General features: G+C 41.8%; 53 protein-coding genes and 1 pseudogene (1 of these 54 running past the window's edge). 22 read left to right on the top strand and 32 right to left on the bottom strand.

Going from position 1 to position 57671, the window contains the following annotated elements; translation table 11 throughout:
- Positions 1-132 carry the end of a pentapeptide repeat-containing protein gene (locus NCWK1_RS09910; RefSeq protein ID WP_103124600.1) on the top strand. Its footprint begins 507 nt before the window's first position, so only the last 132 of its 639 coding nucleotides appear in the window; its start codon lies beyond the left edge, outside the window; it ends in the stop codon at positions 130-132.
- Between the two features lie 18 nt (positions 133-150).
- On the opposite strand, the gene NCWK1_RS09905 is transcribed toward NCWK1_RS09910, so the two are convergent.
- The 5 genes from NCWK1_RS09905 to clpS all read right to left on the bottom strand — a co-directional run bounded on the left by NCWK1_RS09905 (position 151) and on the right by clpS (position 3839).
- Complete coding sequence (locus NCWK1_RS09905) at positions 151-624, bottom strand: S1 RNA-binding domain-containing protein (protein WP_103124599.1); 474 nt, start codon at positions 622-624, stop codon at positions 151-153.
- A gap of 66 nt (positions 625-690) precedes the next feature.
- Positions 691-2316 (bottom strand): IS1634 family transposase, encoded by a 1626-nt coding sequence (locus tag NCWK1_RS09900; protein ID WP_103123620.1) that lies wholly within the window; start codon positions 2314-2316, stop codon positions 691-693.
- A 28-nt stretch (positions 2317-2344) separates the two neighbouring features.
- A complete protein-coding gene (locus tag NCWK1_RS09895) occupies positions 2345-2488 on the bottom strand; it encodes a hypothetical protein (protein ID WP_187308108.1) in 144 nt (47 codons plus the stop codon).
- Positions 2489-2543: 55 nt separating this feature from the next.
- Entirely contained in the window at positions 2544-3374 is an 831-nt protein-coding gene (locus NCWK1_RS09890; protein WP_103124598.1) for a CPBP family intramembrane glutamic endopeptidase, read from the bottom strand.
- 183 nt (positions 3375-3557) lie between these two features.
- Positions 3558-3839, bottom strand: coding sequence for an ATP-dependent Clp protease adapter ClpS (clpS, locus tag NCWK1_RS09885; protein WP_096575181.1), 282 nt, complete (start codon positions 3837-3839; stop codon positions 3558-3560).
- A 232-nt stretch (positions 3840-4071) separates the two neighbouring features.
- On the opposite strand from clpS, the gene NCWK1_RS09880 reads away from it, so the two are divergent.
- The gene (locus NCWK1_RS09880; protein WP_096575179.1) at positions 4072-4422 is read left to right on the top strand and encodes a hypothetical protein; all 351 of its coding nucleotides are present in this window, start codon (positions 4072-4074) and stop codon (positions 4420-4422) included.
- Between the two features lie 201 nt (positions 4423-4623).
- Here the strand turns inward: NCWK1_RS09880 and NCWK1_RS09875 are convergent, their stop codons facing one another.
- Positions 4624-5793, bottom strand: a complete 1170-nt coding sequence (locus NCWK1_RS09875; RefSeq protein ID WP_103124597.1) for a pyridoxal phosphate-dependent aminotransferase — start codon at positions 5791-5793, stop codon at positions 4624-4626.
- 135 nt (positions 5794-5928) lie between these two features.
- Positions 5929-6132 (bottom strand): hypothetical protein, encoded by a 204-nt coding sequence (locus tag NCWK1_RS09870; protein ID WP_096575175.1) that lies wholly within the window; start codon positions 6130-6132, stop codon positions 5929-5931.
- Positions 6133-6589: 457 nt separating this feature from the next.
- On the opposite strand from NCWK1_RS09870, the gene NCWK1_RS09865 reads away from it, so the two are divergent.
- From NCWK1_RS09865 to NCWK1_RS09850, 4 genes are all read left to right on the top strand, one after another.
- Positions 6590-6922, top strand: a complete 333-nt coding sequence (locus NCWK1_RS09865; protein ID WP_096575173.1) for an STAS domain-containing protein — start codon at positions 6590-6592, stop codon at positions 6920-6922.
- 141 nt (positions 6923-7063) lie between these two features.
- Positions 7064-9667 carry a TIGR03960 family B12-binding radical SAM protein gene (locus NCWK1_RS09860; RefSeq protein ID WP_103124596.1) on the top strand — a complete coding sequence of 868 codons (2604 nt, stop codon included), beginning with the start codon at positions 7064-7066 and terminating at the stop codon, positions 9665-9667.
- A gap of 559 nt (positions 9668-10226) precedes the next feature.
- Positions 10227-12290, top strand: coding sequence for a ribonuclease E (rne, locus tag NCWK1_RS09855; RefSeq protein WP_103124595.1), 2064 nt, complete (start codon positions 10227-10229; stop codon positions 12288-12290).
- Between the two features lie 8 nt (positions 12291-12298).
- Positions 12299-12964: a ribonuclease HII gene (locus tag NCWK1_RS09850; protein WP_103124594.1), complete on the top strand. Its 666-nt coding sequence runs from the start codon at positions 12299-12301 to the stop codon at positions 12962-12964.
- 150 nt (positions 12965-13114) lie between these two features.
- On the opposite strand, the gene NCWK1_RS09845 is transcribed toward NCWK1_RS09850, so the two are convergent.
- Positions 13115-13702 carry a DUF1997 domain-containing protein gene (locus NCWK1_RS09845; RefSeq protein ID WP_103124593.1) on the bottom strand — a complete coding sequence of 196 codons (588 nt, stop codon included), beginning with the start codon at positions 13700-13702 and terminating at the stop codon, positions 13115-13117.
- A 725-nt stretch (positions 13703-14427) separates the two neighbouring features.
- On the opposite strand from NCWK1_RS09845, the gene pheA reads away from it, so the two are divergent.
- Positions 14428-15306 carry a prephenate dehydratase gene (pheA, locus tag NCWK1_RS09840; RefSeq protein WP_103124592.1) on the top strand — a complete coding sequence of 293 codons (879 nt, stop codon included), beginning with the start codon at positions 14428-14430 and terminating at the stop codon, positions 15304-15306.
- 141 nt (positions 15307-15447) lie between these two features.
- Here the strand turns inward: pheA and NCWK1_RS09835 are convergent, their stop codons facing one another.
- The 5 genes from NCWK1_RS09835 to rpsG all read right to left on the bottom strand — a co-directional run bounded on the left by NCWK1_RS09835 (position 15448) and on the right by rpsG (position 20712).
- Entirely contained in the window at positions 15448-16098 is a 651-nt protein-coding gene (locus NCWK1_RS09835) for an LON peptidase substrate-binding domain-containing protein (RefSeq protein WP_015113499.1), read from the bottom strand.
- A gap of 178 nt (positions 16099-16276) precedes the next feature.
- A complete protein-coding gene (gene rpsJ, locus NCWK1_RS09830; RefSeq protein WP_015113498.1) occupies positions 16277-16594 on the bottom strand; it encodes a 30S ribosomal protein S10 in 318 nt (105 codons plus the stop codon).
- A gap of 176 nt (positions 16595-16770) precedes the next feature.
- Entirely contained in the window at positions 16771-18000 is a 1230-nt protein-coding gene (gene tuf, locus NCWK1_RS09825; protein WP_096575161.1) for an elongation factor Tu, read from the bottom strand.
- 22 nt (positions 18001-18022) lie between these two features.
- Positions 18023-20101, bottom strand: a complete 2079-nt coding sequence (gene fusA / locus NCWK1_RS09820; RefSeq protein WP_096575159.1) for an elongation factor G — start codon at positions 20099-20101, stop codon at positions 18023-18025.
- A gap of 140 nt (positions 20102-20241) precedes the next feature.
- Positions 20242-20712 (bottom strand): 30S ribosomal protein S7, encoded by a 471-nt coding sequence (gene rpsG, locus NCWK1_RS09815; RefSeq protein WP_015113495.1) that lies wholly within the window; start codon positions 20710-20712, stop codon positions 20242-20244.
- Positions 20713-20733: 21 nt separating this feature from the next.
- Between rpsG and NCWK1_RS09810 the strand changes: the two genes are divergently transcribed.
- Entirely contained in the window at positions 20734-20970 is a 237-nt protein-coding gene (locus NCWK1_RS09810) for a hypothetical protein (protein ID WP_146033971.1), read from the top strand.
- A 150-nt stretch (positions 20971-21120) separates the two neighbouring features.
- Here the strand turns inward: NCWK1_RS09810 and rpsL are convergent, their stop codons facing one another.
- The 4 genes from rpsL to NCWK1_RS09790 all read right to left on the bottom strand — a co-directional run bounded on the left by rpsL (position 21121) and on the right by NCWK1_RS09790 (position 25007).
- Entirely contained in the window at positions 21121-21504 is a 384-nt protein-coding gene (gene rpsL / locus NCWK1_RS09805; protein ID WP_015113494.1) for a 30S ribosomal protein S12, read from the bottom strand.
- 138 nt (positions 21505-21642) lie between these two features.
- Positions 21643-21987, bottom strand: coding sequence for a HesB/IscA family protein (locus NCWK1_RS09800; RefSeq protein WP_103124590.1), 345 nt, complete (start codon positions 21985-21987; stop codon positions 21643-21645).
- 324 nt (positions 21988-22311) lie between these two features.
- On the bottom strand, positions 22312-22731 hold the full coding sequence (locus NCWK1_RS09795; protein WP_096575153.1) for a phosphomannose isomerase type II C-terminal cupin domain: 420 nt from the start codon (positions 22729-22731) through the stop codon (positions 22312-22314).
- 266 nt (positions 22732-22997) lie between these two features.
- On the bottom strand, positions 22998-25007 hold the full coding sequence (locus NCWK1_RS09790; protein ID WP_103124589.1) for a phosphodiester glycosidase family protein: 2010 nt from the start codon (positions 25005-25007) through the stop codon (positions 22998-23000).
- Between the two features lie 751 nt (positions 25008-25758).
- Here NCWK1_RS09790 and gltB point away from each other — a divergent pair.
- Positions 25759-30444: a glutamate synthase large subunit gene (gene gltB / locus NCWK1_RS09785; protein ID WP_103124588.1), complete on the top strand. Its 4686-nt coding sequence runs from the start codon at positions 25759-25761 to the stop codon at positions 30442-30444.
- Positions 30445-31157: 713 nt separating this feature from the next.
- Here the strand turns inward: gltB and trxA are convergent.
- The 5 genes and pseudogenes from trxA to NCWK1_RS09765 all read right to left on the bottom strand — a co-directional run.
- Positions 31158-31517 (bottom strand): annotated as a pseudogene (trxA, locus tag NCWK1_RS09780) (thioredoxin); the annotation flags it as partial.
- A 363-nt stretch (positions 31518-31880) separates the two neighbouring features.
- Complete coding sequence (locus NCWK1_RS09775) at positions 31881-33044, bottom strand: GuaB3 family IMP dehydrogenase-related protein (protein ID WP_103124587.1); 1164 nt, start codon at positions 33042-33044, stop codon at positions 31881-31883.
- A 171-nt stretch (positions 33045-33215) separates the two neighbouring features.
- Positions 33216-33368, bottom strand: coding sequence for a hypothetical protein (locus NCWK1_RS29500; RefSeq protein ID WP_187308107.1), 153 nt, complete (start codon positions 33366-33368; stop codon positions 33216-33218).
- Between the two features lie 80 nt (positions 33369-33448).
- Entirely contained in the window at positions 33449-35836 is a 2388-nt protein-coding gene (locus tag NCWK1_RS09770) for an endonuclease MutS2 (protein ID WP_103124586.1), read from the bottom strand.
- A 220-nt stretch (positions 35837-36056) separates the two neighbouring features.
- Entirely contained in the window at positions 36057-37499 is a 1443-nt protein-coding gene (locus NCWK1_RS09765; protein ID WP_103124585.1) for a tetratricopeptide repeat protein, read from the bottom strand.
- Between the two features lie 315 nt (positions 37500-37814).
- On the opposite strand from NCWK1_RS09765, the gene NCWK1_RS09760 reads away from it, so the two are divergent.
- The 3 genes from NCWK1_RS09760 to NCWK1_RS09750 all read left to right on the top strand — a co-directional run bounded on the left by NCWK1_RS09760 (position 37815) and on the right by NCWK1_RS09750 (position 39238).
- The gene (locus NCWK1_RS09760; protein ID WP_096575139.1) at positions 37815-38081 is read left to right on the top strand and encodes a FitA-like ribbon-helix-helix domain-containing protein; all 267 of its coding nucleotides are present in this window, start codon (positions 37815-37817) and stop codon (positions 38079-38081) included.
- Entirely contained in the window at positions 38078-38536 is a 459-nt protein-coding gene (locus NCWK1_RS09755) for a type II toxin-antitoxin system VapC family toxin (protein ID WP_096575137.1), read from the top strand. Before NCWK1_RS09760 ends, NCWK1_RS09755 begins: the two co-directional genes overlap by 4 nt.
- Before the next feature lie 114 nt (positions 38537-38650).
- Entirely contained in the window at positions 38651-39238 is a 588-nt protein-coding gene (locus tag NCWK1_RS09750) for a Uma2 family endonuclease (protein ID WP_096575135.1), read from the top strand.
- Between the two features lie 21 nt (positions 39239-39259).
- On the opposite strand, the gene pyk is transcribed toward NCWK1_RS09750, so the two are convergent.
- The gene (gene pyk / locus NCWK1_RS09745) at positions 39260-41026 is read right to left on the bottom strand and encodes a pyruvate kinase (protein ID WP_103124584.1); all 1767 of its coding nucleotides are present in this window, start codon (positions 41024-41026) and stop codon (positions 39260-39262) included.
- Positions 41027-41460: 434 nt separating this feature from the next.
- Between pyk and crtR the strand changes: the two genes are divergently transcribed.
- Together crtR and NCWK1_RS29495 are read left to right on the top strand one after the other, a co-directional pair.
- The gene (gene crtR, locus NCWK1_RS09740; protein ID WP_096575131.1) at positions 41461-42363 is read left to right on the top strand and encodes a beta-carotene hydroxylase; all 903 of its coding nucleotides are present in this window, start codon (positions 41461-41463) and stop codon (positions 42361-42363) included.
- Positions 42364-42379: 16 nt separating this feature from the next.
- Positions 42380-42520 carry a hypothetical protein gene (locus NCWK1_RS29495; RefSeq protein ID WP_015113480.1) on the top strand — a complete coding sequence of 47 codons (141 nt, stop codon included), beginning with the start codon at positions 42380-42382 and terminating at the stop codon, positions 42518-42520.
- Positions 42521-42555: 35 nt separating this feature from the next.
- Here NCWK1_RS29495 and NCWK1_RS09735 read toward each other — a convergent pair whose 3' ends face one another.
- Positions 42556-43677 carry a serine/threonine-protein kinase gene (locus NCWK1_RS09735; RefSeq protein ID WP_103124583.1) on the bottom strand — a complete coding sequence of 374 codons (1122 nt, stop codon included), beginning with the start codon at positions 43675-43677 and terminating at the stop codon, positions 42556-42558.
- A 105-nt stretch (positions 43678-43782) separates the two neighbouring features.
- Between NCWK1_RS09735 and NCWK1_RS09730 the strand changes: the two genes are divergently transcribed.
- Complete coding sequence (locus tag NCWK1_RS09730) at positions 43783-44877, top strand: PstS family phosphate ABC transporter substrate-binding protein (RefSeq protein ID WP_096575127.1); 1095 nt, start codon at positions 43783-43785, stop codon at positions 44875-44877.
- Positions 44878-45014: 137 nt separating this feature from the next.
- On the opposite strand, the gene aroH is transcribed toward NCWK1_RS09730, so the two are convergent.
- The 3 genes from aroH to NCWK1_RS09715 form a co-directional block, all read right to left on the bottom strand.
- Positions 45015-45416, bottom strand: a complete 402-nt coding sequence (gene aroH / locus NCWK1_RS09725; RefSeq protein ID WP_245894870.1) for a chorismate mutase — start codon at positions 45414-45416, stop codon at positions 45015-45017.
- Between the two features lie 105 nt (positions 45417-45521).
- Complete coding sequence (gene sppA / locus NCWK1_RS09720; protein WP_103124582.1) at positions 45522-46343, bottom strand: signal peptide peptidase SppA; 822 nt, start codon at positions 46341-46343, stop codon at positions 45522-45524.
- A 348-nt stretch (positions 46344-46691) separates the two neighbouring features.
- On the bottom strand, positions 46692-46988 hold the full coding sequence (locus tag NCWK1_RS09715; RefSeq protein ID WP_096575121.1) for a hypothetical protein: 297 nt from the start codon (positions 46986-46988) through the stop codon (positions 46692-46694).
- A gap of 407 nt (positions 46989-47395) precedes the next feature.
- On the opposite strand from NCWK1_RS09715, the gene NCWK1_RS09710 reads away from it, so the two are divergent.
- The 3 genes from NCWK1_RS09710 (at position 47396) to NCWK1_RS09700 (ending at position 50082) form a co-directional block, all read left to right on the top strand.
- The gene (locus tag NCWK1_RS09710) at positions 47396-48193 is read left to right on the top strand and encodes an MlaE family lipid ABC transporter permease subunit (protein ID WP_103124581.1); all 798 of its coding nucleotides are present in this window, start codon (positions 47396-47398) and stop codon (positions 48191-48193) included.
- A gap of 92 nt (positions 48194-48285) precedes the next feature.
- Positions 48286-48702: a DUF3119 family protein gene (locus NCWK1_RS09705; RefSeq protein WP_103124580.1), complete on the top strand. Its 417-nt coding sequence runs from the start codon at positions 48286-48288 to the stop codon at positions 48700-48702.
- Between the two features lie 126 nt (positions 48703-48828).
- Complete coding sequence (locus NCWK1_RS09700; RefSeq protein WP_103124579.1) at positions 48829-50082, top strand: DUF3086 domain-containing protein; 1254 nt, start codon at positions 48829-48831, stop codon at positions 50080-50082.
- A 99-nt stretch (positions 50083-50181) separates the two neighbouring features.
- Here NCWK1_RS09700 and NCWK1_RS09695 read toward each other — a convergent pair whose 3' ends face one another.
- A complete protein-coding gene (locus NCWK1_RS09695; protein ID WP_103124578.1) occupies positions 50182-50514 on the bottom strand; it encodes a hypothetical protein in 333 nt (110 codons plus the stop codon).
- A gap of 13 nt (positions 50515-50527) precedes the next feature.
- The gene (locus tag NCWK1_RS09690; RefSeq protein ID WP_103124577.1) at positions 50528-53158 is read right to left on the bottom strand and encodes a DNA polymerase III subunit alpha; all 2631 of its coding nucleotides are present in this window, start codon (positions 53156-53158) and stop codon (positions 50528-50530) included.
- 197 nt (positions 53159-53355) lie between these two features.
- On the opposite strand from NCWK1_RS09690, the gene NCWK1_RS09685 reads away from it, so the two are divergent.
- The 4 genes from NCWK1_RS09685 to NCWK1_RS09670 all read left to right on the top strand — a co-directional run bounded on the left by NCWK1_RS09685 (position 53356) and on the right by NCWK1_RS09670 (position 55972).
- A complete protein-coding gene (locus NCWK1_RS09685) occupies positions 53356-54645 on the top strand; it encodes a dicarboxylate/amino acid:cation symporter (protein WP_103124576.1) in 1290 nt (429 codons plus the stop codon).
- 4 nt (positions 54646-54649) lie between these two features.
- Entirely contained in the window at positions 54650-55105 is a 456-nt protein-coding gene (locus tag NCWK1_RS09680) for a hypothetical protein (RefSeq protein WP_103124756.1), read from the top strand.
- A 244-nt stretch (positions 55106-55349) separates the two neighbouring features.
- On the top strand, positions 55350-55640 hold the full coding sequence (locus NCWK1_RS09675) for a nucleotidyltransferase family protein (protein ID WP_096575107.1): 291 nt from the start codon (positions 55350-55352) through the stop codon (positions 55638-55640).
- Entirely contained in the window at positions 55637-55972 is a 336-nt protein-coding gene (locus NCWK1_RS09670) for a HepT-like ribonuclease domain-containing protein (protein ID WP_096575105.1), read from the top strand. Before NCWK1_RS09675 ends, NCWK1_RS09670 begins: the two co-directional genes overlap by 4 nt.
- A gap of 580 nt (positions 55973-56552) precedes the next feature.
- Here the strand turns inward: NCWK1_RS09670 and NCWK1_RS09665 are convergent.
- The 3 genes from NCWK1_RS09665 to NCWK1_RS30095 all read right to left on the bottom strand — a co-directional run.
- On the bottom strand, positions 56553-56798 hold the full coding sequence (locus tag NCWK1_RS09665) for a DUF4926 domain-containing protein (RefSeq protein WP_096575103.1): 246 nt from the start codon (positions 56796-56798) through the stop codon (positions 56553-56555).
- Positions 56788-57129, bottom strand: coding sequence for a DUF6883 domain-containing protein (locus NCWK1_RS09660; protein ID WP_103124575.1), 342 nt, complete (start codon positions 57127-57129; stop codon positions 56788-56790). The genes NCWK1_RS09665 and NCWK1_RS09660 overlap by 11 nt, the downstream gene beginning before the upstream one ends.
- Positions 57126-57671, bottom strand: a 546-nt coding sequence (locus NCWK1_RS30095) for a tetratricopeptide repeat protein (RefSeq protein ID WP_245894869.1), incomplete at its 5' end; no start/stop codon positions are given. The genes NCWK1_RS09660 and NCWK1_RS30095, both read right to left, overlap by 4 nt.

The following is a 57671-nucleotide window of genomic DNA, read 5'->3' as shown; positions in this document are numbered from 1 at the left end:
GGGGCGAATTTGGCGGGGTCAAATTTGACAGGCGCTAACTTACTGTGTGCCGAGTTAGAAGGAGCAAATTTAAGCGGAGTTAAATTAGATAAAGCTTGTTTGGTGGGTACGGTGTTAGAAATGGGTGATTGAAGATGGTTATTCCAAACTTCAACAAGTCCCTAAAACAACTCGACCATTTTCATGATCTAATTTGACTATTATTGCCTTTATATGGTCATTAATTTTGAAAAGCTGGTTTGGATGATCAACTGATGGATAGAATATTTTTGAGGTTGGCAACAAAGCATATAGATCTCCAATATCAACATACACACCATAGTCTCTGATACGTCGTATAGTGCCGCTAACAATTTGACCAACCTCCAATTGTCTTATTCTAATTGAAACAGCACAATGGAGCAGTGTTAAACTATCATACTCCTCTCTAACTTCTATAATCTTGAGTGGAAGTTCCTCCCCTACTACTAATTCCTCCCTATGTTTATCAACATAAGTACGAATGAATCCGCGTAAACCCTCAATTTTCACTAATGCGCCGCGCAAAGTTTTTCCAAGAATTTTTCCATATACTGTTACGTCTTCAGTTTGCAATTGCCGTACTCTTTCCCATGCTGTTTGCATGTCTAGTTTGCGAATTGAAAAAGAAACTTTTGGAGGATGTTCTTGAGCCTACATTCCGCAGGTCTATCAGGTCAAAAGATAATATTTTCGGCAAGGTGCACCGAGAAACTGGAGAATCCAACGTCGTTCATCAGTAAGATTAGCAATCTGTCTAAAGCCAGCGATCGTTATCAAATGAATCGACATAAAACACTGAAAGACCCAACGGAGAGTGGGAGTGCTAGTCGGCTTACCCAACTGATTACTGATAGTTTGTTTTGCTGTTTCCAGGGCTTGACGCAGTGCCTTTTGCCCTAAACTGTAAACCAATAAACACAGACCCATCACCATTGCCAATGCTGCTACCCGTTCGGGAGAGTTGAGGAAGACGCTGCTGGTAAAAAACAGAGGGTCTTTGAGGAAACGAAAACCGCGTTCTGTAGATTGTTGAGCCTTGTACTGCAAGAGCAAGTCATCGCCAGTCAACTCGTTAGTATCTGTAACATTAGTCGCTAAAATGAAGCGACCTGCACGTAATTGTTCGATAGCAATGGCTTGAGGTTTTGGAACCACAGAAGCACGAATTTGATAACAGTAGTGAGTGTGTTGGGTATTTTTGCCTGGTCTACCGGGTTTGCGGTGACGATGGTGTTCAATAATCTCCACGTCTTGGAGTTGATGAAAGCGTAGCTGACTACTCAATAAATTTGCGGCTTTCAATGCATCTGCTGCACAAGCGAACTCTTGCTGTGATAACTGCCGTAGTTGAGACTGGGCTTTGTCCAGTTGCTTGGCTAGACGTTTTTCTAATTGCTTTAAATCCGCGCTTTTACGAGCTTCACTCTCGACGACTAACCAACGCTGCTTCACTGCGGCATAATCACTACAACACTCAGCAATCTGGTATCCTGCGATTGCACTGTTGACAAATGCTTCCTGACTCATGTTGTCTAAGAGAAATTGTGCTGCCGCTAAGGTGGCTGGCACTCTTGATAGCCAGCGTAAAGAATCCATCTGTTTGATGTTCTGTTCACAGTAAAGAGCGGCATCTGCCACAAACAAGGCATCTATCTCCCACTGTTGCCTAAACTCTTTGAGAATTCGGGCAAATGCCGCCGAGTCAGCTTCATTTCCATCTGCAACTCTCAGATATAAAGGGATATCTCCATCCCCACTGCACATTAAGTCCAATATAAATTGTTTGAGATCCGGTCGATGGTCTCGTGAATAACCATAGGTAATTTCAATTGCTCTTTCCTCTGTTGCGTCTTCATCTGTGGTGCTGACGTATTCTCCATGCACATGAAATGAACTGGAGTCTAGGTGCAAACTGTCTTTTTTTACCCCAAACTTTTGGGCTGCTGCCAACGCTACTGTGACGAATACTTGTGTTAATCCTGCCTCATATAGCTTATCCAATACTCTCCCTAAACGGTCATCGTTGAGATGTTCTGGACTTATCCCCTCACCCAATAGGTGCTCTGTGGCTTTGCCTACAAAAAACTTTTCAAACAAATACAGTGGCGCACTGACCAAGCCCAAGCCATTGAGAATCATCGCCTTTACTGCTTGACCTGGACTGACTATTTCTTGATGATGTATGCCTAGTATTTGGTTGATTTGTTCTACCAAACACATTTGGTCAATTATGCCTGCCACTATCCCGCAGTGGTCAATATCTTGTACTCTTATTTCTGATGCTGATGATGTCATTTATCAAAAATACCATCAATCTCTTCACTTACCTGCGGAATGTCGGCTCTATTAGTGGCACATAAGCTAGTTGATCCGCATCAAAATCAACTAAAACACCTGTAGGTTCCAGCTTAATGATTTTTCCAGTAATATTATCACCGATTTGAAAGCTATCTAAACCAAAGCTCATAGGATAGTGGGCTTAAGATAACTAATTATAGAAACAATTTAGTGAATTTATCTTATCAAAGGTGCGATCGCCTGACTTGCCTACTCATCCATAGCGCCAAAATACTCATCAAAAATAACCCCATCAAACCCATCAAAGGATTTTGATATACTCCAGTCACCCAATTAGGCACTACACCAGTATATTGAACCAATCCACCAACATTAATAATGTAGTAGCCGCCAACTAAACCACCATGTAAACCAATTGGTAAACCTAAACGTCCCCTACGCCAACGCTTTGCCCATACCTGCGTTAACCCTAAAACTACCAAAGCCGGGAACTGCGGTAGAGTTTGAATAATTGCTTCTAATGGCTTAATAAAATGCAAAGTCGCAAATACAACAGCATCCGTCCATAGTGCAACATGCTTGTTATAGTCGCGTTCTAGTTCATCAAGCAACCAACCGCGAAATAATAACTCCTCGGCAAATCCAACAGCCAAGCCAACAACTAAACCTTCTATAACTATTTTTAATAAGAAAACTTTCGGCTGTTGCCATACCAACCAACCTAAAATACTTTCTATGCCAAAAAGTATCCAAATATTAGTGAAACCTATAGCCAAGCCCCGCAGCAAATCTATCCTGTTGTGTCGCGTGGTGTCTAAGCCATAATGCTGCAATATCTTTGGTTGCTGGTAGACATACTTACCCCACAACTTCAAAAGTAAAATAAATTCTGCATACAGCAAAACCATTGTCAAAATACTTACTAAGTTAGCATCACGTACTAGTAAGTAAATTGGGGCAGCAAAAGGCAACCATAGCAGCAACAGCATTAAAATAAAACAACCTAACCGAATAGGGGCAGGGCGTTGAGCTAAACGAACAAGGTTGTTTTTCATACTAATTAGTTAAAATACCAAGCTGGGCGATTAGAAATCGCGGCTATACAAACAAAGTCCGCCTGCGCGGACTCATTTTAAATCTAATCTTTTTAACCTGCGGAGACGGGCTTTATTTTTGTAGCCAGTTTTAGTGTTAGGCACAATACAAATGACCAATGACCAATGACAAATGACCAATGACTATTCATCAGGTTCAATACTGCTGGATAAACCGTGAGTTTTCAATGTTTCACAGTAAAATTCAGCGTGTTCTAGAGCGCAGGTAATGACTAAAGCTAACCCGTTAGTATGGGCTTCCATCATGATGCTCACAGCTTGGGGCTGAGTAAGACTCGGCACGGTGGTTAATAGCGTCTGCACCACGTACTCCATCGAGTTGTAGTCGTCGTTGTGGAGCAAAACGCGATATCGAGGGGCGAGCTTGCGGGATGTGGAACTCTTCTCAATGGTTTCGACTGACACGGTTCTTTGCTCTTGTTTCGATAATTTACTACAACGGAATGCCTATTGGCGATCGCTTAACAGCTTAACAGTTATTCACTTATTTTATAACATTAAATTCTAAACTCTCTCTTCGCTAAAGGTTTGTTCTCAAGACAGCCCCCATAGCGTCTATGTGAATGATAGAGTATTCTCGCAATTAAAATGAGAAAAGGTACACAATTATCTTCGCCACGGCTTTAGCTACATAATTATGGATACACGCCCAGAATTTCAACCAGGACAAATTGTGTCTTTAGAGTATGGGGACAAAAATTTGTACGCGGAAGTGATTGAAGTTGTCGTGTCTCGTCAGTTGTGTTGGGTACGTCCTTTACTGCTGGCAAACCATACTCAAGAACCACCATTAATTACAGACTTGCGAGACGCATCTGATTTGCTTTGGCCTATCCAATTATTTCGCCCTGCTTTAGACACAGAAGTAATTACTCTGTTGAGTCAGGTTTTAGTCAAAGAACCAAAAGGCGAACCAGACTTAATCGCTAAACAGCAACTCCATCAGTTTATTCAGCAGATGTGGCAAGGTAGAAAGTCTGAAGTCTGAAATTTGATAGTTCCGTGTTGAATAATTTTGAGATGATTTTACCTCACAGAGAAGGACACTTGCGTGGGCGGCTCTGCCGAGTTGAGCAAAGTGTCCGTCGCGCGAAGGCGCAGAGAGGTTAATGAGTTAGTTTGAGATTTAAATTCATTTAGTCTTATCCTGGTTATTCAGCAACACTGATATTTCATAATTCACACTTTTTTAGTAGTGAATACCAGCATCCTTCATTCGTCCAATGGCTTCTTGCATTCGCTCCTCAGAGATAGTTAAAGCTATGCGGAAGAAGCCTTCACCAGATGCACCATAACCGCTACCGGGAGCGACCATAATGCCGCATTTGTCAAGCAGCAAATTTACAAATTCCGCAGAAGTATAACCGGAAGGAACAGGAACCCAAACGTAAAGGGTAGCTTTTGGCGGCTGAATCGGCCATCCTAAAGATTGTAAACCTTGAACAATGGTATCGCGGCGATGTTGATAAACAGACATCAAAGTTTGCAGTTCGGCTTCTGTGGTATTGTAAGCTGCGATCGCAGCTTTTTGAATTGCCTTAAACACACCCGAATCAACGTTAGTTTTAACCTGTCTCAAACCTTGAATCCCCAATGCATTCCCAGCTACAAAACCAACTCGCCAGCCTGTCATATTGTAAGATTTTGACAAACTGTGAAACTCAATGGCGATATCTTTTGCGCCAGGAACTTGTAACACACTCGGCGGTTTGTAGCCGTTGTATGCCATTTCTGAGTAAGCATTGTCATGACATAGCAAGATATTGTACTGCTTACAGAAATCTACCAATTCTGTAAAAAACTCTAGCGTTGCAACTCCCCCAGTCGGATTATTTGGGTAGTTAATCCACAAAAGCTTGGCTTTTTGGGCAATTTCTTCGGGAATCGCGTTTAAATCTGGCAAAAACTGGTTTTCTGGCTTCAGTGGCATTGTAAAAGGCACACCATCAGCAAAAATTGTAGAAGTGCGATACACCGGATAACCTGGATCAGGAATAAGTGTATAGTCTCCCGCCTCTACAAAAGCTAAAAAAGTATTATGTATTGCCTCTTTAGAACCAATAGACGCTACAACCTCTGTATCTGGGTTTAAATCCGTTACCCCAAACCGACGTTCCATCCACTTAGCAGCCGCCTGCCGAAATTCTTGCATACCTTCGTAGGGCGGGTAGTTATGGGTAGCAGCGTCATCAATTGCCTCGTGCATTACCTGGAGAATGTGTGCAGGAGTCGGTTTATCAGGGTCGCCTACTGCCATATTAATGATGTCAACTCCCTCAGCGACGAGTTTTTCTCGTTTACGGTTAATTTCAGCAAAGAGGTAGGGAGGAATTTTTTCTAGGCGTTTAGCAAGGTGCATGGCGACTTAAATATTAATGCAAACATTAATGCTGACTAGCACAGTTTACGCCACACCAAGTAACTAAACAGTAAATCTCACAGAAAAATATAGGTCATTATCAATTAACCATTGACCATTGACTAATGACAAAAATTAATATCCCCAGCTAGGAACCAACTTGACCCTACCAGCATCCATTTCTGCCATTAATAATTCCAAAGCTTCATAGTCCACATCCGAGATATAACCCATTTGAGTTAATTCAGAATTGATTTCATTTTCTATCTCTGGAGTTAATTTTTTAATATCAAGAGCTTTTTCTACAAGTTGGCGAATAGCGTACTTCCTCGTTTTCATATCTATTAACCCATTTTAGGTAATACTAAATTATCTGGGATAGAGCTAAGTATAAATTGTGATCTAAAAACTTAAATTTAGTGATTTAGATCACATATATTTTGCCAAATAATTTACCTTGAACTCTATCTTATTCTCTGCAAATGAGCATCTTTAATCTCATACTTAGCTATAACTGATGAGGCTTAAGTATATATAAATTAAGCATTCCCAGCAAAGTTACGGATGAGCAATTTATCCTGTGGCTGTCTATGTTGATTGTTTTAGAACCGATATTAAAAAAAAGTATATATAAACACATTTTACCCTGTATTTATGACAATCTTTAAAGATATACCCTTTACCCATAAAGATTCAGCAAAGAGATGTAAGACGTATGGTCGATGTTTAAAAAAAGAGATTATGTTCAAATAAATCTCAGGTTAAAGATTTAATAACTCTAATTTAGGATGTCAATATGCAAGCAGTGCTGGAATGCCCAAAAATTACAGTTATTCGGCCACAGGGCAAACTCAATGCCGTTAACGCATTGGAATTTGAACGAGATTTGACAGCAGCATTAACACCAAATGATGTCTCAATCTTGCTTGTGGATTTGGCAGCAGTAGAATCATTAGACAGTGCAGGCTTAATGGCATTGGTGTCTGCACTAAAGCTGGCTCAAAACTTGGGGCAAAGTTTAAAGCTATGTTCTGTTTCTCCCGCCTTGAAAATTATCTTTGAATTAACCCAACTTGATGGGGTGTTTGAGTTTGAAGATACAATTGATTTAGCTTTTGTCAACCCTTAAATATAACATAGAATTTATCTTTGTAGTAAAAATATTAAAGGATGTTTTCAGTTGCAAAGATAAACCTATGGTTATACTCAATCAATGCTAAGGTTGGAGGTGATTATCTGTAAATAATAAAAGTAGCTAGAAGATAGCGCAGTGGCTGTTGCAGTTGAAAAATTAATTACACCGGATATTTTAAAACCCGCGCGTTACCTTGGTAACGAACGCCTAGCAGTACATAAGCCTTGGGATAAGGCAGTAATCAGGTGGGTGTTGACCTACCCAGAAGTATATGAAGTTGGCTCGTCTAATTTGGGGCATATCATTCTCTATAACATTTTGAATGCCCAACCGCGCCAATTATGCGATCGCGCTTACCTCCCAGGTACAGACTTGGCAGCTAAACTTAGGGAAACAAACACGCCCTTGTTTGCTGTAGAGTCAAAGCGATCGCTAAAAGAATTTGATATCTTAGGTTTTAGTCTCAGTTACGAATTAGGTGCGACCAATATCTTAGAAATGTTGGATTTAGCAGGAATTCCCCTGACATGGCAAGAAAGAGCAACAGGGAATTATCCGCTAATTTTCGCTGGGGGACAAACAGCAACCTCAAACCCTGAACCCTATGCTGACTTTTTCGACTTCTTCGCTTTAGGTGATGGCGAGGAACTCTTACCAGAAATCGGCTTGGTATTAGAAGAAGGAAAAAACGCTGGATTAAGTCGCCGAGATATACTCCTCGACTTGGCACAGGTACCAGGGGTATACGTCCCACAGTTTTATGAAATGGCCGCAGATGGTTCAGTCCATCCTAACCATCCAGATGTACCAAAACGTATTCTCAGGCGAGTCGCAACTCCCATACCCGCTTATTCCATTGGGCTGGTTCCCTACGTAGAAACAGTACACGATCGCCTAATAATTGAAATTCGCCGTGGTTGCACGCGTGGGTGTCGCTTTTGTCAACCAGGTATGCTCACTCGACCGGCAAGGGATGTAGAACCAGAAAAAGTTGTAGAAGCCATCGAACAAGGAATGCGGGCAACTGGTTACAATGAATTTTCCCTACTATCCTTGAGTTGTTCCGATTATTTAGCCCTACCAGCGGTAGGGATGGAAATCAAAAATCGGTTAAAAAATGAAAACATTTCCCTGACTTTACCCAGTCAGCGCGTAGATAGATTTGATGAGAACATTGCCAACATCCTCGGTGGTACACGGCAAGGTGGATTAACATTTGCACCAGAAGCCGGCACCCAGCGGATGCGGGACATTGTTAACAAAGGTTTGACGAATGAAGAATTGCTGAGAGGTGTAAAAACAGCTTGGGAACAAGGCTGGGATAAAATCAAACTCTATTTTATGATTGGCTTACCGGGTGAGACAGATGCAGATGTTGTCGGCATTGCTGAAACGGTACGTTGGTTACAGCGAGAATGTCGGGGTCAGGGCAGAAGACCGCTAAACTTTAACCTGACAATTTCTAACTTTACGCCCAAACCGCATACACCATTTCAATGGCATTCAGTCGCTACCGCTGAATTTAAACGCAAGCAAAGCCTACTACGGCAAGAATTCCGCCCGATTCGGGGAATCAAGGTGAATTTCACCGATGTCCGCATTTCGGCAATGGAAGACTTTGTGGGTAGAGGCGATCACACTTTGGGCAAAGTTCTGCGTCGCGCCTGGGAACTAGGTGCAGGCATGGATTCTTGGTATGATAATTTAGATAAAGCCTTCACGGCTTGGGGTCAGGCGATCGCCGAAGCCGGACTAGACTGGAAATACCGCCAAGTCGAAAACGGCGAATGGAATTTGTTTCATCCAGAAGAAAAAGATTCCTGTAATCACCACTCCCTGGATCTCCCCCTCCCTTGGGATCATATTGATACTGGAATTGACAAAAAGTGGCTGCAAGAAGACTTACAACGCGCCTTAGAAGCAGCAATTGTCCCCGATTGCTCTTTTGAAGGTTGTTCGCATTGTGGTGTCTGCGGCACAGATTTTGGCCATAATATTGTGATTGAGCCACCTACTATCCCAGAATTTGCAGGTGAGTTTGTTCCCAACACCACCAAAGCCCAAAGATTGCGTGTCTGGTTTGGGAAACAAGGTGATATGGCTTTATTAGGTCATCTGGATTTATTGCGCTTGTTTGACAGAGTTATCCGCCGAGCAAGTTTGCCAATTGCCTTTACAGGTGGATTTCACCCCAACCCACGCATTATGATTGCCAGTGCTTTACCTTTAGGTGCTACTAGCAATGGTGAAATCGTGGATTTTGAGTTAACGACCCCTGTAGATATCCAGGCTTTCCAAGCTAAGTTAGCCCAGGAACTGCCGACTGATATACCTATATATGGCGTAGCAGAGATAGATTTAAAATCTCCCGCCGCTACCCAAATCTTAGCCGCAGCCGAGTACCAGATTACAGTAGCCATGCTGGATACAGCCACACCTGCACAATGGCAAGATTGGATTGATGTCATCTTAGCGAAGGACGAAATTAACGTAGAGCAAACAACCAAATCAGGCAAAACTCAAATAGTAAATCTGCGCGATCGCCTGTTTGAATTAGCATTAGTAACCGTTAAAAATAGCACCGCTGAACCTACCTCGATTCTGCGTTATCTAGGTAGTTGTCGCAACGACGGTGTTTCCTTACGTCCTGAGCAAATCCTATCTATGCTGGCAGTAGTGGCAAACCGAGAATTTCAACTTCTGCAAATTCACCGCAATCAGTTAGTTTTAGGAGTATAATCCCTAAAGGGCAACTTGCTAGTAGTTGCCCTGATGTAGCACATCGTGGGAATTGATTTTTAGCAAGGTTGCGTTAGAATGAGGTGAAGAGAAATTTTCTGACGCTGCATTGAATTCACTAGTTCACTACCCTTATACTCAGGGAGCGAAAGCAAAGATACTAGAGAGAAAATTCTAGGGTTTTATCCCAGATAAGCTGAAGCGGATTAAAAAGCAACCTCTCTTTATAGCTACCTTGCGAACTAGTAACTTAACAGCAGGCTCCGTCGGCAACTCTTACTCTATATTTTTTTAAACAACTGCTAAATGCCTAAACCCTAGGTGGTGCGGGTATCGCATCAAAAATCAACCACGACGGTTGATTTATTTACTTAAAAAATATGCAGCCGTTCTGGAATAAACAGGCGTGTCAACGCAATTACTCAGACATTTGCTCTTTAACTTTGAAGCTCGGCTTCACAAATTTTATTATCAGCAGTACCCTTAGTAGCTGGTAGGGGCGAGGGACATAACAAACCTCCAGAACTACACTCGTGCTGCCAATTTTTGAGGAAATTGAATGCCAAAACAAATTATCATCGCAGAGCAGCATCAAATTGCTGCCGTATTTTCGGAAGATCAAATACAAGAACTCGTTGTAGCCACAGGCCATCACCAAATTGGTGATATCTACTTAGGTGTAGTAGAAAACGTATTACCCGGAATTGACGCAGCTTTTGTAAATATTGGTGATCCAGAACGTAACGGCTTTATTCATGTCACAGACTTAGGCCCTTTGAAGCTAAAGCGGACAGCCGCCGCCATTACAGAACTATTAGCACCCCAGCAAAAAGTTCTGGTGCAAGTTATGAAAGAGCCAACCGGCACAAAAGGGCCGAGGCTAACAGGTAACATTACTTTACCTGGACGCTATGTAGTACTGATGCCTTATGGTCGGGGTGTAAATTTATCCCGCCGGATTAAAAGTGAAAATGAGCGCAATCGCCTGCGGGCGTTAGCAATTTTAATCAAACCGGCAGGGATGGGTTTGTTGGTACGAACAGAAGCCGAAGGCAAACCCGAAGAAGCCATTATGGAAGACTTGGAATTGCTGCAAAAACAATGGGAGGCAATTCAACAAGAAGCACAATCGACCCGTGCGCCAGCACTACTGAACCGGGATGATGACTTTATCCAGCGGGTATTGCGAGATATGTACGGTGCAGATGTCAACCGAATTGTGGTCGATTCCAGCACTGGGCTAAAGCGGGTGAAACAGTACTTGCAGAACTGGAGTGGCGGACAGACACCACAAGGATTGTTAATTGATCATCACCGCGATCGCTCACCCATATTAGAATACTTCCGCATCAATGCCGCTATTCGGGAAGCACTCAAACCAAGAGTAGATTTACCTTCTGGCGGCTACATCATTATTGAGCCAACAGAAGCCCTGACAGTAATTGATGTTAACTCTGGTTCCTTCACGCGATCGGCAACAGCCAGAGAAACAGTGTTGTGGACAAACTGCGAAGCCGCCACAGAAATTGCCCGCCAATTGCGACTGCGAAATATCGCCGGAGTCATTGTTGTAGACTTCATCGATATGGAATCACGGCGCGATCAACTGCACGTTCTAGAGCATTTCAACAAAGCACTCAAAGCAGACAAAGCGCGTCCTCAAATCGCCCAACTTACAGAACTTGGCTTAGTAGAATTGACTCGGAAGCGTCAAGGGCAAAATATATACGAATTGTTTGGTGGAACTTGTCAAACCTGTGGTGGCTTAGGACATATAGTCCATTTACCAGGAGAAAACGAAAACCGCTTACCAACACCAGCAGAAGTGCCTGAGCGTTTCGTATCCTTGCCCCAAAGAGAACCTCGTTTGCCAGTAGCGCGGATCACAGAACCAAGAGAAAGCTTTGATAGCTTTGGTGACAATTTTGATGCTGACACCGATTTAAGCTCCTTGAATTTAGTCAATCATCCCAGCTATCACGAATTGGGTGATAACAATAAGCGTGGTGGTCGCACTAACCGTCGTAGACGCATTGGCATCAATGGCGCAAATGGTAAAGATGAAACAAGACTCGCTCCTAATTCGTTAGGTTTTGAGAATGATACCGAGCTAGATCTGGATAATGACGTTGACTTAAGCCCAACACCAGAAATTCCAGCACCTAGCTTAGGTAAATCAGGTTGGACAGAAAGAGTCGAACGCAATAAAGTCATCAAAACAGAACCAGTCAAACCAGTGGTTGAACCACCGGAGATTAGAACCGTAGAAATGACTTTAGAAGAACAAGATGTTTTTGCTTTGATGGGAATATCTCCCTTAGTGAAATTGGATAGGGAAGTCAAAAATCCCAAGTCGGTGATTATTAACGTTGTTCAGCCTGGACAAGGAGCAAGTACAGCCCCAGAAACGCCCTCCGCTACAATTATTACCGAAACTCCCAATAAAGAAGTAAACATCTCACAGCCTGTAGAGTTAGAGCAACAATCTCCACTACCAGAAAAAGTTGAGTTAGATGGATTTGCTACTAATGCTGAAGAATCTGAAGCAAATCTAACTGCCACAGGTAGCCGTCGCCGCCGTCGTCGTTCCTCTGCCGTAGATTCTAATTCTGAGGACAGTTAATATCTCCGATGGAGATAGAAATTAAACAAACTGCTGTTGTACCAGCAGGCTTGGCTGAACTCCCTTGGTTGGAGTTCACACCTAATTTATTCGGTATCCCAGGATTAATTGCGGGTGTCGATGAAGTCGGGCGTGGTGCTTTATTTGGGCCTGTTGTTGCAGCAGCAGTCATCTTACCTGACAGCGCTTTTCCAGAACTCATCGCCTCTGGCATTAACGATAGTAAAAAGCTGTCTAGTTCTCGCAGAACTAAGTTAGCAGCACAGATTTGTCAGCTGGCAACAGACTGGAGAATCGGTTTTGCTGCAACTGCTGAAATTGATCAAATAAATATTTTGCAGGCGACACTGTTAGCCATGAAACGGGCTGTACTTAAATTGAAAGTACAGCCTGTAATATGCTTGGTTGACGGTAATCAAGCAATTAAAGATTTGCAAATACCACAACAAACAATAGTCAAAGGAGATGAGCGATCGCTCTGCATCGCAGCTGCTAGTATTGTGGCTAAAGTCTGGCGTGACGACTTGATACTGCGTTTAGCCGCAAAATATCCACAGTACGACTTAGCAAAAAATAAAGGATATGGTAGCCCCAAACATTTACAGGCGCTACGAGATTACGGCGCTTCATCTCTACATCGTAAATCTTTCAGCCCTTGCCAAATTCAGCAGTAATTTGGGGTATTGTTTGGTCGGTGCGCTCAGGTTTTGGTGTGCTAATTTTTCTTTCACATAGATGTAGTGATAGCTAATTTTCCCAAACTTTAACCAATTAATGGCTATTTTAAAGTAGCCATTAATTCTTCATTTAATACTTAGATAAAACTAATCTAAATTCAAAATTGGTAAGTCACCACTATTATCTTCTATTGCTTGCTCTGTCATTTGAGATGTCACCCAATGACGATAATCTACTAGTAGCTGATGTAACAATCTTTGCTTAACAGTTAATAGCACACTTTTCAGCAAACCATTGCCAGTAGCTTCTAAAATTGGCTTTGGTGTAAAAGAAAGTGGTGGCGGGAGTTCTACTTGTACTTCTAAGTCGGCTTTTCCTTCCAGGCGAGTACCACTACTAGATTGATAGGGTGACAAATGACCTTGTAAATTGAGTGTAAAACGTTGGTTAATATATTCAAATCCGAGGATTTCACAACTTAGCGATCGCAAATAAATTATGCCATTTGATTCTGCCCACACCCTCATGTCTACCGTCGGCTGAATGCTTAATGTCATAAATGATAGAGGACGCATTTTTAACCGAAATACTTCTTCGGAAAGTTGTTGAAAACGACTATTATCAACTAAAGCATTCACCAATCTTTGAGGCTGCCGCAAATAATGTTGAATAGGAATAGGCTGTTGCGGTACAGCAATTTTTACCGATTGAGAAGCAGTAAATCTGGTAGGCATGATTTGCAGACAGCAATTATTTAATACTTTTATATATTAATAAATTTAGTGTAGTTATTATTTTAATTAAATAAAAAAGTGAGGATAAGTCATACTTATGTTAAACCTCAAATCTGAATAATAGATTTACCCAATAATACGAATTTTTTAAAATTATTACTATTTATATAATTATAAATCAAATCACAGCTATTTTATGAAAATACTTTTTTAAGTATAAATATCAAAAAAAGCAAAAATTATACCAGTGTTAAAACAGAAGATGATCATGAAGAGAAAAACGTCAATCTCTTGGCTCCGTTGTATCCATTCCCGCTATCGTTTACATTGGTTCTCTAGCCTTTCGTTCTAAGTTAGTAAGACAAAAGCTGCAATGATGGCACTTTCTCCCTAAGTTGTTTTCCTAGCTGGTAGAGATTCAGATAATCAAAGGTACACCCAATTTATGCAAGTATTACAAGATAAAATCGCTACTATACTGATGTCTCTAGATTTATGGTTAATTGGATTCCATACAGTAGTAAATTAGGCATCCTAACATTGTTTTCGTACTACACAACCCAGTAAATGTGCTGGTGAATATAATTAAAAGCTGTATCATTATTCAATAGAAAACAAGAGTATGAAGTCAAATAAAGCAATTTAAATCAATATTTTGTTTCTTTAAGAGTGGATTTGCCTGCGGTATAGTCTATGAATCTCACAGTAATTCCCATTTAAATTCTATGTCTTTATCTATTGCTCATCTAGGGCCACCAGGCACTTATGCAGAACAAGCAGCAGTTTTATATGTCAATTGGTTGAACAAAACTACAGGAATTGCAGCTACTTTATGCCCATATCCCAGCATAGCTCAATCACTCCAAGCGGTGGCTACTAGAGAAACTGAGTTAGCGGTTGTACCAGTAGAAAATTCCATTGAAGGTAGTGTCACGATGACAATGGATGCACTGTGGCAATTGGACAGTTTGCGAATTCAATTGGCATTAGTGATGCCTATTGTCCATACTTTAATTTCTTGCGCTCCCAGTTTAGATCACATTCAGAAGGTGTATTCTCACCCCCAGGCTTTAGCACAATGTCAAAATTGGTTAGGTAAAATCCTGCCAACTGTACAAATCATACCGAACAATTCCACAACAGAAGCCCTACAATTACTCCAACAAGATGTAACAGCAGCGGCGATCGCTTCTTCTAGAGCTGCCCAACTCTATAATTTGCCGATTCTTGCTCAAGGAATTAATGACTATCCAGAAAACTGTACTCGCTTTTGGGTAGTGAGTCAAAATCAGCCAACATCTGAATATCAGATAAATACATTAAATCCTACTCATAGCTCTCTAGCTTTTAGCGTCCCTGCAAACATTCCTGGTGCGTTAATCAAGCCTTTGCAAGTATTTGCTGAACTAGGCATTAATCTTAGCAGAATTGAATCTCGCCCTACCAAGCGATCGCTAGGAGAATATGTATTTTTTATCGACCTAGAGACAGATATTACAAAACCCAAAATGCAATCTGCTATAGCCGATTTAATGGGTTACATAGAAATTTTAAAAATTTTTGGTAGCTATGGGGTTTTATCTGTCAACGTTGTGGAAGCATAATCCCAGAACGAAAAACTTCATATCAAGTAAGTTTGTTTTTGCAGAGTTAGCGACTACTCATGCAAGAACACATAATAGTGAACTCACAGGGTAGAACGCCAAGAAACTTTAGACTCTGCATAATTTTTCATCGATCTTCGCTTAAGATTTCTGATTAAAAGTATCTTTTAGTACAGAACGAGCTGCTAAATGATTACGAGTAGAAGTTAAAATTTCTGCTTCTCGTTCTAAGCGAGCAGCTGTATCTTGCATTTCTAGCAATGACTGTTGTTCAGCAGCCACACCATAAAGATTACTCGCTACCCAATAAGATAGCTCTATTGGCAAATCTGGTAATTCTTCTGGCAGTTCAATGTTTTGTTCTGTTAATTTGGCAGAGAGACGCACTACATCTTTAAGCAGTTGTTCAACTTCTGCACCTAAAGGGCGTAAGTCTTTGGCTGGTGGTTCATCTTCTATCCACTGTACCAAACCGACGCGATAAGGCTTTTCCCGTACATACTCTAAGACCCGAAACCTTTGTTGTCCCAAAGTCAGCATTTTCATCCGGTCGTCTGGTAGGCGCTGGTAATGGATGATTTCTGCACAACAGCCAACATTTGCAATCGTGCCTTTTACTGGATCGACCATTAGTACTCCAAACCTGCGATCGCTTTCCAAAATCGTATTCATCATGATTCGGTAGCGGAATTCAAAGATATGTAATGGTAATGGTCTAGTAGGAAAAAGAACTACTTCGGGTAACGGGAACAGAGGTAGTTCACGAACAGCAATTCTAGAAGAAGATGTCATTGTTACCTTATAATAAATTTAATTTTAAAAATTTATTGTTCTCTGCTTTCCCGTACTTTATTTACATTCTATCACTAAATAAAAAGCCCTGAGATCAATTTTCTCAGGGCTAGTTCCGTATTCGTACTATAGTCAATGGTCAATAATAATTTTTTTATAACTATTGACTCTTGACTGATTACAACTTGACTTCAATATCCACACCGGATGGCAAATCTAACTTCATTAACGCATCAATAGTTTTAGAGGAAGGCTGGTAGATATCAATAATGCGACGATGAGTACGGGTTTCAAAATGTTCGCGCGAATCTTTGTCTACGTGAGGAGATCGCAACACGCAATAGATTTTCCGTTTTGTAGGTAAGGGAATTGGGCCTATGGCTGTAGCGTTAGTCCGGTTAGCTGTATCTACAATCTTCTCGCAAGATGTATCTAATAATCGACGGTCAAAAGCTTTTAAACGAATTCTAATCTTCTGCTGTTGTAGAGTTGCCATCTTTAATTTTCCAGGTTCTGATTTATTAGGAGAGTCGAGAGTGAGGAATTGAGAGTAGTTAATTTTGTGTTTTTTTACTCTCTATTTTTGATTCCTCATTTTTGCCAGTAATTTCAGATAAAAGAGCAGAGAGGCATCTTAGCATCTCTGCTCTTAGTTATTCGGGTAAAAATGTACTACTTGACGATTTTAGCGACGACACCAGCACCGATAGTGCGGCCACCTTCACGAATCGCAAAGCGCATACCTGTTTCAATTGCGATCGCATTAATCAATTCCACAGTAACTTTGATGCGATCGCCTGGCATTACCATTTCTACGTCTGCCCCATCATCAGAGGTGAAGGCTTTAATGGTGCCGGTTACATCGGTTGTCCGGACATAGAACTGGGGGCGGTAGCCAGAGAAGAAGGGGGTTTTCCGACCACCTTCTTTTTCTGTTAAGACGTATACTTCACCTTCAAATTGAGTATGAGGTGTAATAGAACCGGGTTTGGCGATTACCATACCGCGCTCAACATCTTCTTTTTTCAGACCACGTAGGAGTACACCTGCGTTATCCCCAGCCAAGCCTTCATCAAGGCTCTTTTTAAACATTTCGATCCCGGTAACGGCGGTACTACGAGTTTCTCTCAGACCCACTAGTTCTACGGTATCGCCCACTTTAACTTTGCCACGTTCAATCCGGCCGGTAGCAACTGTACCACGACCTGTGATTGTAAACACATCTTCTACAGCCATCAGGAAGGCTTTATCAATGTCACGCTCAGGATCGGGGATGTAGGAATCTACAGCGTCCATCAATTCGTAGATTTTGTCTACCCAAGGATTTTCTCCACGCTGAGTTTTGGGGTTTTTGGTCATTGCTTCTAGAGCTTGCAGACCAGAACCTCGAATAACGGGAATATTGTCCCCATCGAACTCATAGCTAGAAAGTAGTTCCCGAACTTCTAGTTCTACCAACTCTAACAATTCTTCGTCGTCTACCATATCTTCTTTGTTTAAGAAGACCACCAGTTTAGGAACCCCTACCTGACGAGCTAACAGAATGTGTTCGCGGGTTTGAGGCATAGGGCCGTCAGTCGCAGCTACTACGAGAATAGCTCCGTCCATTTGTGCTGCACCAGTGATCATGTTCTTCACGTAGTCAGCGTGTCCAGGACAGTCTACGTGAGCATAGTGGCGGTTTTTAGTTTCATACTCAACGTGAGCAGTGTTAATCGTAATACCCCGTGCTTTCTCTTCGGGTGCGTTATCGATTTGGTCATAGCCTTTAGCTTCCGCTTGACCGAGAGCAGCCAAAGTCATGGTGATAGCTGCTGTTAAAGTGGTCTTACCGTGGTCAACGTGGCCAACAGTACCGATGTTAACGTGGGGTTTATTTCTTTCAAACTTTGCGCGTGCCATGAATGCTCGTTTCCTTTTTTAATTAAGCGTTCCCTTTACTTTTTGCAATGATAGTTTCCGCTACGCTGCGAGGCACCTCTTCGTAGTGGCTGAACTCCATCGTAAAGATACCTCGACCTTGGGTCTTCGACCGGATATCGGTGGCGTAGCCGAACATGGTAGCCAGTGGAACTTTAGATGCCACTTTAGCCAGTCCCTGTTCAGTACTTTGGCTTTCAATCTGTCCTCGGCGGGAGATGAGGTCTCCAATGACGTTCCCAATATAATCTTCAGGAACTTCCACCTCAACTTTCATCATAGGCTCTAATAGTACTGGTGAAGCTTTTAGCACAGCTTCTTTCAGTGCCATTGATCCAGCGATTTTAAAAGCCATTTCCGAAGAGTCTACATCGTGGTAAGAGCCATGAACTAGCGTCGCTTTCACGTCAATCAATGGATATCCGGCTAAAATACCAGATTCACAACTTTCTTTCATCCCTTGCTCTGCGGGGCCAATGTACTCTTTTGGTACTACACCACCAACAATTTTAGAGACGAATTCAAAGCCAGTACCGGGTTCCCCTGGTTCCAAATTGATGACAACGTGACCGTATTGACCTTTACCACCACTTTGCCGGATGAATTTACCTTCTACGTTGGTAACTGTTTTACGAATTGTCTCGCGGTAAGCTACCTGTGGCGCACCCACGTTCGCTTCCACTTTAAATTCGCGCAACATCCGATCCACCAGAATTTCCAGGTGGAGTTCTCCCATCCCTGCAATGACAGTTTGGTTTGTTTCTGGGTCAACATTAACGCGGAAGGTTGGGTCTTCCTCAGACAGAGATTGCAGAGCTTTGGATAGCTTATCCATGTCATTCTTGGTTTTGGGTTCAACCGCCACCGAGATCACTGGCTCTGGAATAAATAGGGATTCCAGAATTACTGGTGCGCCTTCATCAGTGATAGTATCACCAGTTAAAGTGTCTTTTAACCCTAGTGCAGCACCCAAATCACCAGCCCGTAGTTCTTCTACGTCTTGGCGATCGTCTGCCTTCATCAGAACTAAACGGGAAATCCGTTCTTTTTTGTTCTTCGTAGCATTTAATACATAGCTACCTTTTTTCAGCACACCAGAATAAACTCTAACAAAGGTGAGGCGACCGTAAGGGTCAGCCATAATCTTAAATGCCAAAGCTGCTAGAGGTTCATTGTCATCAGCTCGGCGCTCGACTGTATCACCATTGGGGAGTGTGCCTTGAATGGGAGGAACTTCTGTTGGTGCGGGTAGGTAATCTACAACTGCATCCAACATTAACTGCACGCCTTTGTTTTTAAAGGCTGAACCACAAAGTACAGGCACGATTGTGCCAGCAATTGTCCCTTTCCGCAGGGCAGCGCGAATTTCTTCTTCTGTCAGTGCTTCCCCGTCAAAGTATTTGGTCATCAAAGCATCATCGGTTTCAGCAACTGCTTCTACCAGCTTTGTGTAATACTCTTCGGTTTGCTCCTGCATATCTGACGGAATATCCGTTTCTTGAATATCCGTACCTTGGTCGTTATTGTAGATGTATGCACGTTTCCGTACTAAGTCTACGATGCCTTTAAAGTCATTTTCGCTACCAATGGGCAGTTGAATGGCAATGGCATTCGCCCGTAAGCGATCGCGCATTTGTTCATGAACTCTATAGAAGTTCGCGCCTGTGCGATCCATTTTGTTAATAAAGGCGATCCGAGGTACCGCGTAGCGATCTGCTTGCCGCCATACTGTTTCAGATTGTGGTTGTACTCCACCTACTGAACAAAATACAGCAATTACACCATCCAACACGCGCATGGAGCGTTCTACTTCGATTGTGAAGTCTACGTGACCAGGAGTATCGATAATGTTAATTTGATAATCTTTCCAACTGGTGCTAATGGCCGCAGCAGTGATTGTGATTCCCCGCTCCCGCTCTTGCTCCATCCAGTCAGTTACAGCAGTTCCTTCGTGAACTTCACCAATTTTATGAATTATCCCAGAGTAAAATAATATTCTCTCTGTTGTCGTTGTTTTTCCCGCATCTATATGCGCCGCAATCCCGATATTGCGTACTTTCTCCAGCGGGTTTGTACGTGCCACAGTAGCCTCCTATAGTTTTTGCCTCATGATATCTTGTATATTACTCTTTGTTAAGATTCTATACTTTTACGGATAACCGTCTGGATTTTTATCTGTTGGCGATATACCGCTTATTGAGGCTGGATATATCGCTGTTTTGTTTAGTAACGATAGTGGGCAAAGGCTTTGTTAGCTTCTGCCATCCGGTGCGTTTCTTCCCGCTTACGGATCGCATTACCACTTTCGTTGGCTGCATCCATTAATTCATTGGCTAATTTGCCAGCCATTGTGCGCCCTGGCCTTGACCGAGAAAATTGCACTAGCCAACGTAGTGCTAGGGTGGTACCGCGTTCTGAGCGTACTTCCATTGGGACTTGGTAAGTTGCACCACCAACACGACGAGCTTTCACTTCTACCAATGGTGTGGCATTACGCACTGCTCTTTCAAAGGTTTCTAACGCAGCATTACCAGTGCGTTCTTCAATAGTTTTTAAAGCTTCATAAACTATACGTGCAGCTAGTGATTTTTTTCCATGACGCATGATCCGGCGAATCATCATGCTCACCAGACGACTATTATAAACTGAGTCAGGCGGAACTGGCCGCCTTTGAACTACACCACGACGAGACATACTGTACCCTTAATTCGGAATTTGGCAACGAAATTATATGCTATCAGACAGCGCAGTATCGGAGTGGTGGAAGCTGCCACTCAGACTGCGGCAATTTTTTTACACTACAGTTGCAGCGACCCTGAATTGCTGATTTGCTATCCTGAATCGGACACACAAAGCGACAACATCGCAGGTATGAATTTCCCAGATGAAAATGCTGCTGTCGCTTACAGCAATTTCCATAAAACCTACACTTGCTCGCTGAGTGCAGGCTGACAGTGGTAACTTAACTAATTTAACTTTTGAAAACAGATACTTTTATCTATCTTCACAACTGTTTGAGAGCGATCGCTAACTTTTTATATTTTTTTAGCGCTTCCAGACAAAGCGACTAATCGCCATGAGACACGACTAATCGCCTCTGCCTTATTTTTTGGCTGCTTTCGGGCGCTTGGTTCCATACTTGGAACGTCCTTGTTTGCGGTCTTTAACGCCCGCTGTATCTAAGGTGCCACGGATAATATGGTATCTTACCCCTGGCAAATCCTTAACCCGACCGCCACGAATCATGACTACGGAGTGTTCTTGTAAGTTATGACCAATCCCTGGAATGTAGGCTGTCACCTCAAACCCGGATGTCAGCCTTACCCTTGCTACCTTGCGTAGGGCTGAGTTAGGCTTTTTAGGTGTTGTTGTGTAGACTCTGGTACAAACGCCGCGGCGTTGCGGGCATTGCTTGAGAGCTGGAGACTTGGTTTTCTGACGCGCTTTTTCGCGTTCGCTACGTATTAGTTGCTGTATGGTTGGCATGAGTCACAGCGCGTTAAGCTGCTTAGGGGTCTAAGTTTTTACAAATCCTGATTATATCTTTTTTCGTGCTTTTATGTCAAACTACTTTGACTAAGCCCTTCGGTTAGGCAATTGACCTACGCCCAGAGTAATTAATGTTTAACTATGGACGATGAAATCTTGTGTAATCGAGAATGAATTACCACAACTACAGGTGGTAACTGCTTGAGGGTTGTGGAAACGAAAGCCTCCACCCATTAAATCTTCAGAATAATCTAATACTAACCCATTAACATATTGTAGGCTTTGGTTATCTATAAGAATTTGCAGACCACTCACTTCAAAAGTGAGATCGCCTTCTTGGAGAATCTCATCAAACGACATATCGTAAAATAAATCAGAGCATCCCCCTGGTTTAACAGCTAACCTGACCAAGACATTGGGCTGTTGCTTTGACTTTAATCGTTCAATTTCAATTTTTGCTGCTTGACTCAGTTGAATCATTGAATTTGTTTTGGCAATTGCAAGCCCACCTTAAAGACAGATGGCGTGACGAGAAACCTAAAAAACTGGTTTTTGCTTTTTTATTGTAAATGAAGAGGTTGATTTGCAAAACCCAGCGTGAGATTTATTTAGTTGCCTAATAATGTCAAAGAAACTGAGTACAGAGGTATTTAAATCTCAATATTTAGCTTTTTGCTTTAAAAATACGAGTTAAGCATCTAGCCTAACTAAATTAGCGATCGCGGCTCCGCAAATTTCTGTATGCTTCAGTCAGAAATTTACGGAGTGCAATTTCTTGTGCTAGTTTCCTAGATCCCAGTTCAACTAGTTTTCTGTCCGCGCATAATCATCTTGGTAGCGAATAATATCATCTTCACCTAAATATTCGCCATTTTGTACCTCAATTAGTACTAAAGGAATCACTCCAGGATTTTCGAGACGATGGGATGTACATTGAGGTACATAAGTTGACTGATTATTACCCAATAATATTTCTTGATCGCCACAAGTTACTCTGGCTGTACCAGAGACAACAATCCAATGTTCACTGCGATGATGGTGCATTTGCAGGCTGAGGCGGTGTCCAGGCTTCACTTCAATGCGTTTAATTTTATATCCACGCCCTTCTTCCAAAATAGTAAAAGAACCCCAAGGGCGCAATTCAGTTGCTGCAACACCGCGATTCGCGATCGCCGCAGGTAGGGGTAAAGTCTTAGTTGGTGCGGTTTCTTGATATTGAGCCATAGTTACCTCGTTTGGAGACATAACAAGCTGTCCTTACTCTTAACCATTGATGGAAAAATCTGGCGCAATCTTGCAACCGTGAAAATGAGCAATTCAATTACACCTTGCTAACCATAACAAAATCAAACTTTAGGGTGTAAAGAGTCACGACTAAACTATGGTGAATACACAAACTCTTTATCTAGTGCCATTCCAGCTTATTCCAATCTTTAAAGTTTGTTGCGAACTTGAAGGATAAAGGTTGAAATGAATATTTTATAATTCATTTATCTTTGTTGCCAAAAAATCCCAATACCGTTATGCACACGAGCCGCAGTATTAGGAGAACGGTCAAGTAATTGTCCGCCTAAATAAAGACTAGTTGAACTGCCACCATCTAAATTGAGAGCATTCACACAACCAAGCTGTTTCATCAATTGAGCGTGTTCTGCTAGTGTCGGCCCTGCACCACCAGCACGGTTATGCACAGCAGCAATCATCAGCGTACCTGTGGCTGTAGTGCAAATGCCACTACGAATGGCCTTTTCTGCAATAAAAGCATTACTGAATTTTTCAGCTTTCGCATCAATAACAATTTGACCATTTTGAATTAATAATGGCCCGGCTCCCACAATGTTGGGGTAACGGCTAAAATCAGCGGGGGTAGTGGCACTAGTAAGGGTAACTTTTGTGCCTGTAGGGAGTTGCATAGCAGTAGTTGCAGCAGTTCCGCGCAAAGTTAACAAGTAGCCATCTTGGGGGATCGGGACAGGGGTTTGTCCAGCTTTCCCACCCGCTAACTGACTACTAACTTCGTCTTTTTGAACTAGGAGGATAGTTTCGTTATCTGTAAGGGGAGTGTAAGTTGTTCCCCAGCTGGGGGTGTAACGAGCAATGCCACTCTGCACGTAACCACTATTGAGAAATAAAATTGGTAAGCGGAGATTGTTAGGCGCAACTAAAGTTTCTTGTAATGTCAGACGACCTACGTAAAATTGCCCAGAGTTATTCCAAGCGATCGCACCCCGATTAAGAATTGGCCCGGATATCCACTGATTATCTCGACGAATCGCCCCTAAAGGTAATCGATTGTTGCGGTTAAAATAACCACCATTAATTGCCGCTAAAGCTAAGTATTTTTGCGCTGTTTGAATTAAGGGAGCAGTACCAATTAAAGTCTCAGGAGTTGCCCAAATTGGTTTTAAGGTGACAGCGCGGGGGTTAGCTTCTAACCACACCACAGGAAAACGTTCTTTCCCTAAACTGATAAATTGCTGTCGCCAACGCAACCCATTTGCCCAGGCTATATTCCTTTCTACCATTGCATCGGGGCGAATCTCGACCATTAGACGATGCGGATTATCTATTGTATTGACACGAGGAGACCAACCAAAAGGAACGCTGAGACTCACAATAGTTTGGTTATTCACAACCTCAACTTTTTGAATCAATTTATCAGGCGTTGGTCGTGTTTCTGGTAATATTTGTTTGATTAAGCTTGGTAGTAATGGCGGCTGTAGAGCAGAAGTATAACGTTGGATTAATGCAGGATCAGCTATAGCATCCAGTGTAATTGTCCATTCCCGATTAGGCAGGGTAGCTGGTTTAGGTGCGATCGCATCTGGATCATCTGCTGGCGGCGTTTGCACTTGCTTAATAGGTAATCCTTGCCTAACTATCCAAGGTGTGGGACGGTCTAAATCGACTGCAATGCGGTTTTCCCGGATAGTATTAATACCAGGAGGATTGAGCGGTTGCTGACCAGTAATAATATTTTTAATTTGAGCTTGGGGCGTGACAATTACCAAGGTGTTACCATTAGTTTGTAACTGCCAATTTGCTTGTTGAACAAATTTAGTAATATCTAAATAACGGTATCCACTTTGTAGCTGAGTGACTAAAACCAGTGGACTGGTAGCAGAGGAGAACCACTGGATTGGTTGTCTATCTGGATTATTGCTGTTTAAGAAATCAACTCCAATGGCCTGGCGAAATACTCCATCACTGAGAAAAATTATTTGCTGATCATACGTGCCTGATTTTACTAACCAAGCGCCAGGTATTGTCCGACCATTAAGGGAAATTTGATTACCAGAAGATGGGGCTTTTCGCATAGGCGATGCTGGCGATCGCGGCGTTATCTCTGGTACAGGTTGAGCTATGGCAACCCAAATAGGAGATAAACTTAGTATTGTGGCAATGATGGGTGATGCAGTTGCCCGAAAGACTTGATATTCGACAGGCTTGGTCACAACAGGATAAGATTTTTTGCGATACCAATTTGGCATTTTTAACATATTTTATGCAGTACTTTTGTCAGTTCTCACCTCAGAGACAGGTTGAACTAATTGTCGCCAACTCTTGAAATAAGGTGATTTAACTTTTCAAGAAACGTGATAACCTATAAATTGGCTAGTTATCTCTTATGAGAACCACAAGCCCTTTTTACGCTAAAACCACTGTAACTGACTGTTTTAACTGGCACTAGTTCCAGCCAAACTATAAATATATAGTTTTGGTCATCAAATGTATATTTAAAATACTCTTTCCTCACTCATAGTTGCTATTTTGTTACTTAGAGGCGAGGCATAGTTGTTAGTAACAAGAGTTGCAACGGGTGAGCAGCCAATATACACAACAATAAAAATATTTGGGAATTGTCAAATGGGTATATAGTGTAATACGCTGATTTTGTTGCTGAATCAGGAATCTTACAGCTTTTATAATAGTAAGTTTTTCAGTTGAAATTTTGTATTAGGTAAGCTGAGGCTGTCTACCTGACAGACATCTGTCATCTGAAGAAAACTGAGAAAATACTTGGTTTAGAACCAAAATAGATAAAATTAGGACAAGATGGAATTTGTCTAACCCAGCATAAACACATAAGAATGAACGCAATAATTTTAACACGGTTAAATTCATAAATAACCGAAGTTAAAATTTTTTTTCCCTAAATTTCAGTGATTTATGTATTGCTGCGATGCGAAATTGCGAAACTTCCCTCCTAAGCAGTGGCAAAATTTGTGACTTAACTCTCAGGAATAGGCTATGAACGATCAAAGGGTGAATCAATTGCAAACAAGAAAATTTTCGGATAAAGACTCTAGAGATACCTACCAAGGACAAAGGTGGTTAGTAGAGGAGCGAGATGCCTGTGGTGTAGGTTTTATTGCACATCGCCAGAATATTGCCAGCCATGAAATAGTCACCAAAGCCTTAGCTGCCTTGACCTGCTTGGAACATCGTGGTGGTTGTAGCGCTGACCATGATTCTGGCGATGGTGCAGGTATATTAACGGCTATTCCTTGGGAGTTGTTACAAAAAGAATATTTCTCAGGCAGGATGGAAATCTCTTCTACCAGCAATATTGCTGTGGGGATGATATTTTTACCGCAAGAACCAGAAGTCGCACAAAAAGCGAAAGCGCAAGTTGAGAAAGTTGCCACTGAGGAAAAATTTACAGTATTGGGCTGGCGAGAAGTACCAGTACATCCCCATTTATTGGGAATACAAGCCAAAGAAAATCAACCTCACATAGAACAAGTTTTTCTCGCAGCCGATCAAACTGGTGATGAATTAGAAAGACAATTGTACATTGCCCGCAAGCGAATTTTTAAAGCTGCAAAAACTGTCTCGGAAGATTTTTATATTTGCTCCTTGTCTAGCCGCACAATTGTCTACAAAGGTATGGTGCGTTCTGCTGTACTAGGAGACTTTTATGCGGATTTAAAAAATCCCGCATACAAGAGTGCCTTTGCCGTTTATCATCGGCGCTTTAGCACCAACACTATGCCTAAATGGCCTTTAGCGCAACCAATGCGCCTGTTGGGACATAACGGAGAAATTAATACTCTGTTGGGTAATATCAACTGGATGATGGCCAGAGAAGCCAGCATTAGCCATCCAGTATGGGGCGATCGCAATCATGAACTCAAGCCTTTAGTGATTTTAGATAGCAGCGACTCTGCCACCTTAGATAATGTCCTAGAATTACTAGTGCGTTCGGGACGTAGCCCCTTAGAAGCCTTGATGATTATGGTGCCAGAGGCTTACCAAAATCAACCATCATTGCAGAATTATCCCGAAATTACTGATTTCTATGAATATTACAGTGGTTTGCAAGAAGCTTGGGATGGCCCAGCACTGTTAGTCTTTGGTGATGGTAAGAAAGTTGGCGCAACCCTCGACCGCAACGGCTTAAGACCAGCACGCTATGTCATTACTAAAGATGATTACATTGTTGTGGCATCAGAAGCAGGTGTGGTTGACTTCCCTGAAGACAATATTGTGGAGAAAGGTAGACTGGGTCCAGGGCAAATGATCGCCGTGGACTTAGAAACCCAGGAAATTTTGAAAAACTGGGAAATTAAACAAAGAATTGCCCAGCAGCATCCTTATGGAGAATGGTTGCAAAACTATCGCCAAGACTTAAAGTCATTAGTCAATAGTCATGGGACAAACGGTAATGGCAACGGTAACGGTAATGGCAATGGTAACGGTAAAGGACAATTCACTGTTGATAAACAAACCTTACTCCGCCAGCAAACAGCCTTTGGTTACACCAGCGAAGATGTGGAAATGGTGATTGAACAAATGGCGGGGAATGGTGCAGAACCAACGTTCTGTATGGGTGATGATATTCCTCTAGCTGTGCTGTCAGGCAAACCCCACCTGTTGTATGACTATTTCAAACAGCGTTTTGCTCAAGTAACTAACCCACCAATTGACCCCCTGCGGGAAAAACTGGTGATGTCTTTAAAGGTGGAATTGGGTGAACGGGGTAATTTATTAGAACCGAAACCAGAATATGCCAAGAGGCTGAAGTTGGATTCGCCTGTGTTGACAGAAACAGAATTGGATGCAATTAAAACATCTGGTTTTGCAACAGCAGAGTTGTCAACTGTATTTCCTATTGCCAACGGCCCAGAAGGGTTAAAAACCGCAGTCAAAGCTTTACAAGCACAAGCAGCTGAATCAGTGCGGGCTGGTGCGAAGATATTAATCTTGAGCGATCGCGCTGGTGGTGGTATTAGCTCAGAATCCAGCTATATTCCGCCTTTATTGGCTGTGGGTGCAGTCCATCACCACCTGATCCGCGAAGGCTTACGGATGAAAACATCCCTAATTGTAGATACAGCACAGTGTTGGAGTACCCATCACTTTGCTTGTTTGATTGGCTATGGTGCGGGTGCTGTTTGCTCTTACATGGCTTTAGACACAGTTCGGGATTGGTGGTTTGACCCAAAAACACAGCAGTTCATGGAACGGGGGAAATTGACCAGGATTAGCTTAGAACAAGCTATTGGCAATTACCGTAAAGCTGTCGAGTCAGGATTGCTGAAAATCCTCTCCAAGATGGGGATATCCTTACTATCTAGCTATCAAGCCGCCCAAATCTTTGAAGCCATCGGCATTGGTGGGGATCTACTAGAACTGGGCTTCCAAGGTACTGCTTCTCGCATCGGTGGTTTAAGCGTGAGTGAACTGGCACAAGAAGTGCTTTCCATCCACAGCAAAGCCTTCCCAGAACTAAACGCCAAGAAGTTGGAGAACTTAGGGTTTGTCAACTACCGTCCTGGTGGTGAGTACCACATGAACAGCCCAGAAATGTCCAAAGCATTGCATGAGGCGGTTAAAACCAAGCAATACGACCATTACGAAGTTTATAAACAATATCTCCAAGGCAGACCAATTACAGCCTTGAGGGACTTGCTAGACTTCCAAAGCGATCGCCCATCAATTCCCCTAGAAGAAGTGGAAGCAGCAGAATCAATTCTCAAACGCTTCTGTACTGGGGGGATGTCGTTAGGTGCATTGTCACGAGAAGCCCATGAAGTTTTGGCGATCGCTATGAACCGGATTGGAGGTAAATCCAACTCTGGGGAAGGTGGCGAAGATCCAGTACGTTACAACGTTTTAGATGATGTAGACTCATCCGGTTACTCACCAACCCTACCCCACCTGAAGGGCTTGCAAAATGGTGATACTGCTTCTAGTGCCATCAAGCAAGTTGCATCCGGACGTTTTGGTGTCACACCAGGATATTTAGCTAGTGCTAAACAAATAGAAATCAAAATTGCCCAAGGTGCAAAACCAGGGGAAGGCGGACAATTACCAGGAGCAAAAGTCAGTCCTTACATTGCCATGTTGCGGCGGTCTAAGCCTGGTGTAACCTTGATTTCGCCACCACCGCACCACGATATCTACTCCATTGAAGACTTAGCCCAGCTAATTTTTGACCTGCACCAAATCAACCCGAAAGCTCAGGTATCAGTCAAGTTAGTAGCAGAAATCGGTATCGGCACAATTGCGGCAGGTGTAGCAAAAGCCAACGCTGATATCATTCAGATTTCTGGGCATGATGGCGGTACAGGTGCATCACCTCTGAGTTCGATTAAACACGCTGGTTCTCCGTGGGAACTTGGTTTAAGTGAAGTGCATCGCGTCTTGATGCAGAATAGTTTGCGCGATCGCGTCATCTTGCGAGTAGACGGTGGACTGAAGACGGGCTGGGATGTCTTGATGGCTGCGTTGATGGGTGGTGAAGAATTCGGCTTTGGTTCCATTGCCATGATTGCCGAAGGTTGCCAAATGGCGAGAGTATGCCACAAAAACACCTGTCCTGTCGGTGTAGCGACTCAAGATGAAAAATTGCGCCTGCGGTTCAAGGGTATACCCGAACACGTCGTTAACTTCTTCTACTTCGTCGCCGAAGAAGTGCGGAGTTTGTTAGCCAAACTAGGATATCGTTCCTTGACAGAAATTATTGGTCGTGCAGACTTGTTAACAGCACGTCCCGAAGCCACATTGGCCAAAACCCAAGCATTGAATCTCAATTGCTTATTGCAACTACCAGATACTAAAACAAACCGTAGCTGGTTAGTGCATGAAGAAGTTCATAGCAATGGTGCTGTCTTAGATGACCAATTGCTGGCTGATGGAGAAATTCAAGCCGCCATTCGCAACCAATCTACGGTGACGAAGACTTTAAAGATAGTCAACACCGATAGAACAGTAGGTGCAAGATTAGCAGGTGCGATCGCATCTCAATACGGTGACGGTGGCTTTGAAGGACAAATTAACCTCAACTTCCACGGTAGTGTAGGGCAAAGCTTTGGTGCATTTAACCTCCCTGGTATCACTTTGAATCTAGTCGGAGAAGCCAACGACTACGTAGGCAAAGGGATGCACGGTGGTGAAATCATCATTAAACCTCCAGCAGCAGCTACCTACGACCCATCCCAGAACGTGATCGTCGGTAATACCTGCCTCTACGGTGCGACTGGTGGATACTTATTTGCCAACGGTTTAGCAGGTGAACGCTTTGCAGTCCGCAACTCCAAAGCCACAGCTGTAGTCGAAGGTGCAGGTGATCACTGCTGCGAATACATGACTGGTGGTGTAATAGTTGTTCTCGGCAAAGTGGGACGTAACGTAGCTGCGGGGATGACGGGCGGTTTGGCATACTTCTTAGATGAAGACGACTCATTCCCTGAGTTAGTCAATCGAGAAAATGTCAAAATTCAGCGAGTCCTCACAGAAGCAGGACAAAAGCAACTGCAAGATTTAATTAGAACTCATGCAGAACGCACTGGTTCACCAAAAGCGAAAGCAATTCTGCAAAATTGGCAAGAATTTGTGTCTAAGTTCTGGCAATTAGTCCCACCGTCAGAAGCTGATAGTCCAGAGGCTAATCCTCAAGCGGTGGTAGAAAAACATCTGAGTTCAGTGTAGTTAAAAGCTGAATTATTAATCAATAAAAAGGGGACGTTACTAATGTCCCCTTTTTTTATAGCTATAGCAGTCAAAGTATAGATTAATGTCAATTCGTAATTCGTAATTAAGAAAGTCAGATATGGCATGGCTTTCGGGGTTTGAATGTATTGCCTCATTTTAGAGAATTGGTATAAGACTATTGTGATTGCTGAAACTCCTGAAAAGAAAAAAATGGTTTGTACTCAGAACTTAGAAATTTTTTCTTTGTGTTTGTGGTGATAAAGACGAGACAGAATAATATAAATAAAACATAAAAACTAACTGATAAACTTCGAGAATTATAATTAAAAACAAATTTTATCTAGAGAATAAAATTTTATCGACCTAGTATTATCAGGAAACATCAACTAAATTTATTTAGTCTAGATATTCAATATTTGGGAACCACAATTAAGTTCTTCAAATAGTTGTATATCTATTAATTGATATGGGGAAAGTTTTACTGAGACGCGAAAACTCGCGTCTCAAAAACTTTTTTACAAGAATTTACCTAAAACAAAAGCAAATGAGCTTCTTAGAAGGGTTGTATGACCGATTAAAGGTTAAGCAAAAATTACCAATTCGTAATTCAAAGGGTACAAGCCCCTGCTAAATTTTAAATTTAGCAATTTAACATTAGTAGTGGTTTAAGCCGCAACTAATTGTAATTACGAATTATGAATTATCAATTACTACTTCTGTTGAGCAATATGCTTTTCCAAAGTACTAGCTAATGTAGTCTTGGGTACGGCTCCAACAACCATATCAACTTTTTGCCCATCTTTAAAAATCATTAATGTGGGAATGCTGCGAATGCCATACTGACTTGCCACTTGAGGATTCTCATCAGTATTAACTTTTACAACTTTGAGTTGACCTTCGTACTGAACGGCAATTTCTTCGACAACAGGAGCTACCATGCGGCAAGGGCCACACCAGGGAGCCCAAAAATCAACTAAAACAGGTACACTGCTGTCGAGAACTTCTTGCTTAAAAGTAGAATCTGTAACTTGTGCGGCTGCTGACATGCCTAAAAACCTTTGCCAATTACATTTCTGAGTTTCGTGAAAATTCTACCATAGCAAAAACGTCTGCTCTGAAGAGTAAGGATGTACATTTGCAACAAAACTAGATTATAAACATAAGGAACCGCCCGAACAGTAGTCCGGGCGGAGTGTGGTGTGAGGAGTGAACGGAAACATGCGTCTCCGCTTTCTCTATTGTAGGCGACATACGGGATTTTTCCAGTTGAATGTTTGAGAGTCTGGAAAAATTTCCTGAAGAATTTCAACTGGATATATCTAAAGGATTAGGAAAAATGAAAGTATGAAGTCTGAAGTGTGTAGACGCTTTTAGCAGCTTACCGCAGACTAGGATGAAATATGTTTCTTCAGCTTTTAAGCTTCATAATTTCTTTATTTACCCATACCTAATTGTTGAGCTTTTTGGTAAACTTTCCCCTCAGTTAACAAGGAAGGCGCAATGACAACTTCAACTTGCTGCATTTCTTTGATATCTTTGGCTCCCAATGTCCCCATACTAGTTTTTAACGCTCCCAACAAATTATGGGTACCATCATCTAAGCCTGCGGGGCCAATGAGGATTTGCTCTAGAGTGCCAGTTGTCCCAACTTTGATCCGAGTTCCGCGAGGTAGCACTGGGCTAGGGGTGGCCATTCCCCAATGAAAACCGCGTCCGGGGGCTTCGGCGGCTCTAGCAAAGGGTGAACCAATCATCACACCATCAGCACCACAAGCAATACATTTACAAATGTCTCCACCCGTGATTAAACCACCATCAGCGATGACAGGGACATATTTACCAGTTTCCTGATAGTAATCATCGCGGGCGGCGGCACAATCTGCGATCGCAGTTGCTTGGGGTACACCCACGCCCAACACACCACGGGAAGTACAAGCTGCACCAGGCCCAATACCCACTAATACCGCCGCTGCACCAGCCTTAATTAAGTCCAAAGTGACTTCGTAGGTGACACAGTTACCCAACACTACCGGGATGGGCATAGAACGGCAAAATTCTGCCAAATCGAGCGTAACTATCGACTCTGGTGATAAATGTGCTGTGGAGACGACTGTAGCTTGGATAAAAAATAAATCAGCCCCAGCTTTCGCCACTACCTGACCATATTTGCTGGCTCCTGCTGGTGTAGCACTCACAGCCGCAATCCCGCCTTGTTGCTTAATTTCCTGAATACGTTTTTCAATTAACTCCGGCTTGATGGGTTCGGCATAAAGTTCTTGCATTAAGGAGACAAATTCATCCTTGCCAACAGAAGCAATCCGATCAAGGATGGGGTTTGGGTCAGCATAGCGGGTTTGGATACCCTCTAAGTTGAGAACACCTAATGCACCTAACTGTGATAAACGCACAGCCATCTCTACATCAACTACACCATCCATTGCACTAGCAATTATGGGGATATTTCGCTCTATATTGCCAATCCGCCAGCTAGTATCCGCCAAACTAGGATCTAAAGTTCTTTTACCGGGGACTAGTGCTATTTCATCAATTCCGTAAGCCCTACGAGCTATTTTTCCCCGCCCAAGTTGAATGTCCACGCTGTTAACTTTTCTCAAAACTGTTCTAGCTAGGGTATCAAATTGTGAGGTGATTTGCAGCGGTTTTTTGGCAAGTAACTACAAAGATGTTTCAGTTTATCGTTAGAGAAAAATAGGATATGGAAAAGAGGGAACAGGGAAAGAAAGATTTTCTTGTGAATAACTGACTAGTTAAGGCTGAGATAATCCAGCAGAAAGATAATTTTGAGGTGATATTCTGTAGGCGATCGCTATTTCTACTTTCACAATCTCTACTAGCAGAAATTTCCGAAAAAATAGCAAGAATATCCAAATTTCCTGATACTTTTTGATAGCTTTAGCCAAGCATTTAAGATTGTCAAAGTTGATATAAGTTAGCGATCGCCCAATTGCTTTTACACAATTTTTAGCTAATCTTCATCGAGCTAAATGTGAGCAATAGTCACACCACTACCGCCATCAGCTTGTTCGGCTGGTTCATAACTGCTGACTCTGGGATGCTGTTGCAAAAAGGCGTGAACACCTTGACGCAGTTTCCCTGTACCGTGTCCGTGAATAATCCAGATGGGGCCATTCGCTTCGGAAATGGCTTTGTCTAATTCAATTTCGGCATCGGCTACCCGCTTACCTCGTAAATCTACTGTATTTTTAGAAGTACGAATGGCTGGTGCGGCTTGGGGTGGCGGAGGGGTTGGTGCTGGTGTTTGTTTTTGTTTGACAATGGGTTCAGCTTTTTGCCCATCGAGAGATTCGATATCTTGCAATTTCACTGTCATTTTCATGATGCCGAAGCGCACATTTAACTCTCCATCCTCATCGGGGGCGGTTAAGACTTCGGCAGTTTGCCCAAATTGGGAAATGCGGATGCGATCGCCTACTTTCGGCATAAAGCCAACTTTCGGTTTAGGTGCGGCGGCTGGCTGGTATTTCTGGGTAATTTGATTTAAAGCATTGGTGGCTTGTTGAGCATCTTGGGCGGTGGGTGTACCTTGTTGCAAGCGGCGAATAACTTGAGCAATTTCGCCTTTGGCTTGGGCTATTGCCTGTTGGACTGCAACTTCTTGGGAAACCCGCAATGATTTTTCCCGTTCCTCTAAGGATGCGGCTTTGTCAGAAACTTCTTTATATAAACGTTCCGCTTGTTGCAAGAGTTTTTGGGCTTCTGCGGCTTTGGTTTCTTGACTGCGGCGTTGGGCTTCTAACCCAGCAATTACTTGGTTAACTTCGTCAGAGGCTTCGCCTACTTGAGTTTTGGCATTTTCTACTACTTCTGGTTTTAAACCTAAACGTAAAGCGATCGCCAAAGCATTAGAACGTCCAGGAATCCCCCACAATAAACGATATGTGGGTGACAAAGTAGCTTCATCAAATTCTACCGAGGCATTTTCAAACCGCGCATCTTCGTATTTTAGGGCTTTAAGTTCCCCAAAGTGAGTTGTCGCAATTGTTAACTGGGCGTGTTCCGCTAAGTGCTGCAAAAGAGCGATCGCTAAGGCACTACCTTCAGCTGGATCTGTACCTGCGCCTACTTCGTCGAGTAGAACTAGGGAGTTGAGTTGATTTTCTACTTCATTACCTAAAGCATTCAAAATCCGGCTGATGCGGCGGATATGTCCAGAAAATGTCGATAAACTTTGCTGGAGAGATTGTTCATCACCGATATCTGCCAAAACTTGGTCAAACCAAGGCATTTCCACGGGTTCGCGGGCGGGGATGAATAAACCCACTTTCGCCATTAATGCTGCTAAACCAAGGGTTTTCAATGTGACAGTTTTACCCCCAGTGTTCGGACCGGTAATTGTTACTACCTTGATATGGGGACTAATCAATAAATCTACGGGAATGACCGAGTGTCCTTGCTCGTGCTGTTGTTGCCAAATTAACAACGGGTGACGCAACTGACGTAATGTCACAATTTCTTGTTCTTCACGGTTAATAAATCTAGGTGGATTCGCTTTTAGCCAGTAACTATAACGCGATCGCGCTGCCGCTAAATCGAGGGTAGTCACAATTACTAATAGCCTTTCTAAATCTGGCGTAACCGCTGCAACTTGCTCAGTCAAAATGCGACGAACCGCTTCTTCTTCTGCTTGTTCTCGTTTTAGCATTTGCCGCAATTGATTACCCATCGGCACAATGGAATTAGGTTCCACGTACAAAGTCACGCCACTAGTAGAAGTATCGTGAACAATACCGGGGATAACGTCTTTGTGGCTGGCTTTGACTGGGATAACAAAGCGATCGCCCCGTTGAGTAATTAGCTGCTCCTGAACAGCATTCGATTTTGCCTGTAAAATATTATGCAGTTTTTGGTTAATCTGACTGCGTAATCTTCGCAAATCATCACGGATTTCGCCTAATTTTTGGCTGGCACGATCAGCTACAATCCCGCGTTCATCAATACAACGGTGAATTTCCTGCTCTAATTCTGGGTAAGTGCGTAAATCTGCAACTAAATCAGTTAATACTGGTGTATCTTCCTGGTTATCGATTATACGCCGTAAATTCCTCGCCCCGGCTAGAGTGGTGGCGATCGCCAGTAATTCATCCCCAGCTAAAATCCCGCGGAGTTCAGCGCGTTCTATGGAATCACCAATATCTTGAATACCATCAAAAGATAAACTTGTAGTCAGCCGACTTTCTAGTTGGTAAACTTCTTTAGTTTGGGCTAATAACTGCTCACTGACTGACTGCGATGTAGGAATTTGTAAATTAGTTGATGCGATCGCCCCTAGCTTTGTTGCCGCAAATGTCGCCAAATGCTGGCAGAGACGATGCCATTCTAGTAGTTCTAAAGTTTCCGCTTGGATCAAGGCTGCAATATCTAAGAAATCTTATATGAAATTATCGTAACAACAGAGTTGCGTTTACAGCCAATATCAATCGGTTCAGTAGCACAATAGTTTCTAGCACTTACACACAAAGGTTAATTGTTGAGATTATGTGTTATAATAATTGATTAGGTGTAAAATGCTACAGTTTACACGGCTATAATAGCTGACTATATTATCTAGATGTTTTTTCAGGTTTGTTTTAAAAAATCCTTGTTTTCCACCAAGGAGTATTTTTAATTTCATTTTCTAAAAGCCTGATTTCTTGTTGAAGTTTTTTAACTTCATTGAGCATCGATTTTTTAGCAAAAATATTGACTGCTTGCTTGAAATCTTCTATTGCCTCTTTACTTTTGCCTTGTTTCTTGCGAATACAACCGCGTCGTACATAAGCAGAAGAATAATTTGGATCAAGTTGTATAACGTGATTATAGTCTTTAATGGCTCCTTGTAAGTCTCCTTTTAGCTTACGAATATTAGCTCTTTTGAAATAGGTATCAACGCATTCAAATTTATTTTTAATGGCTAAAGTATAATCCGCAATAGCTCCATTATAATCTTTAGACATCGTACGAGCGCCAGCACGACTCAATAAAGCAGAAAAATCATTTGGACGAAGGTTGATAATCTGAGTAAAATCTAAGATACTTTTTTCATAATTCTCATTTGCTAAATAAGCATTAGCTCGATGTAAATATGCTTCGGCTATACTGTAGTTATTTTCTATGAGGTAAGTAAAATCTTGTATTGATTTTTCATAATTTTGTAAATCAAAATATATGCCACCTCTGATAAAATAAGCATTAAATTTGCGCTTATCCAGCTTAATTATTTGAGTATAATCAGACAAAGCAGACTCATAATATTTAATTTCAATATATATTCTTCCTCGTCTTTCATAAATATCCTTGTTATTTGGATCTAAGTTAATACTCTGTGTGTAATCAAAAATAGCACCATCGTAATTTTTCTGTGTAGCTAATAAATGTCCTCTATTATAATAAGCCTCAAAATGCTGAGGATTAATTTTAATTGTCTGGCTATAATCATTGATAGCTCCTTGATAATCACGACTATCAGAGCGATTACAACCCCTTAGAAAATATGCTTCCTCAAATTGAGGATCAATTTTAATTACTTCAGACAAATCTTCAATAGCTGCTTGATATTTACAAGTATCAGAATAAATACAAGCCCTTAAGTAATATGCTTCGGTGTAGTGAGGATTTATTTCTATTGCTTTAGAAAAATCTTCAACTGCTTCTGCATACTGCTTATTTTTTAACTTTTCAACTCCTCGTTTAAAAAAGTCTGCATTGCTTTTGAAGATGTCGATAAAACCTAAAAATCCCGCTGTTATTCCCTTTGTTGTACTGCCAACTACAGAACCTACTCCAGATGCTACACTTTCAACTATAGAACCTATGCTTTTTGCTGTACTTTTAACTGAAGACTCTCCTGTTGCACCAGCTAAAACTCCACCAGCTATAGCTAGAGGTACTACAATTGGCCCTGCCAAACCTAATGCACCTACTACACATAACGCGCCTACACCACCTGCTACAGATCCTACTTTGTTTTCCGCAGTAAAATCATTCAATACCAATTCTCCAGCAACATCAAATACAAATTCTTCTACGCTCATTGCTCCCCCAATTAATTAATTAATAAATACAACCTAGAATCTCTATTGAGAATATATGCTGACTTTATAATTATGCTTGCCAATATATTTTTATACATTTGTAAAAACTCGGAATTAATAAAATATATATTTATAAAATCAGTAAGAAAAGACTGAATGTAAGTAAAAACTCTGCTGTAAATAATTAAAATATAAAAAATGATTTTATTTTTTCTGTATAGATACAGAAAATGAACAGGCGATCGCACCCTTAACCCATTTCCCAAACGCCTATCGTGCTACCATTACCAATAAATTCTTTTGGGAGGTCAAGCAATGGCTACCCTTCATACGCTAAATGTATCCGATGAGTTATACGCACAATTGCAAGAGTTAGCTAAAGCGGAAAATAGCTCAGTTGAGGCTCAAGTTATTAAAATTTTGCAGAAGGCTTTGGAGGTAAACACACAGCCAGCGGAGGACGAAAGGTACAAAAATGTCCCTAAACTTTTAGAAGAGATTCGCCTTCGTCGTGAACAGCTACCAACGGATGTTGAATGGCCTGACAGCACTGCCATGATTAGAGAAGATCGTGACAGATGACAAGTCCTCTTAGGTGTGTAGTAGATACCAGTGTGTCAGTTAAGCAATTTATTCCTGATCCGCTAACGACTAAAGTTAATCAATTGTTTGCTCATCTTGCCAATCCTCAAACAGAAATTTTTGTGCCTGATTTGTTTTACATTGAAGGTGCAAATGTTTTATGGAAGTATGCTCGTGCTGGTCGTTACAATACTTCTTTGATTCAAGGAAATTTAGCTAGTCTCAAGGCTTTTCCCTTGCGTGTTGTCTCAACGGCTGACTTGATGGCGGAGGCTGTGAATATTGCCCTCAATTACAATATTTCCGCCTATGATGCTTGTTATGTTGCACTGTCGCAGCAAGTTAATGCTGTTTTACTGACTCTCGATGCAAAATTGGTGAGAGCGTTAAATAATTCATCTCATAATGTTTGCTCGTTTCATGACTTTGAGGTTCCACCGTTGTCATCAACATAACAGTGTTTCTCCAACAATTAAATATATCTGTTGCGGTAAAACATCACGAGCGATCGCAAAACTCTCATCGCCCTATTTATAATTAGGCTAATGTTACCTGAGTAAATAAATCTTATGGTTGTGCAGACTCCCCCCCGTCAATACTCCGCTGAGGAATACTTGGCACACGAAGAGGCTGCTGAGTCCCGCAGTGAATACCGTGATGGAGAAATTATCCCTATGACAGGAGGATCACTTAATCACAACCAAATTATTATCAACCTAGTATTAGCTCTTTCACCTAGACTAAGACAACAAAATTATAATGTTTATGCCAATGACCTGCGGCTCTGGATTCCGCGTTACCAAGCATACACATATCCTGATGTTCTCATCATCAAAGATGAACCAGTCTTTCAATCAGGAAGGAAAGACACAGTAATAAATCCCAGCATTATTTTTGAAGTGCTTTCTAAATCTACTAGTAGTAGAGATAGAGGTGATAAATTTACTTATTATCGCTCCATTCCCGAATTTCAAGAATATATTTTAATTGACCAATATCAACTGCACATTGAGCAGTTGAGCAAAACTCCTGATGGCAATTGGCTATTTAAAGAAACTGACGATGAAGATGGCGTTTTAAATTTAGTTGCGGCTAACTGCCAAATTCTCCATCGCCAGATTTACGAACGAGTTAACTTTGAAACTCAACCAGAGTAGTTATTTTGTCTTTTGCCTTTTTTACGGTGTGCCTACTGCGCCAGAGTAAATTAGACCTCGTTGCACATCAAGAGTTAAAATTGCCCCATCACGAATGACTTGGGTAGCTTTTTTCACACCAACAATTACAGGTACGCCGAGACGTAAGCCAATAACAGCGGCGTGACAGGTCAAGCTTTCTTCTTCAGTGATAATACCAGATGCTTTGCGAATAGCATCGACAAAATCAGCACCAGTGCGAGGCGCTACTAAAATATCGCCTGGGTTAAAGTTGCTGACATCTATACCAGTATGAGCAACTCTGGCGCGACCACTCACGGAACCTTGTCCTAATCCAATACCTTGACCCAAGACGGCTGTAACTACTTCAACTTTAATTAAATCTGTTGAGCCAGAAACGCCTTGCAATGTACCCGCAGTCATTACCACCAAATCGCCTTCAAAAAGTAATTTATGCTCTTGAGCAACATTGATTGCGGCTTGGAATGTCTGACCAGTTGAGGGTAAACCTAAGACTAATAAAGGTTTTACCCCCCATACCAGTTGTAGTTGTCGCGCTACGTTGACATGGGGTGTGACTGCCAAAATAGGTGTGTGGGGACGGAATTTGGATACGTTACGCGCAGTCGCCCCAGTTTGAGTTAAGGTCATGATTGCGGCTGCTCCCAGGTTTTCGGCAATTTGACCTACAGCTTGGCTGATGGCGTTGGGAATGGAACGTCTACTATCTCGTAGTTGGCGTGTGACTGAGTTGCGTTCTTCTTGTTCTATACGTTCAGCGATTCTGGCCATTGTTGCAACTGCTTCAACTGGGTAGTTACCCACAGCAGTTTCGTTAGATAGCATGACTGCATCAGTACCATCTAAAATCGCATTGGCTACGTCTGATACTTCCGCACGGGTGGGGCGGGGATTACTCACCATACTATCTAACATTTGGGTGGCGGTGATAATGGGAATCCCTAAGCGGTTAGCGGTGGAAATTAGCCGCTTTTGCAATATGGGAACATCTTCCGCTGGTAGTTCTACCCCTAAGTCACCTCTCGCCACCATTACACCATCACACAAAGCCAGAACGGCTTCCATTTGTTCAATGGCTTCGTGCTTTTCAATTTTGGCAATGACTGGGACTTGCTTCCCGGTGCTGGAAATCAGTTCTTTGATTTCGATCACATCTTGGGGGTTGCGAACAAAGGAAAGTGCTACCCAGTCTACGCCTTGGTCTAGACCGAACATTAAATCTTCACGGTCTTTGTCGGTCATGGCTTTAATAGACAGGTAAACCCCAGGAAAGTTTACGCCTTTGTTGTTGGATAACTTACCACCAACTGTCACACGACAACATAAATCACCTTTTTCCCGATTAATTTCTTCCACCACCATTTCAACTCGCCCATCATCGAGGAGAATTTTGGCTCCGGTGGGGACTTCTTCGGACAAATATTCGTAAGTAACGCAGCTAATATCTTGTGTGCCTACAACTTGGCGATTAGTTAAGATAAAGCGATCGCCCTTTGCTAAAACTATAGACCCATTTTCAAACCGCCCTAAGCGAATTTTTGGCCCTTGCAAGTCTTGCAAAATTGCCACTGGCTGATTAAGTTCAAAAGCAGTTTGCCTAATTAAGCGAATATTACGCTGATGGTCAGCATGAGTACCGTGAGAGAAGTTAAGGCGCAGCGTTGTTGCTCCTGCTTCGATAATCGCTTTGAGCATTTCTGGGCTGCTGGTAGCGGGGCCAATTGTAGCGACAATTTTTGTCCGACGTAGAGAATCTCGTAATTGCATAAGGGCTGATTTTAGGGAGCTTGTTAAGCAGTCATAGTAAATCAATGGACATGCGGTTTCAGTTACTGCCACATCAATAAATTTAAGCAGTTAGCGAGGGGCAGATAAAGAGTAAATTTGAGGAAAGGTTTTTGAATGATTGCTGAGTTTTCCCTTGAGATTATTCCTAGGGATTCAAGAACAGAATAGCTATCGTACACTAAACTTGATGCCCTCTTTCCCTAGGATGATTTTTTTCTCTCTACTCTTAAATAACTGAGGTGACACACCCTAGCGATCAGCAAATACTTGGGTTTCGTCTGGAATCATAGCGCTATTCATCTGCTGCGAAGCAGATGTTTACATAAAAAATTGCTATACAAAACTTCATCAAACTTTATTTTTTACTAATATTTATCGTATATTCGTAATGTTTGATAAAGAAGGAGTCAGAAATGCTCGCGTTGGAGGCACAACAAAAAGTATTGAAAATCCCGCCCAAGGAATTCTTAGAGCCTCCTGGTAATTTCAGCCCAACAATGCTGATTTTTTTGTCTGCTATCACCATGCTAGTGTTATCAAATTTTGGTTACTGGCTGTGGCAATGGCCACACTGGTTATGCTTTTGTATTAACACCTTAGCCTTGCATGGTTCTGGCTCAGTCATTCACGATGCTTGTCATCAGTCTGCACACCGTAACCGGATCATCAACGCAATGCTAGGTCATGGTAGTGCGTTGATATTGGCTTTTGCTTTTCCGGTATTTACCCGCGTACATTTACAACATCACGCTCATGTGAATCATCCCAAAGATGACCCAGATCATTATGTCTCTACAGGCGGGCCTTTGTGGTTGATAGCAGTGCGGTTTTTATACCATGAAGTGTTTTTCTTTCAGCGGCAACTTTGGCGTAAATATGAGCTATTGGAGTGGTTTATTAGCCGCTTGATTGTTGTCAGTATTGTGTATATTTCAGTGCAGTATCACTTTTTAGGCTATATTCTCAATTTTTGGTTTATTCCCGCCTTTATAGTTGGGATAGCACTGGGGCTATTTTTTGATTATCTGCCACATAGACCTTTTGTTGAGCGCGATCGCTGGAAAAATGCTCGTGTTTACCCTAATCCAATTTTGAATCTCCTAATTATGGGGCAGAATTATCACCTAATTCATCATCTTTGGCCTTCGATTCCTTGGTACAATTATCAACCAGCATATTATGTGATGAAACCTCTTTTAGATGAAAAAGGCTGTTATCAAACTTCAGGATTATTACAAAAGAAAGATTTTTTTGAATTTGTTTACGACATTTTTTTAGGAATTCGGTTTCATCATCACAAGCCAACTGATAACTAATAATTCGGAGGCTGAAATGAAAATTTGGGTATGGAGCGCCATTGGCATTTTAGCGATTAATTTAACTGTACTGGCTATTGTGGCATTTTTAATTCATCGAGACAGTACTCAGCCAAACTATAACCAATCACAAATAATGCAAAACTCTGGCTCTTAAAGTACTTGAATTATTGTGTGTTTAATCCAATCAACTTAATGATTGATGCCTTTTGGTGTGGGTAATGAATTTTGAGTGTTAGGTTCGGGTGAAATTATCTGCAAAGACCAATAACTCACAACCATCAAAATTAACCCAGAAACCACACCAATTACTAATCCAACTAATAAAGGAGACTTCTTAGGAATAATAGAAGTTTCAGGAATACTTGTTGGTTTTTCTAAAAGCGGTGCTGATATCGCACTGTGAAATGCCGCGTTAGAGTGATATGCAGACAATATATTTTGAGACGAAAAAGTTGATAGTAGCGTAACATCTTGATGATTGATATGAGGTAACAGCGCTGCTAGTACTTCCTGTGCGGATTTATATCTGTCTTGAAAGTGATAACACACCATTTTATTAATCACCGCAGCTAACTCAACATTCACATTAGCTAAATGTTGCCAAACAATTTCACCTGTTTTACGGTTTTCTGGTAATTGTGTCGGATGTACCCCTGTAAGTGCTTGAATGGCAATCATCCCTAAAGCATAAATATCACTATTAGGTCGTGGTCTGCCACGTTGTTGTTCACTAGGCATATATCCTGGTGTACCGATCGCAATTGTAGATTGTTCAATCGGCACTATATTTTTTTTATATTTGACTAATTGCGTCAAAATTGGTTTAACCGCACCAAAATCAATCAAAACTAAGCGATTGTCTGATATTCGGCGCATAATATTGCTGGGTTTGACATCTCGATGTATCAACCCATGACTGTGAACAAAATGGAGAATTTCTAAAACTTCTTGTAGAAGTTGAATAACTTTGCTCTGTGACCAACAGTAACCAGGCTGAAGTTCGGTACTTAAAGTATGCCCTTCAATAAATTGTTGCACCAAGTAGAATTCTTGGTCATCTTCAAAATAAGTCAATAAATGGGGAACTAAATCATAGTCGCCGAGTTTTTGCAGCGCTTGTGTTTCTCTATTAAATAGCCGTCGGCGAATTTCTCCAGGGATAGGAACTTCGCTACTTGGTAAAAAATGCTTGACGACGCAGGTGGGACGGTTCGGAAGATGCGTATCTTCAGCCATGTAGGTTTTACAAAACATTCCTTGACTTAAAACTTGCACAACCTGGTAACGTTCACTTAGTAACTTAATTAACATGTTACGATGTGCCTGACGGTTGTTCCCCGTAATATTACGCAAAGGTATTTACTTATAGTTTTAATATATATTCTTTATTAAAGACACTTAATAAAATTACATCTAATGAGCAACAGTAATAGAAAAGCTGTCTCACTCAGCACAGACGCAATCCAGATGATCAGGGGGCTGATCATTGGCGAAGTAATTACAATTGTACTCATTGGCGGGCTGTGGTTATGGCTGAGACCACGCTTATTTGTCAATAATCGTCAGGATTCTGTCTCTAGTCAGAATTCTGAAGCTGTAAGTAATCTTACTGGTTCAACCTTTGCCCAGGTTAATGATATGCCAATTGGTGCATTCAATTACGGTGGTAGTACAGCTTGGGCATCGATTAGGCAATTAGTAGATTCACAGATTCAAAATACTCGTCCAGAATTTCAATTGCTCTATGTCAATCCTACAGATAGCAGTCCTGGTTCGGGCGCAGGAATTAGAATGTTGCTGGCGGGTAAATTAGACTTTACTCAGTCATCTCGTCCGCTGACAGATGCAGAACAAGCTCAGGCAAAAAAACAAGGTTTAACAATTGAACAACGTCAAGTAGGGATGGATGGAGTTGCAATAGTAGTTAACCCAGAACTTGAAGTTCCCGGCTTAACCGTTGAACAATTACAAAAAATTTATCTGGGACAGATTACTAACTGGAAGCAAGTAGGCGGAAAAGACTTAGCAATCGTTCCTTTGTCCCAATCTCCCGAAAATGCAGACACGTTGTTATTCCCAAACCAGCCAGCAGATAAGCAAAATTTGAGTTCTCAAGTTGAGTATGTTTACTCAACAACAGAAGCATTACGCCGAATCAAAACCACTCCTGGCAGTGTATATTATGCTTCTGCTAGAGGGGTGATAAATCAATGTGGTGTAAAGCTATTACCTTTAGGGGTAACATCAGAACAGTTAGTTTCTCTTTACCGAGAACCAGTTGTGCAGTCAAATCAGTGTCCGCGACAACGCAATCAACTGAATACGGCAGTGATCAAAAATGGTACTTACCCACTAACTGCCAAATTATTTGTCATGATTCCACAAAACCAAGGGCAAGAACAACAAGTTGGGGAAGCATACGCTAAACTGTTGCTTACTGAACAAGGACAAAGAGCGATCGCTCAAGCTGGGTTTGTACCTGTGAATAGCCAGGAAATAGCGGCTAATTAATGTATAAAGACAGATTTTACACGCAATAATTACAATTTTGTAGGTGTGTTCCCTAGGTTATTTCCGGCATCAATTTTTGATGAAAACTGCATATTTACCAGAATTGTGTTTCCTAAGCCTACATACTTGAAATGGATTTAAACTTTTGACTCAATTGCTGGCTGTGATGTGTGTAAAGACTGAGGTAAACTCCAGTCGGGACGTAAATTAGAAGCGTGACGCAAATATATATGATGAATTGGGGTAGAAACTGGCAGATAAACGTGAATTAAGAAGCGGACGCAACGTTGTAAACTACCCTCGACGTGCATTTGCTGCACATCCAACATAGGTACATTATCCCAACCAGAACGTGTACGAGCGATCGCCGCCGGAAAAATCGCATCTAAATCGCGGGTGACGGAGAAAGTCACGCTAATCATATCCTGCGGTTGAATTTTATTGCGTTGTTCTAGTTCATCTAGCAGTTCTATAACTGCTTCTCGCATTGCTTCAATTGTATTTTCTGCAACCGTTGTTGCTCCACGAATAGCTCGCATTTGCCACTCCACGCCCAAAATCCTCCTTAATTAATTTGGTCAAAAGTCAAAAGTCAAAAGTCATTAGCAAATAACAAATAACCAATGACTAATGACCAATGAAATTTATGGTCGATATAACCACAATGGCAGACCACTGGTAGACATTTCAAATTCTAACCAGTCAACACCTGCACCTAATCTTGATGAAACTTGACGACTCCCAGGTAGAATGCGACTTAACAAAGGTTTTGGTTCTTCAAGGGTAAAACATTGTGTTTTTTCGGGGTCAAGACCCACCAGTTCGGCTGTCCAGCGACGAGCATCTTCTTCTGTTCCCAGGCGGTCTACAACTCCCAATTCTAGAGCCTGTTGCCCAGTAAAAATCCGTCCATCGGCGAAACTTTTCACAGTTTCTACGGCTAAAGAACGACCATCGGCTACGGTTTGCACAAACTGCTGGTAACTGATGTCAATCAATTCTTGCAGAATGTGTTGTTCCGGTTCTGTTAGTTCTCGATCAAATGCCAATATGTCTTTGTATGGGCCGGACTTAATGACTTTGAAGGAAACACCAATTTTTTCCAGCAAGCGTTCTAAGTTATTTCCCCGCAGAATCACACCGATGCTTCCGGTGATGGTTCCGGGGTTAGCCATGATGTGTTCGGCTCCCATACCGATGTAAACACCACCGGAGGCAGAAATATTACCGAAACTAGCGACAATTTTGATTTTTTCGCGCAAACGCTTGAGAGCGCTGTAAATTTCTTGGGAATCTCCAACTGTTCCTCCAGGACTATCGATGCGTAAAAGTAAAGCTGGAAATTTCTTTTCTTCTACGGTCTTGAGGGCTTCTAATACACGTTTGCGAGTAGCACTTGCGATCGCACCAGTAATTTCAATTCGCGCAATTTGTTTAAGAAACTTGGATCTAAACGGCCAAACCATGAGCAGTCAAAAAACCTCGTATATAATCTCACTATAAAATGCCCAGAGATGAAAATGAATGGGCATTCTGCTATTCAAGCATTTTATAGCAGACACTGATTAGACTGCTGGCAATTACCTGGCGCTGCATTTAGGCTATCTTAAATTTTTGAGCTAAATTCTTCTGTCAAAGTTACTAAACTTTGGCTATCTGTGGTTGTGGTTATTAATAATTAGGTATTTAATTTAACAATACTAATCTAGAATCTCAACTCCGAATGAGATTTGATTTAAATTCTATAATGCTTACTAAAGTTGTGTTTTAAATTTTTTATTAGCCGACGCTAACCTGACGAACACATAATTTACTCAAGAATCTATGCGTAAAATTTGACATCTATAATACGCATAAGTATCAAACAATGCGCCGACAAAACTCCAAGTCAGACCAATAATTAGCATTCCGCGCAAGGGCGTACCACTGCCAAAAATTGCAAGAAAATGTAATATACCTGTAGCGCTGGTCTCTGTTACTGTTTGCAATCCGGGCATATAACCGAGTACAGATAACAGCAGCAATATCCCACCAACTAAAAATATAGGCGCAACAAAGCTGAAAACAACCGTGACTAATAGGGAACGGAGAAAGTTCAGCAGAAAAGTCATGAAAGATAACCTCCAGGAAGACAACGCACAATAGCCAACTAACTATCTTTCATCTTCTACAATACGTGCGATCGCCACCTAGAGGCCAATATGTCAAAAATCTTAAGTTTTCATTAAAAAAACAGACAATAACTACACAACATGTATCACGGAACAATTAGCTTGTGGAGAGACAGAACCTTTACTGATTCAGGCTTTGAGCTTATATCTATTAAATAGCACACATCACAAGATATGTAGGTAAAGGTTTATTTTATGAGAGTAACTTTAAACTAAGTTAACGTGAACCTGATTTCATGAAGAGGCGAAGGGGCAGGGTGCAGGGTGCAGAAGAGAAGAATAACTATTGACTATTGACCATGAACTTTCGCTATTCTTAAGGCAATTACCGAGTTAGCTACAGAACATTGAGCCAGATTACATCTAATTCCAGTTTAGCAGCATGGGGTCAGCGCTTGCTGGCAGCGATTTTTCTGGGGGGACAAGTGATAGTTCACCTGCTGCGGGGCAAAATTCATTGGCGGAATACTTTAGAACAAATGGCCGCTGTAGGGCCAGACTCTTTGTTTATTGCGCTGTTAACGGCAATTTTTGTTGGTGCTGTGTTTACCATCCAGGTAGCGCGAGAGTTTATTAACTTTGGTGCGGGTAATCTCGTCGGCGGCGTGCTGGCGGTGGCTTTAACAAGAGAACTTTCACCCGTACTCACAGCAGTTATTTTAGCAGGGCGCGTGGGGTCTGCCTTCGCCGCAGAAATCGGAACTATGCGAGTTACAGAACAAATTGATGCGCTGTTAATTTTAAAAACAGACCCAATTGATTATCTCGTTATTCCCCGAATGATTGCTTGCTGCTTAATGCTGCCCATTTTAACTCTCCTGTCGTTAGTAACAGGTATGTTTGGTGGATTATTAATTGCTACTCATGTATACGGACTAGCCGATACGGTATTTCTCGACTCCGCCCGCAACCTGCTGGACACTTGGGATATTTGTAGTGCTTTGTTTAAAGCCGTGTGTTTTGGTTTGTTAATTGCTGTCGTTGGTTGCAGTTGGGGCTTGACAACCACTGGTGGTGCTAAAGGTGTAGGACAATCAACCACAACAGCCGTAGTGACTGCTTTGCTGCTGATATTTATTAGCAATTTCTTTTTGTCGTGGTTGATGTTTCAAGGTGCGGGTAGTGCATTCGTCAAAGGGTTTTAAGAGTGCTGAGTGTTGGGTGATTGGTCATGAATAACCTTGCATTCTACCTGCTGTCTGCTCAGAGAAAACTGTTAACCCCTAAAATAGGAAAGATGTCTACTCATGAAACAGGATTTGAAACAGTGACTAGTTCATTTGCGCCTAATTCCGTAGCAACAGTGGAACTCAAACCTAGTTACAATATCCCTGTTGTGTTAGTGATTGCAGCGATTCCCATTGTGATTGTGCAACCTTTAATAGGAGGAGCGATCGCATTTTTTGGTTTGTTTCTTTTGTTTCAAACTGTAACATTACGCTTGCAATTTACTGCCACCGACTTAGATATTTACAGAGGTGAAAAGTTAATTCGGCGTTTTCCCTACCGAGAATGGCAAAACTGGCGAATATTCTGGAATAAGTTTCCAGTTCTGTTTTATTTTAAAGAAATTAACAGTATTCACTTTTTACCAATTTTGTTCGACCCCAACACCCTCAAAGCTTGTTTGGCAGAACGTTGTCCACGTATTTAGTGCTTAGTCAATGGTCAATAGTCAATGGTCAATAGTTGAGAGCAATAATACAAAAATGACAAATGACAAATGACAAATGACAAGTAAGCAAAAATTTATTCGCCTTTAGAAATTACACTATCGTTTATGAACCCTGAGTCATCTCAAACTCCAGAACCAATAGATGAGTGGTTGGAGCAAATACAACCAGAAAACCCAGAAATAGAAAACCCAGAAAACTCATCTGTAGAGTCAGTTCTGGAACCAGAAGCATCTGCTTCAGCAGTTGACACAGAAACGAGCGATGTAAATACAGAATTGCTTAGTTTAATAGATGAACCAGCCGCTGAGGTTCCATTAGCCGCTGACACAACTGCATTAGGGTTAAAAACAGAATCAGCATCACAAAATAATTCCTTATACGCCGAAGCCGAGCAAAGGTTAACTCAGTTACAAGAAACTGAAGCCGCACTCAAAGCCGAAATTGCTACGTTGCAAGTAACTTACAACACGCTGCAAACACAACTGAGCGACACGCAAACAGCAATGGGGCGAATTGTGCAAGAATCACTCGGACAATTAGAACAACGCAAACAAGCACTACAAATTTCTATAGAACAGTTAGAACGTCGTCAAGAACGTATCCGCAATGAAATGCGAACGACTTTTGCAGGCGCATCGCAAGATTTAGCAATTCGTGTCCAAGGTTTTAAAGATTATCTCACTGGGAGCTTACAAGATTTAGCCGCCGCCGCCGAGCAGTTACAACTAGTCCCAGAAGTTAGAGAACGAGAAAGGCCAAGTGTTAAAGAAGCTAAACCCGCAGAACCAGAAGCAATTACACCACAATTTGCCCAACAGCAGTTTCAAGAGACTACTAAGCAAGTTCGCCGCCTAATTGATCAATATCGTAACAAACCAGATTATTATGGCCCGGCTTGGCAACTACGCCGCACCTTTGAACCAGTTCATGCAGAGCGAGTCTCGAATTGGTTTTTTGGACAAGGGGGACGGGGTGCGTTGCGGACAATGGGTAGTCGTTTGCAAAATACTTTGATTGCTTCGGCGATTATTTCGATACTACATAAATTGTATGGCGATCGCGTCCGTACTCTGGTTTTAGCCAATACACCAGAACGCTTGGGTGAATGGCGGCGAGGTTTGCAAGATTGTTTAGGTATTGGTCGCCCAGATTTTGGCCCTGACCGGGGAGTAGTTTTATTTGAAGCGCCAGACGCTTTAGCGCAAAAAGCCGAGCGTTTGGTCAAAGCTAATCAACTACCTTTAATCATCATTGACGATTCCGAAGAGCAAATCAGTTTAGGAATATTGCAATTTCCTTTGTGGTTAGCCTTTGCGCCTGACCCCAAAGCCATGAAAAATTATGATGATGATTTTTAAGTACTTTTGAGCTTGAATCTAGTCAGGTGCGTTATGGAAATTAGTCCTAACGCACCAAAAACCCTTTATGGTTACAGACAAAAGTTTGCGGAAGTGATGCTAAAAGTCTTCATGAGATGACCATTCAAAATCTTCATCTCTCAAACAGTTGATATCTTTTCCAGAGGACTCGATAGAGTCTATCAAATTTTTGATTGAATTTTCTAGTGCTTCATCAACCGAGTCTCCTGTTCCGCCAACCCATTCAGGCGAATCATCTCTAAAGTTTTTAATAGCAAGATTCACGCGTCCGGAATATTTGCCATAAATATCCTCAGTGATTTTGACTCTAAAGTAGATGTTGGGAATGTACTTCACACATGATACATAAAATTCAGCAACTACTTTTTCAATACTTTGAATCTCAGCAAATCTAATATTTTGCCAACTCATAAACCTGAGATGCTTACGCTGGTAAACCTTGAACTTGGAGTAAATCTAACTCGCGCTCAAATATTTCATCAATGGGTAACATTTGACCATCGGTTGTCATAAATTTATGGTCTTTGGTGGCACGAATGACTGAACCGTCTTCTAAACCATACTCGAATACTTCTTGTTGTCCTCGATTATGCCATTGGGCGATCGCTTGTGTATAGACATGACCATGACTATCAAAGCTGAAGACGTTGCATTCAATTTCTTTTTCGACAATTTCGCCAATTGGTATCAAGCCATATTCTACCGTCAACACTTTTGTCTCATAGCTGAGGCAATATTCAGCGAACTTCAACATATCATCAAATAGCTTTTCTGCTACTTGCTTTCTCACGCCGTTCTTTGTGGAACCATCAATGAATTTTTCCTGCTGCTTCTGCATTTCGGAAACTTTCTTTTTCCCCATTGCGCGGCGCAGTAAGTCAGCTTGTCCTAACGAATAACCAGCCATATCTTGAGCAATTTTCATGATTTGCTCTTGATAGACCATGATGCCGTATGTTTCATTTAATATTGGTTCGAGAACCTGGCTTTCATAGTCTATATTTTCCCTTCCATGTTTGCGGTTAATAAATTTAGGAATTAAGCCTGCATCTAAAGGGCCTGGTCTGTATAATGCCAGAATTGAAGAGATATCCTCTATATTAGAAGGTTTCAAATCTCGGACTATCTGCTTCATCCCCGATGATTCTAATTGAAATATGCCTTCTAATTCTCCAGATTCTAACAATTCATAAGTTTTCTGCACATCTTTAGGGAGAGTTTTATGTTCACCCTTAGCTAAAATCTTTTGCGCTTTTCTTTCTTGACTAGTTATTTCGTAAGGGTCAACTCGATAACCTTTACTTTTTTCAATTAAATCAATGGTTTTTTGAATCATCGTCAGGTTTCTTAAACCCAAGAAGTCCATTTTTAACAGCCCCATTGATTCCAAATCTTCCATGAAATATTGGGTAATAACTGAACCGTCATTATTTCTTTGTAGAGGGACGATTTCATCAAGAGGATCGGCAGAAATTACCACTCCAGCAGCATGAACACCAAAGGTTTTGTTAGTTCCTTCAATCCGCATTGCCATATCAAGCCAACGGCGGACTGTCGGATCATTATCATATTTTTCTTTAAATTCTGGTTCAGGGGTGTCATCAGAAATCATCACTTTGAGTTTTGTTGGTTTCCCCCGCACCACAGGAATTAATTTCGCCATTTTGTCTGATTCCCCATAAGGAATATTCAACACTCTGGCGACATCTTTTAACACAGCTTTAGATGTTAAACGGTTAAAAGTAATAATTTGGGCAACTCTATCTGTGCCGTATTTTTGAGTAACATAATCAATAACTTTATCCCGCTGTTCAATACAAAAATCTGTATCAATATCAGGCATGGATTTACGTTCTGGATTCAAGAAACGCTCAAATAGTAATCCATGATGTACGGGGTCGATGTTGGTAATACCCATTGTGTAAGCTACTAAGGAACCAGCTGCCGAACCGCGCCCTGGCCCCACAGGAATATTATTATCTCTAGCAAATTTGATGTAGTCCCACACAACTAAAAAGTAGGTAGAAAACCCCATTTGCTGGAGCATTTTTAATTCATATTCCAATCTTTCTTTATAGACTTGTTCAACTTCGGCGCGAGATTTTCTGTTTAATTTTTCTAAAAGTCCGTTCCATGCAACTTCTTCGACGTAAGTATCAGCAGTATGACCCGAAGGGATAGGATAATTAGGAATGCGAGGCTCACCCATAATTTGGTAAGACTCGACTTTATCGGCGACTTCTTCTGTAGTGGCTATAGCTTCTTCAATCACATCATCGGGTAAATGGTCACGAAATAGCATTCTCATCTCATCAGCAGATTTGAGATATTCTGTGCCGCTATAACGCATCCGATTTTCTTCCACAATTAGCTTGCCGGTTTGAATACACAGCAAAGCATCGTGGGCTTCAACATCAAAACAAGAAACAAAATGAGAGTCGTTAGTAGCAACAAATTTAATGCCTAATTCTCGCGCAATTTTGATAATTTCAACATTAACAATCCGGTCTTCTTGGGAGCCGTGGTCTTGAATTTCTAAATAAAAATCATCACCAAATACATCTTTATACCACTGAGCAACTTTCCGCGCTGCATCAGGTCTATTACTAAGAATTGCTTGGGGAATTTCGCCACCTAAACATGCACTGGTGACAATTAAACCTTCATGATATTGTTTGAGTAATTCTTTATTAATACAGGGACGGGAAAAAATACCTTTACCTTGTACACCTTTGAGGTGAGAAAGTGTAGTTAATTTAACTAAATGTTTATATCCTTGATTATTTTTAGCTAAAACAACTTGATGATATTTGGGACGACGTTCTTGTTTTTCAATATCGCCGTTAATAATATACATTTCATTGCCAATAATTGGCTTAACATTTTTGCTACGGCAAATTTTCAGCAATTCCACAGCACCATACATGACACCATGATCGGTAACTGCGATCGCCTTTATCCCCAATTCTATAGCACTATCAATCAAATCTGGTAGCTGACTCGCCCCATCCAGCAAACTGTAATCACTGTGAATGTGTAAAGGTACGAAAGACATAATATTTAGTCAATAGTCAATGGTCAATAGTCAATAGTCATTTGTTATTTTCACCCCTGCTCCCCTGCTCCCCTGCTCCTCTGCCCCCCTGCCTCTTTTCTACTCCCTAGATTGATTAGATTATCCTGTTTAAGTAAATTCCACTTCCGCAATTGTTGTTGTAATAGTTACCTTAGTCCTGTTACCTAGCATTACCAATGAGTCAAACAGAGAGTCAAAATTCGCCCGATACCTCGTCCCGTCCTTGGTGGCGGCGTATTCCTCTGACGTTACAAATTGTTATCGCCCTAGTGCTGGCAGTAATTTTGGGAATTGCGCTGGGTGCGGGGAATCCTAGCCCTAGCAATGCTGCTTTAATCAACAATTTAGCAATTCCGGCGGAACTGGTACTTAAGGCGCTCCGCGCTTTGGCTACACCGTTGATTTTGGTAGCAGTGCTGCATACTTTTATGACTGCGACTATCCCCGGTACAGCCGGACGGCGGTTAGCGTTACTACTGGTGACTAATACCACTGTAGCGATTTTGATTGGGCTTTTCGTGGCTAATGTTCTCCGTCCGGGAACTTGGGGAAGTTTACCCAAGCCACAGACAACAATTGCTAACGCCAATATTGATCCTTGGGGATTACTTAAAGACGCTGTACCTGAAGCTATCCTTGCGCCGTTGGTGAGTAATAATGTAATTCAACTGATTGTAGTTGCCCTTTGTTTTGGTATTGTTTTACGGGGCTTAAAATCAGAACAAATTGCCCAAAACAAAATTGGATTTCAACCCATTGAAGATGTGATTGGCATTTTGTTTGAGGCGGTAATTCGTATCCTCAACTGGGTAATTGCCTTAGTTCCCTTTGCTGTGTTTGGCATTGTAGCTAAAACCGTGGCGGAAAAAGGTTTTGCCCCTTTTGTCTCTTTGGCAGCTTTTATTGTGGCGGTGCTGGTAGCCTTAATATTACAAGCTTGCTACTATCTCACCAGAGTCAAATTTAATTCTTGGGTAAACCCGTGGAAGTTTTTGGCTGGCGGTTCTGATGCTTTTATCACGGCGTTCTCGACTTCTTCTTCGACTGTGACAATGCCTATTACCTGGGAGGTTTTGCAAACCAAAGTCGGTTTAAGGGAATCTTCGGCATCTTTGGGGGCGCTAGTTGGGGCAAACTTTAACAATGATGGGACTGCCTTGTATGAGGCGATGTCTGCGTTATATATTTCTCAAGTTATTGGACAGCACTTAAATTTGGGACAGCAGTTAGTTGTAGTGCTGACATCAATTTTTGCATCGGTGGGGGCGGCTGGTATCCCGAATGCTGGGCTAGTGACAATGACTTTGGTGTTTACTTCCGTGCGCTTGCCGACGGAGTATATTGCTTTGTTGGTGACTGTTGATTGGTTTTTAGACCGTTGTCGCACTGCGATTAATGTCATGGGAGATATGACGGTGAGTGCGGTGCTGGATGGGAAAAAGCAACGTTCTGTAGATGAGGGTTAAAGTGATGGATGCTCAACTGACTAGTAATGAAATTAATGTAGCACGGGAGTTATTAAGCAGTTACGCCCCTGCAAAGCACGCATTGGATGTTTTAGAGAAACACAACGGTAATTGTGATACTTCTTTTGATGAACTGTGGGGAGAGCAAAATGGCGTGCTAATAATGCCAGAGGGTAAATCGCTTTGGCAGACAACGCTGAAAGTATTGCGTCAGGAACTCTGCGGTGATGAAGGCTTTCGCGGTCAACTCAAAGAATACACGAAAAATCCGGGCAGTACACCTTTGCTGACAGGGGTGATTGTTTCTCTAGTGGGTGTAGCAGCAGCACATGGCTTACCTCTTGATCCGGCGATCGCTACTGTTGTTGTTTTGTATATTCTTAAAATCGGACTCAATATATTTTGTGACTACACCGAACCACCTACTGGTAATTCTGGGACTCTTCCGCCAGGAAATTAATGTGCTTGACATAGGCATTGCCAAATCTCTTTGATACTTTGATTGCGAGTTTTTATCGCCAGAGGTTTCTTAGGAGACATCGCCTGAGATAGTTTCCTCAGCAATGTCTCTTGAGTATCAAAAAGATATATGAATTCACCGATTTGTGAGTTGAGCCTAAAATATAAAAAAGTAAGTTATCTGTAATTTCTATGGAAAAACTCAATACTCAAACGAGAACTGCCATACACATTTATATTAAATTATGAGTATCTATGAAATATTGGCAGCCAAACGGGAAGAAATTTTGCAAATTGCGGCAAAATACGGTGCATATAATATTAGAATTTTTGGCTCAGTAGCCCGTCTTGAAGCAGATGTTAACAGCGATGTTGATTTTTTAGTTGAAATGGAGCCAGGACGTAGCCTTTTTGATTTGGGTGGATTATTGATGGAGTTACAAGAAATACTTGGTTGTCAAGTTGATGTTGTCACAGAAAAAGGATTGCGATCGCGTATTCGAGAGCGAGTATTAAGTGAGGCAGTTCCTTTGTGAGAGATAATAGTGAAAAATTGCGCGATATTTTAGAAGCAATAGAACGTATCGAAAAATATGCAGTTCAAGGTCGGGAAGCTTTTGAAGAAAACGAACTAATTCAAACTTGGTTTATTCAACACCTACAAATTATTGGAGAAGCATCGCGTGTATTATCTGCCGATATTCGTGAGCAAAATCCAGGTGTTCCTTGGTCACAAATGATTGGGATGCGAAATATTTTAACTCATAATTACTTTGAAATCGATTTAGATGTTGTTTGGTTGGTTGTTGAACGGGAATTACCTAACCTTAAGCCTCAAATTGAAGCGATTTTACAAACATTATCTTGAATATTAAATAGACGAAGGATAACGGGAAAGCGATCGCTACTGTGATTGTTTTGTATATTCTGAAAATTGGACTCAATATATTTTGCGACTACACCGAACCACCTGCGGGGAATTCTGGGACTCTTCCGCCAGGAAATTAATGTGCAAACCCCTCCCCAACCCTGCCCTTGGCAAGCTACCGTGTACACACAAGTGGTAGCTGCAAGGGTTTCAGGCGTTATAGACCCCTTAAATTGTCATTACGAGCGCAGTGATAACGGAGCGAAGTAATCGCATAATCCCGTAATTAAAGCGATTGCTTCGTCGTTCCTCCTCGCAATGACAAGCTTCCAGAGCGATCACAAAACCGAAAGCTAGACGACGAAACCAAACGTTAGGTAGGATTTCAAGACTTGTGTGTACACCGTAGCCTTGGCAAGGGGAGGGTGTGCGAAAGCGCGGGTGGGGTATATTTTATGCGCTAGGTAATTGCTAGAATTGTTGTCCCTGAAATAGCTTTTGCGTTGGCGTAGCCCGCCGCAGGCATCGCCAAAATAACAAATGCGTATACAAAATCTATAATTGTTGTTGCTTGGGCGACCTAAATTTCCACCAAAGAGCGAACGCTGAAAATTTCATGATTTCGCAGCGGTTTAATATCAGATATGGGAACAATGACAACAGCTATTGATTCACCAGTTGCATTAAATACTTCTAGAACACATCCTTGTTCGCCATTGCTGGGATGAGGAACAAAATCAATTAAAGTTGCTACATCACCTTTTTTTAATTGATATTCATCCAAATCACAATTTAAAGCAACACGCTGGTATAGTTCAAAGTTCATTTGCAGACTCCTTGTTAGGTTTGAGGGTGATAAATTGAAACTTGCCGTCAACAGTCCTTTGTAGCCAAACTGTAATCACTGCTAAGTTTCGCCCCTTTAAGCCAATTAATTCACCAGTGACGCGATAGAACACTCCATATTCATTATCTCTATCTTGTATTGCTTCTGTTGAATGTGCCAGTTGCCTAATTGCTGCTTTCAATAGTTCTGGGTTGTCTTGTGTAAATCCAGCTTGGGCGAGGAACTTTGATTTATCGTCTTGTTCTCTTGGTAATAATAAGTAGCCTGTAATTTTTGCATCTGCAATAATCGCATCAGAGGGAATTTTCATTTCTCAAAAAGCTGCCTCACTTCCTCCACCGACACGCCAAAAATCTCGGATACGGCTGCTAATAAACTCTCATCCTTAGTAACTTGGTAGAAACGGGCAAGATTACGAAGCGAAATTCCTAAACCATGCTCATCATTAAACTCAGCCGTAATCTGTAAAGCTTGCAGATAATTCGCTTTCGCTGACTCCAGTTCCCCTAATTCTTCTGCAAGTTTACCAAGGTGAAAATAGGTGCTGGCACAAGCATAGCGATCGCCAAATTCGATAAAAATATCTAAAGCCTGTTGATAATTGCGCCTTGCCTCTTCAAATTCCCGCAATTCTTGGGCAACTATTCCTAACTGGTGGTAGGTGCTGGCACAACTATAGCGATCGCCATATTCGATATAAATATCCAAAGCCTGTTGATAATTGCGCCTGGCTTGTTCATATTCTTGCAATTCTTCGGCAACTTTTCCTAACTGGTGGTAGGTGCTGGCATAAGAGTGGCGATCGCCATATTCTATTTTTATATCCAAAGCCTGTTGATAATTGCGCCTTGC

This window comes from Nostoc cycadae WK-1 (assembly GCF_002897135.1).
GTDB lineage: Bacteria > Cyanobacteriota > Cyanobacteriia > Cyanobacteriales > Nostocaceae > Nostoc_B.
Note: the sequence above shows the minus strand (reverse complement) of the source record. Positions and strands in the feature narration are given on the sequence as shown.

What these genes read in the sequence shown, in the direction of transcription:
- NCWK1_RS09675 (WP_096575107.1), top strand. Translation starts at nt 55,350, where the DNA reads ATGAGTATCTATGAAATATTGGCAGCCAAACGGGAAGAAATTTTGCAA.
- rpsG (WP_015113495.1), bottom strand. Translation starts at nt 20,712, where the DNA reads ATGTCTCGTCGTGGTGTAGTTCAAAGGCGGCCAGTTCCGCCTGACTCA.
- NCWK1_RS09795 (WP_096575153.1), bottom strand. Translation starts at nt 22,731, where the DNA reads ATGGCTCAATATCAAGAAACCGCACCAACTAAGACTTTACCCCTACCT.
- NCWK1_RS09800 (WP_103124590.1), bottom strand. Translation starts at nt 21,987, where the DNA reads ATGATTCAACTGAGTCAAGCAGCAAAAATTGAAATTGAACGATTAAAG.
- NCWK1_RS09715 (WP_096575121.1), bottom strand. Translation starts at nt 46,988, where the DNA reads ATGACTTTTCTGCTGAACTTTCTCCGTTCCCTATTAGTCACGGTTGTT.
- rne (WP_103124595.1), top strand. Translation starts at nt 10,227, where the DNA reads ATGCCAAAACAAATTATCATCGCAGAGCAGCATCAAATTGCTGCCGTA.
- NCWK1_RS09875 (WP_103124597.1), bottom strand. Translation starts at nt 5,793, where the DNA reads ATGCACCTTGCTAAACGCCTAGAAAAAATTCCTCCCTACCTCTTTGCT.
- NCWK1_RS09705 (WP_103124580.1), top strand. Translation starts at nt 48,286, where the DNA reads ATGTCTACTCATGAAACAGGATTTGAAACAGTGACTAGTTCATTTGCG.
- NCWK1_RS09755 (WP_096575137.1), top strand. Translation starts at nt 38,078, where the DNA reads ATGACAAGTCCTCTTAGGTGTGTAGTAGATACCAGTGTGTCAGTTAAG.
- sppA (WP_103124582.1), bottom strand. Translation starts at nt 46,343, where the DNA reads ATGGTTTGGCCGTTTAGATCCAAGTTTCTTAAACAAATTGCGCGAATT.
- NCWK1_RS09890 (WP_103124598.1), bottom strand. Translation starts at nt 3,374, where the DNA reads ATGAAAAACAACCTTGTTCGTTTAGCTCAACGCCCTGCCCCTATTCGG.
- NCWK1_RS09880 (WP_096575179.1), top strand. Translation starts at nt 4,072, where the DNA reads ATGGATACACGCCCAGAATTTCAACCAGGACAAATTGTGTCTTTAGAG.
- NCWK1_RS09850 (WP_103124594.1), top strand. Translation starts at nt 12,299, where the DNA reads ATGGAGATAGAAATTAAACAAACTGCTGTTGTACCAGCAGGCTTGGCT.
- NCWK1_RS09660 (WP_103124575.1), bottom strand. Translation starts at nt 57,129, where the DNA reads ATGAAAATTCCCTCTGATGCGATTATTGCAGATGCAAAAATTACAGGC.
- NCWK1_RS09865 (WP_096575173.1), top strand. Translation starts at nt 6,590, where the DNA reads ATGCAAGCAGTGCTGGAATGCCCAAAAATTACAGTTATTCGGCCACAG.
- NCWK1_RS09760 (WP_096575139.1), top strand. Translation starts at nt 37,815, where the DNA reads ATGGCTACCCTTCATACGCTAAATGTATCCGATGAGTTATACGCACAA.
- NCWK1_RS09790 (WP_103124589.1), bottom strand. Translation starts at nt 25,007, where the DNA reads ATGTTAAAAATGCCAAATTGGTATCGCAAAAAATCTTATCCTGTTGTG.
- crtR (WP_096575131.1), top strand. Translation starts at nt 41,461, where the DNA reads ATGCTCGCGTTGGAGGCACAACAAAAAGTATTGAAAATCCCGCCCAAG.
- NCWK1_RS09845 (WP_103124593.1), bottom strand. Translation starts at nt 13,702, where the DNA reads ATGCCTACCAGATTTACTGCTTCTCAATCGGTAAAAATTGCTGTACCG.
- NCWK1_RS09900 (WP_103123620.1), bottom strand. Translation starts at nt 2,316, where the DNA reads ATGACATCATCAGCATCAGAAATAAGAGTACAAGATATTGACCACTGC.
- rpsL (WP_015113494.1), bottom strand. Translation starts at nt 21,504, where the DNA reads ATGCCAACCATACAGCAACTAATACGTAGCGAACGCGAAAAAGCGCGT.
- rpsJ (WP_015113498.1), bottom strand. Translation starts at nt 16,594, where the DNA reads ATGGCAACTCTACAACAGCAGAAGATTAGAATTCGTTTAAAAGCTTTT.
- NCWK1_RS09765 (WP_103124585.1), bottom strand. Translation starts at nt 37,499, where the DNA reads ATGAGCGTAGAAGAATTTGTATTTGATGTTGCTGGAGAATTGGTATTG.
- NCWK1_RS09870 (WP_096575175.1), bottom strand. Translation starts at nt 6,132, where the DNA reads ATGAAAACGAGGAAGTACGCTATTCGCCAACTTGTAGAAAAAGCTCTT.
- NCWK1_RS09685 (WP_103124576.1), top strand. Translation starts at nt 53,356, where the DNA reads ATGAGTCAAACAGAGAGTCAAAATTCGCCCGATACCTCGTCCCGTCCT.
- NCWK1_RS09905 (WP_103124599.1), bottom strand. Translation starts at nt 624, where the DNA reads ATGCAAACAGCATGGGAAAGAGTACGGCAATTGCAAACTGAAGACGTA.
- NCWK1_RS29495 (WP_015113480.1), top strand. Translation starts at nt 42,380, where the DNA reads ATGAAAATTTGGGTATGGAGCGCCATTGGCATTTTAGCGATTAATTTA.
- pyk (WP_103124584.1), bottom strand. Translation starts at nt 41,026, where the DNA reads ATGCAATTACGAGATTCTCTACGTCGGACAAAAATTGTCGCTACAATT.
- NCWK1_RS09750 (WP_096575135.1), top strand. Translation starts at nt 38,651, where the DNA reads ATGGTTGTGCAGACTCCCCCCCGTCAATACTCCGCTGAGGAATACTTG.
- NCWK1_RS09895 (WP_187308108.1), bottom strand. Translation starts at nt 2,488, where the DNA reads ATGAGCTTTGGTTTAGATAGCTTTCAAATCGGTGATAATATTACTGGA.
- NCWK1_RS09690 (WP_103124577.1), bottom strand. Translation starts at nt 53,158, where the DNA reads ATGTCTTTCGTACCTTTACACATTCACAGTGATTACAGTTTGCTGGAT.
- tuf (WP_096575161.1), bottom strand. Translation starts at nt 18,000, where the DNA reads ATGGCACGCGCAAAGTTTGAAAGAAATAAACCCCACGTTAACATCGGT.
- NCWK1_RS09730 (WP_096575127.1), top strand. Translation starts at nt 43,783, where the DNA reads ATGAGCAACAGTAATAGAAAAGCTGTCTCACTCAGCACAGACGCAATC.
- gltB (WP_103124588.1), top strand. Translation starts at nt 25,759, where the DNA reads ATGAACGATCAAAGGGTGAATCAATTGCAAACAAGAAAATTTTCGGAT.
- NCWK1_RS09700 (WP_103124579.1), top strand. Translation starts at nt 48,829, where the DNA reads ATGAACCCTGAGTCATCTCAAACTCCAGAACCAATAGATGAGTGGTTG.
- NCWK1_RS09695 (WP_103124578.1), bottom strand. Translation starts at nt 50,514, where the DNA reads ATGAGTTGGCAAAATATTAGATTTGCTGAGATTCAAAGTATTGAAAAA.
- NCWK1_RS09665 (WP_096575103.1), bottom strand. Translation starts at nt 56,798, where the DNA reads ATGAACTTTGAACTATACCAGCGTGTTGCTTTAAATTGTGATTTGGAT.
- NCWK1_RS09835 (WP_015113499.1), bottom strand. Translation starts at nt 16,098, where the DNA reads ATGACATCTTCTTCTAGAATTGCTGTTCGTGAACTACCTCTGTTCCCG.
- pheA (WP_103124592.1), top strand. Translation starts at nt 14,428, where the DNA reads ATGTCTTTATCTATTGCTCATCTAGGGCCACCAGGCACTTATGCAGAA.
- NCWK1_RS09680 (WP_103124756.1), top strand. Translation starts at nt 54,650, where the DNA reads ATGGATGCTCAACTGACTAGTAATGAAATTAATGTAGCACGGGAGTTA.
- aroH (WP_245894870.1), bottom strand. Translation starts at nt 45,416, where the DNA reads ATGCGAGCTATTCGTGGAGCAACAACGGTTGCAGAAAATACAATTGAA.
- NCWK1_RS09735 (WP_103124583.1), bottom strand. Translation starts at nt 43,677, where the DNA reads ATGTTAATTAAGTTACTAAGTGAACGTTACCAGGTTGTGCAAGTTTTA.